The organism is Ruegeria sp. AB9, from assembly GCF_056542585.1.
The window spans coordinates 57672-115342 of the sequence record NZ_JBQGAA010000011.1; the positions used below are offsets into that span (position 1 = coordinate 57672).

The 57671-nt window shown below is 56.3% G+C and carries 49 protein-coding genes, 1 pseudogene and 1 riboswitch (1 of these 51 only partly in view); of the genes and pseudogenes, 30 read left to right on the forward strand and 20 right to left on the reverse strand.

Annotated elements, in window-relative coordinates:
• The 10 genes from hutU to ACR0K5_RS18700 form a co-directional block, all read left to right on the forward strand.
• A protein-coding gene (hutU, locus tag ACR0K5_RS18655; RefSeq protein ID WP_480631152.1) for a urocanate hydratase crosses the window boundary here: on the forward strand, positions 1–1607 show its 3' portion. Its footprint begins 76 nt before the window's first position; 1607 of the gene's 1683 nt are visible here — the last part of the coding sequence; its start codon lies off the left edge, out of view; its stop codon occupies positions 1605–1607.
• A gap of 143 nt (positions 1608–1750) precedes the next feature.
• Entirely contained in the window at positions 1751–2800 is a 1050-nt protein-coding gene (gene nadA / locus ACR0K5_RS18660; RefSeq protein ID WP_480631153.1) for a quinolinate synthase NadA, read from the forward strand.
• Positions 2801–2806: 6 nt separating this feature from the next.
• A complete protein-coding gene (locus tag ACR0K5_RS18665) occupies positions 2807–4375 on the forward strand; it encodes an L-aspartate oxidase (RefSeq protein WP_480631154.1) in 1569 nt (522 codons plus the stop codon).
• Complete coding sequence (gene nadC / locus ACR0K5_RS18670) at positions 4372–5220, forward strand: carboxylating nicotinate-nucleotide diphosphorylase (RefSeq protein ID WP_480631155.1); 849 nt, start codon at positions 4372–4374, stop codon at positions 5218–5220. The genes ACR0K5_RS18665 and nadC overlap by 4 nt, the downstream gene beginning before the upstream one ends.
• A 114-nt stretch (positions 5221–5334) precedes the next feature.
• Positions 5335–6315 (forward strand): biotin synthase BioB, encoded by a 981-nt coding sequence (gene bioB, locus ACR0K5_RS18675; protein ID WP_480631156.1) that lies wholly within the window; start codon positions 5335–5337, stop codon positions 6313–6315.
• Positions 6312–7445 (forward strand): 8-amino-7-oxononanoate synthase, encoded by a 1134-nt coding sequence (locus ACR0K5_RS18680; RefSeq protein ID WP_480631157.1) that lies wholly within the window; start codon positions 6312–6314, stop codon positions 7443–7445. The genes bioB and ACR0K5_RS18680 overlap by 4 nt, the downstream gene beginning before the upstream one ends.
• Positions 7442–8062: a dethiobiotin synthase gene (gene bioD / locus ACR0K5_RS18685; RefSeq protein WP_480631158.1), complete on the forward strand. Its 621-nt coding sequence runs from the start codon at positions 7442–7444 to the stop codon at positions 8060–8062. The genes ACR0K5_RS18680 and bioD overlap by 4 nt, the downstream gene beginning before the upstream one ends.
• Positions 8059–9345 (forward strand): adenosylmethionine--8-amino-7-oxononanoate transaminase, encoded by a 1287-nt coding sequence (gene bioA / locus ACR0K5_RS18690; protein ID WP_480631159.1) that lies wholly within the window; start codon positions 8059–8061, stop codon positions 9343–9345. Before bioD ends, bioA begins: the two co-directional genes overlap by 4 nt.
• Positions 9342–9962, forward strand: a complete 621-nt coding sequence (locus ACR0K5_RS18695; protein WP_480631160.1) for a pimeloyl-ACP methyl esterase BioG family protein — start codon at positions 9342–9344, stop codon at positions 9960–9962. Before bioA ends, ACR0K5_RS18695 begins: the two co-directional genes overlap by 4 nt.
• Positions 9959–10714: a methyltransferase domain-containing protein gene (locus ACR0K5_RS18700; protein WP_480631161.1), complete on the forward strand. Its 756-nt coding sequence runs from the start codon at positions 9959–9961 to the stop codon at positions 10712–10714. The genes ACR0K5_RS18695 and ACR0K5_RS18700 overlap by 4 nt, the downstream gene beginning before the upstream one ends.
• Positions 10715–10718: 4 nt before the next feature.
• On the opposite strand, the gene ACR0K5_RS18705 is transcribed toward ACR0K5_RS18700, so the two are convergent.
• Complete coding sequence (locus tag ACR0K5_RS18705) at positions 10719–11492, reverse strand: DeoR/GlpR family DNA-binding transcription regulator (protein WP_480631162.1); 774 nt, start codon at positions 11490–11492, stop codon at positions 10719–10721.
• Positions 11493–11709: 217 nt separating this feature from the next.
• Between ACR0K5_RS18705 and ACR0K5_RS18710 the strand changes: the two genes are divergently transcribed.
• The 6 genes from ACR0K5_RS18710 (at position 11710) to ACR0K5_RS18735 (ending at position 20117) form a co-directional block, all read left to right on the forward strand.
• A complete protein-coding gene (locus tag ACR0K5_RS18710; protein ID WP_480631163.1) occupies positions 11710–12654 on the forward strand; it encodes an ABC transporter substrate-binding protein in 945 nt (314 codons plus the stop codon).
• Between the two features lie 75 nt (positions 12655–12729).
• A complete protein-coding gene (locus ACR0K5_RS18715) occupies positions 12730–13752 on the forward strand; it encodes a quaternary amine ABC transporter ATP-binding protein (protein ID WP_480631164.1) in 1023 nt (340 codons plus the stop codon).
• Positions 13749–15740, forward strand: coding sequence for an ABC transporter permease (locus ACR0K5_RS18720; protein WP_480631165.1), 1992 nt, complete (start codon positions 13749–13751; stop codon positions 15738–15740). Before ACR0K5_RS18715 ends, ACR0K5_RS18720 begins: the two co-directional genes overlap by 4 nt.
• Before the next feature lies 1 nt (position 15741).
• Positions 15742–16623: a phosphotransferase gene (locus tag ACR0K5_RS18725; protein ID WP_480631166.1), complete on the forward strand. Its 882-nt coding sequence runs from the start codon at positions 15742–15744 to the stop codon at positions 16621–16623.
• Positions 16624–16631: 8 nt separating this feature from the next.
• On the forward strand, positions 16632–19076 hold the full coding sequence (locus ACR0K5_RS18730; RefSeq protein ID WP_480631167.1) for a GcvT family protein: 2445 nt from the start codon (positions 16632–16634) through the stop codon (positions 19074–19076).
• Positions 19077–19343: 267 nt separating this feature from the next.
• Positions 19344–20117 carry an inositol monophosphatase family protein gene (locus ACR0K5_RS18735; RefSeq protein WP_480631168.1) on the forward strand — a complete coding sequence of 258 codons (774 nt, stop codon included), beginning with the start codon at positions 19344–19346 and terminating at the stop codon, positions 20115–20117.
• A gap of 114 nt (positions 20118–20231) precedes the next feature.
• On the opposite strand, the gene ACR0K5_RS18740 is transcribed toward ACR0K5_RS18735, so the two are convergent.
• From ACR0K5_RS18740 to ACR0K5_RS18780, 9 genes and pseudogenes are all read right to left on the reverse strand, one after another.
• Positions 20232–21242 (reverse strand): FecCD family ABC transporter permease, encoded by a 1011-nt coding sequence (locus ACR0K5_RS18740; RefSeq protein ID WP_480631169.1) that lies wholly within the window; start codon positions 21240–21242, stop codon positions 20232–20234.
• A gap of 1 nt (position 21243) precedes the next feature.
• The gene (locus ACR0K5_RS18745) at positions 21244–22194 is read right to left on the reverse strand and encodes an ABC transporter substrate-binding protein (protein WP_480631170.1); all 951 of its coding nucleotides are present in this window, start codon (positions 22192–22194) and stop codon (positions 21244–21246) included.
• Positions 22195–22206: 12 nt separating this feature from the next.
• On the reverse strand, positions 22207–22983 hold the full coding sequence (locus ACR0K5_RS18750; protein WP_480631171.1) for an ABC transporter ATP-binding protein: 777 nt from the start codon (positions 22981–22983) through the stop codon (positions 22207–22209).
• A complete protein-coding gene (locus ACR0K5_RS18755; protein WP_480631172.1) occupies positions 22980–23336 on the reverse strand; it encodes a DUF1636 family protein in 357 nt (118 codons plus the stop codon). Before ACR0K5_RS18755 ends, ACR0K5_RS18750 begins: the two co-directional genes overlap by 4 nt.
• Before the next feature lie 98 nt (positions 23337–23434).
• A riboswitch (cobalamin riboswitch) is annotated at positions 23435–23629 on the reverse strand.
• A gap of 103 nt (positions 23630–23732) precedes the next feature.
• On the reverse strand, positions 23733–24398 hold the full coding sequence (locus tag ACR0K5_RS18760) for a D-lyxose/D-mannose family sugar isomerase (protein ID WP_480631173.1): 666 nt from the start codon (positions 24396–24398) through the stop codon (positions 23733–23735).
• A gap of 16 nt (positions 24399–24414) precedes the next feature.
• Positions 24415–25341, reverse strand: coding sequence for a carbohydrate kinase family protein (locus ACR0K5_RS18765; RefSeq protein WP_480631174.1), 927 nt, complete (start codon positions 25339–25341; stop codon positions 24415–24417).
• A gap of 40 nt (positions 25342–25381) precedes the next feature.
• Complete coding sequence (locus ACR0K5_RS18770) at positions 25382–26431, reverse strand: glucokinase (RefSeq protein WP_480631225.1); 1050 nt, start codon at positions 26429–26431, stop codon at positions 25382–25384.
• Positions 26408–27709: pseudogene (locus ACR0K5_RS18775) on the reverse strand (GH1 family beta-glucosidase); the annotation flags it as partial. The gene ACR0K5_RS18770 and the pseudogene ACR0K5_RS18775, both read right to left, overlap by 24 nt.
• 2 nt (positions 27710–27711) lie before the next feature.
• The gene (locus ACR0K5_RS18780; protein WP_480631175.1) at positions 27712–28743 is read right to left on the reverse strand and encodes a LacI family DNA-binding transcriptional regulator; all 1032 of its coding nucleotides are present in this window, start codon (positions 28741–28743) and stop codon (positions 27712–27714) included.
• A 215-nt stretch (positions 28744–28958) separates the two neighbouring features.
• On the opposite strand from ACR0K5_RS18780, the gene ACR0K5_RS18785 reads away from it, so the two are divergent.
• From ACR0K5_RS18785 to ACR0K5_RS18850, 14 genes are all read left to right on the forward strand, one after another.
• Complete coding sequence (locus ACR0K5_RS18785; protein WP_480631176.1) at positions 28959–30317, forward strand: ABC transporter substrate-binding protein; 1359 nt, start codon at positions 28959–28961, stop codon at positions 30315–30317.
• A 55-nt stretch (positions 30318–30372) separates the two neighbouring features.
• Entirely contained in the window at positions 30373–31380 is a 1008-nt protein-coding gene (locus tag ACR0K5_RS18790; protein WP_480631177.1) for a carbohydrate ABC transporter permease, read from the forward strand.
• Positions 31381–31383: 3 nt separating this feature from the next.
• Positions 31384–32532 carry a carbohydrate ABC transporter permease gene (locus tag ACR0K5_RS18795; RefSeq protein WP_480631178.1) on the forward strand — a complete coding sequence of 383 codons (1149 nt, stop codon included), beginning with the start codon at positions 31384–31386 and terminating at the stop codon, positions 32530–32532.
• A 9-nt stretch (positions 32533–32541) separates the two neighbouring features.
• Positions 32542–34197, forward strand: a complete 1656-nt coding sequence (locus tag ACR0K5_RS18800) for an alpha-amylase family glycosyl hydrolase (protein ID WP_480631179.1) — start codon at positions 32542–32544, stop codon at positions 34195–34197.
• Positions 34198–34200: 3 nt separating this feature from the next.
• On the forward strand, positions 34201–35283 hold the full coding sequence (locus ACR0K5_RS18805; protein ID WP_480631180.1) for an ABC transporter ATP-binding protein: 1083 nt from the start codon (positions 34201–34203) through the stop codon (positions 35281–35283).
• A 119-nt stretch (positions 35284–35402) separates the two neighbouring features.
• Positions 35403–36104, forward strand: a complete 702-nt coding sequence (locus ACR0K5_RS18810) for a sugar phosphate isomerase/epimerase family protein (RefSeq protein WP_480631181.1) — start codon at positions 35403–35405, stop codon at positions 36102–36104.
• Positions 36104–37150, forward strand: coding sequence for a LacI family DNA-binding transcriptional regulator (locus tag ACR0K5_RS18815; RefSeq protein WP_480631182.1), 1047 nt, complete (start codon positions 36104–36106; stop codon positions 37148–37150). The genes ACR0K5_RS18810 and ACR0K5_RS18815 overlap by 1 nt, the downstream gene beginning before the upstream one ends.
• Positions 37151–37172: 22 nt before the next feature.
• The gene (locus ACR0K5_RS18820) at positions 37173–37922 is read left to right on the forward strand and encodes a basic amino acid ABC transporter substrate-binding protein (protein WP_480631183.1); all 750 of its coding nucleotides are present in this window, start codon (positions 37173–37175) and stop codon (positions 37920–37922) included.
• A 63-nt stretch (positions 37923–37985) separates the two neighbouring features.
• Positions 37986–39632: an amino acid ABC transporter permease gene (locus tag ACR0K5_RS18825; protein ID WP_480631184.1), complete on the forward strand. Its 1647-nt coding sequence runs from the start codon at positions 37986–37988 to the stop codon at positions 39630–39632.
• A complete protein-coding gene (locus tag ACR0K5_RS18830; RefSeq protein ID WP_480631185.1) occupies positions 39629–41593 on the forward strand; it encodes a beta-galactosidase in 1965 nt (654 codons plus the stop codon). Before ACR0K5_RS18825 ends, ACR0K5_RS18830 begins: the two co-directional genes overlap by 4 nt.
• Before the next feature lie 147 nt (positions 41594–41740).
• Complete coding sequence (locus ACR0K5_RS18835) at positions 41741–42865, forward strand: extracellular solute-binding protein (RefSeq protein ID WP_480631186.1); 1125 nt, start codon at positions 41741–41743, stop codon at positions 42863–42865.
• A gap of 116 nt (positions 42866–42981) precedes the next feature.
• Positions 42982–44094 (forward strand): ABC transporter ATP-binding protein, encoded by a 1113-nt coding sequence (locus tag ACR0K5_RS18840; RefSeq protein WP_480631187.1) that lies wholly within the window; start codon positions 42982–42984, stop codon positions 44092–44094.
• A gap of 12 nt (positions 44095–44106) precedes the next feature.
• Complete coding sequence (locus tag ACR0K5_RS18845) at positions 44107–45027, forward strand: ABC transporter permease (protein WP_480631188.1); 921 nt, start codon at positions 44107–44109, stop codon at positions 45025–45027.
• Entirely contained in the window at positions 45024–46292 is a 1269-nt protein-coding gene (locus tag ACR0K5_RS18850; protein ID WP_480631189.1) for an ABC transporter permease, read from the forward strand. The genes ACR0K5_RS18845 and ACR0K5_RS18850 overlap by 4 nt, the downstream gene beginning before the upstream one ends.
• Before the next feature lie 43 nt (positions 46293–46335).
• On the opposite strand, the gene ACR0K5_RS18855 is transcribed toward ACR0K5_RS18850, so the two are convergent.
• The 10 genes from ACR0K5_RS18855 to ACR0K5_RS18900 all read right to left on the reverse strand — a co-directional run bounded on the left by ACR0K5_RS18855 (position 46336) and on the right by ACR0K5_RS18900 (position 57595).
• Complete coding sequence (locus ACR0K5_RS18855) at positions 46336–48249, reverse strand: beta-galactosidase (RefSeq protein WP_480631190.1); 1914 nt, start codon at positions 48247–48249, stop codon at positions 46336–46338.
• Entirely contained in the window at positions 48246–49106 is an 861-nt protein-coding gene (locus ACR0K5_RS18860) for an SMP-30/gluconolactonase/LRE family protein (RefSeq protein ID WP_480631191.1), read from the reverse strand. The genes ACR0K5_RS18855 and ACR0K5_RS18860 overlap by 4 nt, the downstream gene beginning before the upstream one ends.
• The gene (locus ACR0K5_RS18865; protein ID WP_480631192.1) at positions 49103–49708 is read right to left on the reverse strand and encodes a 2-dehydro-3-deoxy-6-phosphogalactonate aldolase; all 606 of its coding nucleotides are present in this window, start codon (positions 49706–49708) and stop codon (positions 49103–49105) included. The genes ACR0K5_RS18860 and ACR0K5_RS18865 overlap by 4 nt, the downstream gene beginning before the upstream one ends.
• A complete protein-coding gene (locus tag ACR0K5_RS18870; RefSeq protein ID WP_480631193.1) occupies positions 49705–50598 on the reverse strand; it encodes a 2-dehydro-3-deoxygalactonokinase in 894 nt (297 codons plus the stop codon). The genes ACR0K5_RS18865 and ACR0K5_RS18870 overlap by 4 nt, the downstream gene beginning before the upstream one ends.
• Positions 50599–50602: 4 nt before the next feature.
• Positions 50603–51367 carry an SDR family NAD(P)-dependent oxidoreductase gene (locus ACR0K5_RS18875; RefSeq protein WP_480631194.1) on the reverse strand — a complete coding sequence of 255 codons (765 nt, stop codon included), beginning with the start codon at positions 51365–51367 and terminating at the stop codon, positions 50603–50605.
• A complete protein-coding gene (locus ACR0K5_RS18880) occupies positions 51367–53073 on the reverse strand; it encodes an IlvD/Edd family dehydratase (protein WP_480631195.1) in 1707 nt (568 codons plus the stop codon). The genes ACR0K5_RS18875 and ACR0K5_RS18880 overlap by 1 nt, the downstream gene beginning before the upstream one ends.
• Positions 53074–53129: 56 nt before the next feature.
• Complete coding sequence (melA, locus tag ACR0K5_RS18885; RefSeq protein WP_480631196.1) at positions 53130–54470, reverse strand: alpha-galactosidase; 1341 nt, start codon at positions 54468–54470, stop codon at positions 53130–53132.
• Positions 54467–55315, reverse strand: a complete 849-nt coding sequence (locus ACR0K5_RS18890) for a carbohydrate ABC transporter permease (RefSeq protein ID WP_299948950.1) — start codon at positions 55313–55315, stop codon at positions 54467–54469. Before ACR0K5_RS18890 ends, melA begins: the two co-directional genes overlap by 4 nt.
• Position 55316: 1 nt before the next feature.
• Positions 55317–56243, reverse strand: a complete 927-nt coding sequence (locus ACR0K5_RS18895; RefSeq protein ID WP_480631197.1) for a carbohydrate ABC transporter permease — start codon at positions 56241–56243, stop codon at positions 55317–55319.
• Between the two features lie 92 nt (positions 56244–56335).
• Positions 56336–57595, reverse strand: a complete 1260-nt coding sequence (locus tag ACR0K5_RS18900) for an ABC transporter substrate-binding protein (RefSeq protein WP_480631198.1) — start codon at positions 57593–57595, stop codon at positions 56336–56338.
• Between the last annotated feature and the right edge of the window lie 76 nt (positions 57596–57671).

The window sequence follows — 57671 nt, forward strand, 5'->3', positions numbered from 1 at the left end:
CCGAGGCACCGATGCGGATGCTGATGAACAATCTGCATCCGGATGTGGCCGAAAACCCGCATGAACTGGTTGTCTATGGCGGCATCGGGCGCGCAGCACGGACGTGGAGTGATTTCGACACCATCGTCGCGAGTCTCAAGGACCTGGAAGAGGATGAGACACTGGTGGTTCAGTCAGGGAAGCCTGTTGCGATTGTGCGGACGCATGAAGACGCGCCCAGGGTTCTGATCGCGAACTCGAACCTTGTGCCGCACTGGGCCAACTGGGATCACTTCAACGAGCTCGATAAGAAGGGTCTGATGATGTACGGTCAGATGACGGCTGGCTCGTGGATCTACATCGGTACGCAGGGCATCGTTCAAGGCACCTACGAAACTTTCGCCGAGGCCGGGCGTCAGCACTATGGCGGCGACCTGACCGGCAAGTGGATTTTGACGGGTGGTCTGGGCGGCATGGGCGGCGCGCAACCGCTGGCGGCCGTCTTTGCAGGGGCGTGTTGTTTGGCCGTTGAGTGCAACCCTGACAGCATCGATTTCCGACTGCGGACCAAGTATCTCGACGAAAAGGCCGAGACGCTGGACGAGGCGCTGGAGATGATCGAGCGATGGACCAAGGCGGGCGAGGCGAAGTCCGTGGGCTTGCTGGGCAACGCCGCAGAGGTCTTTCCTGAAATCTACACGCGAATGAAGGCGGGCGGAATGCGTCCCGATATCGTTACCGATCAAACCAGCGCACATGATCCGGTCAACGGGTATCTTCCCCTGGGCTGGTCCATGGGGCAGTGGAAGGACAAGCGGGAAAGTGATCCGAAGGCGGTCGAAAAGGCTGCGCGCGCGTCGATGAAGCAGCACGTGGCCGCCATGGTCGACTTCTGGAACGCGGGCGTGCCGACCCTGGATTACGGCAACAATATCCGGCAGGTGGCGCAGGACGAAGGCTTGGAGAACGCCTTTGCCTTCCCTGGTTTCGTGCCCGCCTATATCCGTCCGCTTTTCTGCCGTGGCATCGGTCCATTCCGGTGGTGCGCGCTGTCGGGTGACCCCGAAGACATCTATAAGACCGACGCTAAGATGAAGGAACTGTTCCCCGACAACACCCATTTGCACAACTGGCTCGACATGGCGCAGGAGCGAATCGCCTTCCAGGGCTTGCCAGCGCGCATATGCTGGATCGGGCTTGGCGACCGCCATAAGGCTGGGCTGGCATTCAACGAGATGGTCAAAAACGGCGAATTGAAAGCGCCTGTTGTCATCGGTCGAGACCACCTCGACAGCGGCTCGGTCGCCTCGCCGAACCGTGAGACCGAAGCGATGAAAGACGGCTCGGACGCTGTGTCGGACTGGCCACTGCTGAACGCACTGGTCAATACGGCCTCGGGTGCGACGTGGGTCTCGCTGCACCATGGCGGCGGCGTTGGCATGGGCTTCAGCCAGCACGCAGGTGTGGTGATCTGTGCCGACGGGACCGATGCGGCGGCAAGGCGTCTCGAACGGGTTCTCTGGAACGACCCCGCCTCAGGTGTCTGGCGTCACGCAGATGCGGGTTACGAGGATGCCAAGTCCTGTGCACGTGAACACGGGCTGCGTCTACCGGGGATTTTGGGCTAATTTGCTCATTCATCTTTGAATTTGTCTACTTGGCTTAGCGCTAACGCCGAATTTTCCGGTTTCGAACCGGGGTAGTTTCGGCTAGGGCTAAGCCGTTAAGCAGCCCGCCAGGCTAACGACAACTGACAAAGGTGGCTCGCCCGTTGCTCGATATTGCACAAGTCCGCACAGTTCTTTCGGACGTCTATGACCTCGCCCCATCGGCCACGCTGGCCAATGAGATGAAAGACACATTTGCCCGCATGGATCGAGTGGTCAGCCCACCGGATTGGGCGATCTATGCGCCCTATGTACGGGCCATCAACGCGCTCAAGAAAGAGCGTAACGCCGTGATCCTTGGGCATAATTACATGACGCCCGAAATCTATCATGGTGTGTCCGATTTCGTCGGCGACAGTCTGCAACTGGCAATCAAGGCCAGTGAGGTCGAAGAGGACGTAATCGTTCAGGCCGGTGTTCATTTCATGGCCGAGACTTCAAAAATCCTGAGCCCCGAGAAAACTGTTCTGATGCCAGATATGGATGCGGGCTGTTCTTTGGCAGAATCGATTACCGCAGAGGGAATCGACGAAATGCGGGCCAAATACCCCGGCGCCCCAGTTGTGTCCTATGTGAATACCACCGCCGAGGTTAAAGCGGCCTCGGATATCTGCTGCACTTCGTCGAACGCCTTGCAGATCGTGAATGCCATGGAGAGCGACACGGTCATCATGACGCCTGATCAGTATCTGGCACAGAATATCGCCAATGAAAGCCACAAGAACGTGGTGTACTGGCCCGGCTCCTGCATTGTGCATGAACAATACACCGCGCAGGACTTGCGCGATTTCCGCGAATGGAACCCCGGTACGCGCCTAATCGCTCACCCGGAATGCCCGCCGGATGTAGTGGCCGAGGCGGATTACTCCGGTTCAACCAGCGGTATCATCAAATATGTGCATGATGAACAGCCTCAAAAGGCAATGCTGATCACCGAGTGTTCGATGGCGTCGAACATCGCGGATGAGCTGCCCGAGGTCGATTTCGTAGGGCCGTGCAATATGTGCCCGTACATGAAGAAGATCACGCTTGAGAAGATCCTCTATGCCTTGCACACGATGGAAGGTCAGGTCGAGGTCGCTGAAGACGTGGCTGAGAAAGCGCGCAAGTCCGTTCAGGCGATGATTGATCTGTCCCGCAATCTCGGCATCTGAGCAGCAATGTCTGACATCACCACGGATCGCGTCATTATTGTCGGGGCCGGGATTGGCGCGCTTTATGCTGCGTTGAAACTAGCGCCGCGACCGGTGGTGGTCATCTCGCCTGATCCGCTGGGTGAAGGTGCAAGTTCGGCATGGGCGCAAGGTGGAGTCGCAGCGGCGATGGATTTGGCCGACAGCCCGGAAAGCCATGCTGTTGATACCGTCAATGCGGGGGCAGGCACCGTCGAAACCGACGTTGCCGACTTGGTCACACGTGAGGCGCGGGATTATATTCTCGACCTGACCACATTGGGCACTCCGTTTGATCGCACCCAAGATGGTGGGTATGTCCTGTCGCGCGAAGCCGCGCACAGTTTTGCCCGTGTCGTGCGGGTGAAGGGGGATCAGGCAGGCAGCGAAATCATGGCGGCCCTGATCGAACGTGTACACGAAACACCCTCGGTACAGGTGTTGGAAGGTGTCCTTGCCACTGCGCTGGAAGTGACGGATGGGCGTGTAGTGGGGGTTGTCGTCCAGGACGCCTCGGAAACCGGATCTGCGCCTATAACTCTTCGTGGAACTGCTGTGTTGTTGGCAGGAGGCGGCTCCGGCGGCCTTTATGCCTTGACGACCAATCCGGCCCGCATTCGGGGGCAGGTCATCGGAATGGCCGCACGGGCCGGGGCACTGATCGCCGACGCCGAATTCGTGCAATTCCATCCCACGGCGATGGATGTAGGTGAAGACCCAGCCCCGCTGGCGACTGAGGCGCTGCGTGGGGAAGGGGCAATTCTGATAAACAAACAAGGTGAGCGGTTCATGCAGACCGTTCATCCTGATGCCGAGCTTGCTCCGCGTGACGTTGTCGCCCGCGCGATATTTGCCGAAGTACAAGCCGGTAATCGACCGATGCTGGACACACGCGAGGCTCTGGGGGCGCAAATCAAAGAACTGTTCCCAGCGGTTGCCGAGTATTGTGCGCGCAACGGAATTGATCCGGTCAAGGAAGCAATCCCGGTTGCTCCGGCAGCGCATTACCACATGGGCGGGATTGCCACGGACACTGATGGTCGCGCGACCCTGGGTGGGTTGTGGGTGTGCGGTGAGGCGTCTTCAACCGGCCTCCACGGTGCCAATCGGTTGGCCTCGAACGGTTTGCTCGAAGCGCTGGTTTTTGCGCGTATCTGTGCTGAGGGCATCGCGAAGTCAGTATCTGGCGCATTCGATTCCCAGCCGGTGACCTTGCGATTTGATCAGGCTGACACTTGTGATACGTCCAATGCAGTCAGTGCGTTGCGCGCAGCGATGTCCCGCGATGTTGGCGTGGTCCGGGATCGCGCTGGGTTGTGCCGCGCGTTGCGCACGATTGCTGCGCTTGAAGACCAGCATGGCGAGTGCCCTTCCTTCAGAAACATGTGTGCTACAGCAACCCTGATCACTGCTGCAGCATTACAACGCGAGGAAAGCCGTGGCGCACATGAGCGATCCGATTTCCCCGAAACCGCCGATGGTCCCGGCGAACGATCCCGGATGTACCTTACTGACGCACTGCACATTCGGGGCGAAGCTTGCAAGGAATTTTCATGAGTTTTGCAACCCTGCCTGATCTGATCCTCGAACCCGTCATCCGTGCGGCATTGATGGAGGATCTGGGAACATATGGTGACGTGACCACCCGCGCCGTGATACCGCAAGGCACGACCTATTCGGCCCGGCTGAATGCGCGTGAAGATGCTGTGGTTTCGGGCATGCAGGTGGCAACGATTGCGTTCCGGCTGGTCGATCCGGCGCTTGAAGTTGAGGTGCTAATCAAGGACGGTGAGACCTGTCGGCGTGGCGATACACTTATGACCATCAAGGGATCGGCTGCCTCGATCCTGTCGGGCGAACGGGTCGCGTTGAATTTTGCCGGGCGCCTGACTGGCATCGCCACAAAAACCGCTGCGTTTGTTGATCAGACCAAAGGCACTAGTGCCCGCATGACTTGTACGCGCAAGACCACGCCCGGCCTGCGCATTGTGGAAAAGCAGGCCGTACTGCATGGCGGTGGCTTCAATCATCGCTATTCCCTGTCCGACGCGATCCTGATCAAAGACAACCACATCGCCGCCGCCGGTGGCGTGCGTCAGGTTCTTGAAGCCGCCAACGCGCATGCCAGCCACATGATGGCGGTTGAGATTGAGGTTGACCGCCTGGAACAGCTTGCCGAAGTACTGGAGGTTGGCGGCGCGTCTGTCGTATTGCTGGACAACATGGGCAACGACAATCTGCGCGAGGCCGTTGCCATGGTAGATGGACGGATGGAGACTGAGGCCAGCGGAAATGTGACTTTGGACCGCGTTGCGTCAATTGCAGCGACCGGGGTCGATTACATCTCGTCCGGTGCATTGACGCATTCTGCACGCACGGTCGATCTGGGCCTGGATTTCTGACAACGCGGCATTTCCGCTTGATTTGGGATCGTTTGCGCCAACACAGTTGCGCATATCCATTTTATCGATAATAAATCTGTGGCAACGCAAGCTGCAGGAAGTTTTATAGATAAAATGATCATCCCTCATTCCGGCTGGACCCGAAAGTCTGCGCAAGCTGTTCATGACCTCCCGTTGATGGACCTTCTGTTCCGGGCGCAGACCGTGCACCGCGAGAACTTTGATCCGAACAAAATCCAGACCTCGAAACTGCTGTCGATCAAGACCGGTGGGTGTGCTGAAGACTGCGCCTATTGCTCGCAGTCAGCCCGCAACGGATCAACACTTCCGGCGTCGAAACTGATCGAGGTTCAACGTGTTCTGGCCGAGGCCAAAAAGGCCCGCGACGGCGGCGCGACCCGATTCTGCATGGGGGCTGCCTGGCGCGAACCCAAGCCGCGCGATATGCCTGCGCTGGTCGCCATGGTTGAAGGTGTTAAATCGATGGGCATGGAAACCTGCATGACGCTGGGTATGCTGGATGACACTCAGGTCGTTCAGCTGCGCGATGCGGGATTGGACTATTACAACCACAACATCGACACGTCCGAACGCTATTATTCCGAAGTGATCACCACCCGGACATTCTCGGATCGGATCGATACGATGAACCGAGTGCAGGAAGCCGGGATCAAGGTCTGCTCGGGCGGTATTCTCGGTATGGGCGAACACACCGGCGACCGTATCGACATGCTGCTGACCCTCGCCAACATGACACCTCCGCCCGACTCGGTGCCGATCAACATGCTGATGCCGCAGGCCGACACGCCGTTGGCCGATGCAGAGCCGATCGATCCGATCGACTTTGTGCGGATCATCGCGACCGCCCGCATATTGATGCCGAAATCCTATGTTCGACTGTCTGCCGGACGCAGCGACATGAGCGACGAGATGCAGGCGATGTGTTTCTTCGCCGGTGCGAATTCGATCTTCGTGGGTGAAACACTTCTGACAGCGGAAAACCCCGAAGAAGACACCGACTCGATCCTGTTCGCCAAGCTTGGACTTCAGGCCGAAACGGTCGAAGAGCGAAAGCGTACGGAAGCTGCAGAATGAAGGCAGTCGACCGGCTGGAATCCATGCTCGATGCGCTCGAAGCCCGGCACCGTCGCCGGGTTTTGATCCCGGCGCGCGGGCTGGATTTTGCGTCGAACGACTATCTGGGTTTGGCCGGATCGAACCTGCTTCAGAAGGCTGCGCAAGCGGCTTTGGCGCGCGGCGTGCCGGTGGGTTCGGGCGGCTCGCGCCTGCTGCGGGGAAACCACCCAGAGCATGAAGCTCTGGAACAGGAAGCGGCAGTTTTCTTTGGGGCCGAGGCTGCGCTGTTCATGGGTGGGGGGTTCCAAGCCAATCAGGCGATTTTTTCGACCCTGCCAGCCGCCGATGATCTGGTTCTCTATGACGCGTTGGTCCATGCAAGCGCCCACGAGGGGATGCGTTCCAGTCGCGCGGATCTACGAGCTTTCCGCCACAACGACGTTGAAGACGCACGCAGGGTTCTGGCCGAGTGGCGATCAACTGGTGGTTTGGGCCAAGTCTGGCTTGCCGTAGAAAGCGTGTATTCCATGGAGGGCGATCTGGCCCCACTGGAAGATCTTGCGTCCTTGGCGCGCGAAACAGATGCCGTTCTGGTTGTTGACGAGGCGCATGCGACAGGCGTTTTTGGGGCGAGCGGGCGAGGTTTGGCCCACGACGTGAATTCTGAGATTTTGTCTTTGCACACCTGCGGCAAAGGGCTGGGTGTCTCGGGCGGGCTGATCTGTGGTCCGCGCGTGATGATCGACACCCTGATCAATCGGGCGCGTCCGTTTATCTTTGCAACCGCTCCGTCACCTCTGAATGCGGCATTGGTGCGGGTGGCCATTCGCGAATTGGCCGAAAATAACCAATTGGTCTCTGCCGCGCATGCACGCCTGTGCCATGCGCATGAAATGGCCCGAAGAGCGGGTCTGTCTGAAACGGCCCTAAAAAGCCAGATTATTCCCGTTATCCTGGGCGATGAGGCCCGTACAATGGCGATGGCGTCAGCTCTGCAACAGCTGGGTTTCGACATCCGCGGCATTCGCCCGCCCACCGTTCCAAAAGGCACATCCCGCTTGCGGGTTTCGATCACCGGCAATGTCGGCCACGAGGGCATCTCGGCCCTGTTCTCAACCATTGCCAGCCATCAATCGGAGGCCGCATGAGCGCACTGATCGTTGCCGGAACCGATACGGGCGTCGGGAAAACCGTTTTTTCAGCTGGCCTGACGGCGGCGTTGAGCGCCCGCTACTGGAAGCCGGTTCAGTCAGGATTAGAGGATGCCACGGACACTGAAACCGTCCTCACCTTGTCCGGCTCAGAAGTGCTGCCCGAAGCGTATCGCCTGAACATGCCGGCTTCGCCACACCTGTCCGCCGAAGATATGGGCATCGAGATCGACTTGTCGCGGCTTGCGTTGCCGCAGGCTGACGGGCCTCTGGTCGTTGAAGCGGCAGGGGGGCTAATGGTGCCGCTGAACCGCAAATCCTATTATCTGGATCTGATCGCCCAATGGCAGGCCCCGGTCGTTCTGGTCGCGCGCACAGCACTGGGAACGATCAACCACACTACATTGTCGCTGATGGCCCTGCGTGGCGCAGGATGCGAGGTTGTGGGCGTCGCCTTTGTCGGAGATCCAGTGCCGGATGTTGAGCAGACCATTGTCGAGATGAGCAATGTTCGTCATCTCGGGCGCTTGCCATATCTTGGCGACCTGACGCAGCAAAGCCTGGAGGATGCCTTTTCTGCGATAGACGTTGCCGCCATTCGGAGGTTTCTGTGACCCCGCTCGAGTTTGACGCCCGCCACTTGTGGCACCCTTATACCAATGTGGCCGATCCCGGCGCGATGCACCTGATTGACCGTGCCGAGGGCGTATACCTGTACCGGGAGGACGGCGCAAAGATGATCGACGCCATGTCCTCATGGTGGTGCGCGATCCATGGCCACAAGCATCCCGAAATCACCTGCGCGATGCAGAGCCAGCTGGAAAAGATGCCTCATGTAATGTTCGGCGGGTTGACACACCATCCGGCCATAGACCTGGGGCGCAGGATGGTCGATATGCTGCCTGAGGGGTTGGACCGCATCTTCTATTGCGACAGTGGTTCGGTCTCGGTCGAAGTATCGATGAAGATGGCAGTTCAATACCAAATGGCCCATGGCCGCACCGGCAAGTTCGAGTTCGCCACCATTCGCGGCGGCTATCACGGCGATACCTGGAAGGCGATGAGCGTCTGCGACCCGGTCACCGGTATGCACGGACTGTTCCGCGGGGCGTTGTCGATCCAACACTTCCTGCCGCGTCCCCAAGTGCGATTGGAGGATGATTGGCCCACAGACTCGGCGCAGAACGGGCTGGAGCCACTGGAACGGTTACTTGCCGAGAAGGGCGACCAGCTTGCGGCCCTGATCCTTGAGCCCGTGGTTCAGGGCACCGGAGGAATGTACTTCTATCATCCCCAATGGCTGCGCGCGGCGCGCGCCTTGTGCGATGCCCATAACGTGCTGATCATTTTTGATGAAATTGCAACTAGCTTTGGCCGAACCGGTAAGCTGTTCGCCATCGATCACGTGGGCATCACGCCGGATATCCTATGTCTGGGCAAGGCTCTGACCGGGGGGCATATCTCCTTCGCAGCAACAGTAACCAGCGAGCGGGTGGCTTATGGCATCGGCAATAGCGAAGCCGGCGTGTTCATGCATGGCCCGACTTATATGGCCAACCCGCTGGCCTGTGTCGCAGGATCGGCCAGCCTCAGTCTGTTGGCCGAGGGGGAGTGGGAACGGCAGGTGGCAGGTATTGAGGCCCAGATGCGTACCGAGCTGGAACCAGCCCGCGTTTTGCCCGGAGTAGCGGATGTCAGGGTTCTCGGCGCCATAGGCGTTATTGAAATGAAGGATACGGTTGATCCTTCTGTCGCCCATCGGCTGGCCCCAAAGACCGGAGTGTGGCTGCGTCCATTCGCACGCAACATCTATTGCATGCCGCCTTACGTTATCTCACCTGACGAGCTCAGCCAGATCACGAGCGCGATGGTCGCTCTGGCCGGGGGGCAGGAATGAAATACCGGTGGCTGACGCAATCGGATGACGGTACGCTGACCCTTGTGTTCGGGGGCTGGGGGCTGGGTGCCGCGCCGTTTCATGGATTGACCGGCGGCGGTTCCGTGCTTCTGGTGGATGACTATACCCGGCTCGACAACCCCTTGCCCGATCTTGCTGGGTTTGATCGCGTTGACATGCTGGCGTTTTCCTTTGGCGTCGCATCCGCCGCCCATTGGTTGGCCGAAACGCAATTTTGTCCTGACCGTCTGGCTGCCGTCAGCGGCACTCTGCATCCCTGCTGCGCGGAACGGGGCATTGCGCCTGACATGATCCGGTCAACGGCGGATCAGTTGTCTTCGGTCAGTTTTACCAAGTTTTGCCGACGCGCTGGACTGACTTCTGATATACCCGAACTCAACGTTGACCAGGCACGGAAGGAGTTGCACGCGGTAATTCAACGCGGCTCAGCGCCTGATCCCGGCTTTGATCGGGTGTGGATCCCCAAGCGTGACCGCATCATTCCGGCCAAGGCGCAAGAGACCGCTTGGGCCGCGGCCCCAGATGTGACCAAACGCTGTGCCGGTCCGCATGTCCCTTTCCAACCGGGCCAGAGCTGGGCGGAATGGATGCAATGACAGCACAATTGGCGGATAAGGTGCAGCGGAGCTTCAGTCGAAGCTTCCAAACCTACGACGACGCGGCCAGCCAGCAGGCCTGGGTTGCGCGCAAGCTGGTCTCGGAGATGCGCCGGGCAGGAGCACCGGACCAGTTTAACACGACATTCGAGCTGGGATGCGGCACAGGCCATCTGACCCGGTTGCTGCGGCAGAACTTCGACCTTCGCGATCTCTGGCTGAACGATATCGCGCCGCAAGCTCAGGCGACGGCAGATACAGCAGGAGCTGCATTCATTGCCGGAGACGTTCGTCTGGTTGAATGGCCTGCCAGATTAGATCTGGTCGCCTCGGCTTCGATGATTCAGTGGATGGATGACCCCGCTCGTTTGCTGCAACAGGCGGCCGATGCGCTTGAACCCGGGGGTTGGCTGACCATATCCGGATTTGGTCCCCTACAGTATCAAGAGCTTACGCAAATCGGCTCGACAGCACGTGCGCCGGGCCTTTGCACGCCAGATACCCTTACGGCAGCAATTGACGGGCCGTTCAAAATTCTGGCCGCCGGTGAAAGCACTAGACCGTCTTATTTCGACACACCCCGAGATGTTCTGAGGTATTTGCGCAGAACAGGCGTGAATGGCCGGGCTCAGGGTACATGGACGCGATCAACTCTGGCTCGGTTCGAAACTGATTACGTACAGAATTTCGGAACGGTCGGTGGGGTACCTCTGACCTATCACCCAGTGTGGGTCATTGCCCAAAAGCGCTAGGCGCTTATTCCGCGACAACAAGGTCAATTTCATTTGCCGTAAGCATCTGGCGGATGTCTTCGGGTGGGTGCGCATCCGTAAAGAACAGATTGATCATGCTGGCAGGTTCCAATGTCACCGGGGCTCGTTTCCCCAGCTTTTCGCCATCGGCCACAACAATACGGACCTGCGCATTCTGAATGGCTACACGGGCCAGGTTTGCTTCTTGCAGGTCGTGCAACATGAAGCCCGGATCCGCATTCACTGCTCCAACCGACAGAACTGCAAAACGGACGTTCAGGCGTTTGATAAGCTCCTGAGCCTCCACACCAAATGCGCCACCGTCATGCGAGCGTAGCTCACCACCAGCCATGAAGACTCGGTTGTTGTTTCTTGAAGCCAATTCTTGGGCAACAAAGACTGAATTGGTCACTACAAAGAGATCACTGTGGTCGCTGAGCGCCTGCGCCACGTAGGCGGTTGTAGAGCCAATATCGAGGAAAACAGAGTCTCCGTCGCTGATGACCTCGGCAACCGCTTTTGCCAACTTCTCTTTCGCGTCAACCTTCCTGTCCAGGCGGCTTTGCAGCGATGGCTCCAGAATATCTTCGAGAAGATGAACCCCGCCATGGACCTTACGGACTATACCGCGTTCTTCCAGATTGCGCACGTTTCGCCGAATGGTTTCGAGACTGACACCAAGATCATTTGCCAAAACGCTTACGCGGCATGACCCACCCGCGCGAAAAAGTGCGCGCAAGATTTCTTCTTCTCGTTGGTTGGTAGTCTGCAGGTTCATGTTTCGCGCTCTGATGGCTTCGTCATACGGGACGTTGAGCCATACCACAATACCCACATAAAGCAACGCGAGACAAAAGAATTGCGCCGGTAATTCGCATTTGCCGGGAAAATATGTGGCTTTACGTGGTTTTTATTGACACAAAACCCCACGATGTGATCGTCTACAAACAATACCACCGATTCATCGAAAAAAATCACGACAGGGAGAAGGTGTTATGAAGTGCAATATGGGACTTTCCGCGCTGGCCTTAATGGCTGCCGGAGTTGCAACAACTGCTTGGGCCGCTGAATCTTCGGACCCAATAAAACTGACGCTGCACGACTGGTCGGGGCAGCTGATTAATACCAAGATCATGGGCTCGATTCTGGAAGAAGCCGGGTACAATGTTGAATACGTTCAAGCGGATTACATTGCTCAATTCGCTGGTCTGAAAACGGGTGACCTGCATCTGGCGATGGAAATCTGGGAAACCACCGGGCGCGAAGCGCTGGATGAGGCAACCGGCACCGGCAAAGTCGTCAATGTTGGCGAGACCGGCCTGATGGCGATCGAAGAGTGGTGGTACCCCAGCTATATGAAAGAACGGTGCCCGGGATTGCCGAACTGGGAAGCATTGAAAGACTGTGCCGAGGAATTCGCGACGGCTGAAACTGCGCCAAACGGGCGTTATGTCGGTGGGCCGGTGACTTGGGGTGGCTTCGACGACGAGCGCGTCGAAGCGCTTGAGCTGGATTTCGAAGTCGTCCACGCAGGCACCGACGCGGCCTTGTTCGCCGAGTTGGAATCTGCCTATCAACGACAGGATCCGATCGTTCTGTGGGTTTATGTCCCGCATTGGGCACCAGCGAAATACGAAGGCGAGTTTGTTGAATTTCCGCCATTTTCGCCAGAGTGCTACAGTGACCCGTCGGTTGGTGTGAACCCGGACATGGCTTATGATTGCGGTAAGCCGCGTGGTCCGATCTGGAAAGCCGCCTGGTCTGGTCTGCAGGAAAAATGGCCTGGCGCTTACGACATCATTGAAGCCTACAACATCAACAATGACGAAATGAGTGCCATGGTCGGCAAGGCCGATCTGGATGGCGTAGAAATCGACAGCGTTGTTGCTGAGTGGATGGAGACCAACAAAGACCGCTGGTCTGGCTGGATCTCAAAATAATCCACGGGCCAGGGCGGACCTATCGCTCTCTCGGACCGCTCTGGCCTTTTTTCGCATATTTACCGGACTATCCTGATGCCCCCCAAGACTAAACTGTCGTGCCGAAATGTGTGGAAACTCTATGGCCCAAACGCAGAGAGGTTACTGCAGAGGTCCCCTAATCCAACGGCAAATGATATTCGCAAAGCAGGCGTGATTGGCGCAGTGCGCAACGTCAATATTGAAATCTCCGAAGGTGAGATTTTCGTCATCATGGGCTTGTCGGGGTCTGGCAAGTCCACTTTGGTACGGTGTTTGTCGCGATTGATCGAGCCAACCGGCGGAGAGGTTCTGTTCGACGATACAGACCTCTTGCGCGCCAGCGAAAAAGAGCTGATCGAAATCCGCCGCCACAAGATGGGCATGGTATTTCAACATTTCGCATTGCTGCCACACCTGACGGTTTTACAGAACGTGACGTTCCCACTGACCATTCAGGCCACACCCAAACCAGAGGCCGACGCCAAGGCTCGAGAGGTGGTAGAGCTGGTCGGCCTGAAAGGCCGTGAAGACTATTATCCGCGGGAACTCTCGGGCGGACAGCAGCAGCGCGTAGGGATCGCCCGATCCCTTGTAACTGAACCAGACCTTTGGTTCCTGGATGAACCTTTCTCGGCCCTCGACCCATTGATCCGGCGCGAGATGCAGGACGAATTCCTGCGTCTGCAGGAACGCCTGCACAAAACGATTGTCTTCATTACCCATGATTTTGAAGAGGCGGTTCGGCTGGCTGACCGCATCGCCATCATGAAGGACGGCGAGGTGATCCAGATCGCAACACCGGAAGAACTTGTGTTGCATCCGGCCACGGATTACGTCGCTGAATTTACAAGGCATATCCCACGGTCCAAAGTTCTGACTGTTGGCGGGGTCATGACGGCAGGCGCAGTGGGCCAAGGGGATCCGATTGCACAATCGACACGTGTGTCCGATGTGGCCGAACGGATCATTGCTGCTGAAGCGCCAATCCCCGTTTCCGACAACAAAGGGCAAGTTATTGGAGCTATTGATCGTAAGGCCGTAGCGCATGTGTTGTTCGGCGGTGGAGACGTGGCATGACACGCCTGAGCCGAAGTCAGGTCACCATTCTCGCGCTTGTTCTGATTACGATCATACTTGGATATTATGGTCGCGACCTGAGCAAGGCACTGGATGCGCGCTGGTTGACCAAGTTTCCTTCGGCCTGGGTGATCCCGTTCAAGACCTATATCTCGTCGGCGATGACATGGCTGATTGAGGATTCTGCCATCGGGCCGGTATCGTTCACCGACATCACCCGCGCCATCGCCTGGTTGATTGAACAACCCTATAATTTGGTATTGGCCCTGTTGGCGGATGGATTTGTCAGCGGGCAGGGCAATGACGCACAGGTCATCCTACCGGCAATCAGTTGGATCGTGGTGATTACAGCCGTGATCGCCTTGGGGCAATACTGCCGCGACTGGGGGCTGGCCGCTCTGGTCGGAGCCTGTTTTATCTATCTTGCGGTTTTTGGACAATGGGACAGCGCCATGGTCACGCTGGCGTCGGTCCTGATTGCAGTGCCAATCGGAGCAGGCGGAGGGTTGCTGCTGGGCATTCTCGCCTATCGCCATCCACTGTTCGAAAAGATCATTTCGCCCATTCTGGACCTGATGCAAACGATCCCGATCTTTGCCTATCTGGTGCCAATCCTGTTCATGTTCGGTTTTGGTCCGATCTCGGCTTTGGTCGCAACGATTATCTACGCGACTCCACCGATGGTGCGGATCACAACCTTGGCCCTGAAAGGCGTAGATCCCGAGATCCTCGATTTCGGGCGCATGGCAGGCACTACTCAGCGACAATTAATGTGGCGGGTACTGGTGCCATCAGCCAGCCACAGCCTGATGGTGGGCGTAAATCAGGTGATCATGCTGACGCTGAACATGGTCATCATCGCATCGATGATCGGGGCCGGAGGGCTTGGGTTTGATGTCCTTGCTGCGCTGCGCCGTCTGGATATCGGTGCGGGATTCGAGGCCGGGATTGCCATCGTGGTTCTGGCCATTGCGGTGGACCGTCTGAGCCAGGCTTTTGCTGAGCGCATGGGACAGGTGCATCACGAAGTTCCCGGCTCTTGGATCGCTCGCCATCGCCGCACAGTTCTGGTGCTGATCCTGCTTGTGCTGACATGGGTGCTGGGCCAGTTCTCGCCTCTGTTGTTGGAGTATCCCGAAAACCAGACCATCACCACCGGCGCATTCTGGGATAACACCGTCGAATATCTGAACGTGAACTACTTCGACACGTTCGAGGCGATCAAGGTGTTCTTCCTCACATGGTTTATGATCCCGATCAAGACGGTCTTACTGGGCATTCCGTGGCCGTGGGCCATTGTCATGCTAACCCTTTTGGGCTGGCACGCAGGGGGATGGCGGCTGGCGCTGCTGTGTGGTGGCATGGCCTCGTTGATCCTCGTTTCAGGGCTGTGGTCCAAGGCGATGGTGACGGTGTACTTGTGCGGTGCATCGGTCATTCTCGCCACTGTTATCGGAGTTCCTCTGGGCGTTCTGGCGGCGCTGAACAAACGTGCCGGAACCGCCATCAACCTGCTGATCGATACGCTGCAAACACTTCCCAGCTTCGTTTACCTGATCCCGGTTGTGATGCTTTTCCGGGTTGGAGACTTCACTGCGCTGATAGCCATTGTTCTTTATGCGTTAGCCCCAGCAGTTCGCTATGCCGCCCACGGCATACGGTCGGTCAGCGAAGAGCTGATCGAGGCCGGTCTGGTGTCGGGTTGTACCCGCACGCAGCTATTGCGCCATATTCGACTGCCTATGGCCCTGCCTGAGATCCTCCTGGGCATCAACCAAACCATTATGCTGGCCCTGTCGATGCTGGTGATCACCGCGCTTGTCGGCACCCGCGATCTTGGGCAAGAAGTCTATATCGCTCTGACCAAGGCTGACACCGGACGAGGGCTGGTCGCAGGCCTGTCCATCGCATTCATCGCAATTATCGCCGACCGGTTGATTAACGCAGGTGCCCGACAGGCCCGCATCCGTTTCGGACTGGAGAGTTGACATGAGCCAATCCGATCTGATGACCCGTATCAGCGCCCTGCCAATTTGGCAGGGAGAAATCGAGGCCACACCGCTGACCGGCGGCATCACCAATGTGAACTACAAGGTCACGGATGACAGTGGATCATACGTCGTCCGCGTCGGCGACGACATCCCGTTGCATCAGGTGATGCGGTTCAACGAACTAGCTGCCAGCAAGGCGGCCCATGCGGCTGGTTTGTCTCCTGCGGTAGTCCATACCTCAGGTGACCTGACCGTGCTGGAATTCATTGAAAGCCGCACCCTGACAGAAGAAGAAGTGCGCCACCCCGACATGCTGCCTCGCGTGCTGGAATTGGCGAAGGCATGCCATACCGAAGTGCCCAAGCACTTGCGCGGCCCATCACTGGTGTTCTGGGTATTCCACGTCATCCGTGATTATGCCGCCACTCTGACCGAACGCGGCAGCACCCATGCGGGCCTGATCCCGGAATTGGTTCAAACAGCAAACACGCTCGAAGCCGAGGCAGGCCCCTATGACATGGTCTTCGGCCATAACGACCTGTTGTGCGGCAACTTTCTGGATGATGGTCAACGCCTGTGGCTGATCGACTTCGACTATGCCGGGTTCAATTCACCGCTGTTCGATCTGGGCGGGCTGGCCTCGAACAATGGTCTTTCGTTCGAACAGGAAGACTGGATGTTGGAAACCTATTTCCAGACCTCCGTCACCGACGACCTGCGCCATCGCTATACAGCGATGAAATGCGCCTCGCTGCTGCGCGAAACCATGTGGAGCATGGTGTCCGAGATCACGTCGGACATCGATTTCGACTACGCGGCCTACACCGCCGATAACCTCGCGCGGTTCCGCGCGGCCCTGATCGATTTCAAAAACACCTGAGGACAGACATGACCGAACTTCCGAAAACAGCCAAAGCCGTCATTATCGGTGGCGGGATCATCGGCTGCTCGACCGCGTACCACCTGGCCAAGCTGGGCTGGACCGACACGGTGCTGCTGGAACGCAAGAAACTGACTTCGGGCACCACCTTTCACGCGGCAGGGCTGGTGGGCCAGCTGCGCTCGAACGCCAATATCACGCAGCTACTGGGCTATTCGGTTGATCTGTACAACAAGATCGAACAGGAAACCGGCCTTGGCACAGGCTGGAAAATGAATGGCGGCTTGCGCCTTGCCTGCAACGAAGAACGCTGGACAGAAGTCAAACGTCAGGCCACAACCGCACATTCCTTCGGTCTGGATATGCAACTGCTGACCCCATCCGAGGCGCAGGAGTTGTGGCCCTTGATGGATGTTTCTGACGTGATCGGTGCGGCCTATCTGCCAACCGATGGTCAGGCGAACCCCTCGGATATCACGCAGGCATTGGCCAAGGGTGCCCGAATGGCTGGCGCGAAGATTTTCGAAGACACCAAAGTCATCGATATCGAGATTGAGGACGGCGAAATTCGCGCGGTCATCACCGAACATGGTCGGATCGAGTGTGAAAAGGTGATCTGCTGCGCCGGTCAATGGACCCGAACTTTTGCAGGTCGATACGGCGTCAACGTTCCTCTGGTGCCGATGGAACATCAGTACATGGTCACCGAACCCTTCGATGTGCCCAGCAACCTGCCCACTCTGCGTGATCCCGACCGGCTTACCTACTACAAAGAAGAAGTCGGTGGATTGGTTATGGGCGGTTATGAGCCCAACCCGATCCCCTGGGCCACGAAGGGTATTCCACAGGGCTTCCACTACACACTGCTCGACAGCAACTTCGACCATTTCGAGCAACTGATGGAATTGGCGCTGGGTCGTGTGCCCGCTTTGGAAAATGCAGGCGTCAAAACACTCACCAACGGGCCCGAGAGCTTCACACCGGACGGCAATTTTATCATCGGCGAAGCACCCGAGTTGAACAACTTCTTCGTCGGCGCAGGCTTCAACGCCTTTGGTATTGCCGCTGGTGGCGGTGCAGGCATGGCGCTGGCGGAATGGGTGCATAAGGGCGAGCCGCCCTTCGATTTGTGGTCTGCCGATATCCGTCGCTTTGGCCGCCCGCATTTTGACACCGACTGGGTCCGCACCCGCACTGTCGAAGCATACGGCAAACACTACACAATGGGTTGGCCACATGAGGAACATGACTCAGGCCGTCCCTGCCGCAAGTCACCACTCTATGACACCTTGAAAGAGCAGGGCGCGTGCTTTGGCGAGAAACTGGGTTGGGAACGCCCGAACTGGTATGCCGATGCATCGATGGGCGAGACACCCAAGGATGAATACAGTTTTGGTCGCCAGAATTGGTTCGATGCCGTAGGCCGTGAGCATAAAGCGGCGCGCGAAGCGGCGGTGCTGTTTGATCAGACCTCTTTCGCCAAGTTCGCGCTGAAAGGCCCGGATGCGCTGGCCGCGATGAACTGGATCTGCGCCAATGATGTGGACAAGCCCGTGGGCACGCTGGTCTATACTCAGATGCTGAACGACAAGGGCGGGATCGAATGTGACCTGACCGTGGGGCGCGTGGCCCATGACGAATTCTACATCGTTACCGGCACCGGCTTTGCAACTCATGATTTCGACTGGATAAGCCGGAACATTCCGGCGGGTATGAATTGTCAGCTATTTGATATCACCTCATCCAATGCAGTTCTGTCTCTGATGGGACCGAAAGCGCGGGACATTCTTGCGGCGGTGACGCGCGATGATGTCTCGAATGACGGTTTCAAATTCGGCACCATCCGAACCATCGGTATCGCCGGGTGTCCGGTCAAAGCGCTGCGCGTGACCTATGTTGGTGAACTGGGTTGGGAACTGCACTTGCCCGTGGAATACGCCCAGACCGTCTATGATACGCTGAAGGAGGCTGGAAAGCCGCAAGGATTGGTTAATGCAGGCTACAGGGCCATCGAATCCTTGCGCCTTGAAAAAGGCTATCGCGCCTGGGGTTCGGATATCGGCCCGGATCATACCCCGTTCGAAAGTGGCTTGGGCTGGGCTGTAAAACTACGAAAGAACATTGATTTCAAAGGGCGCGCTGCCTCTGAAACACAAAAGACCGGAGGTGTAAAAAAGATGCTGGCGTGTTTCACGGTTGATCCGGAAGTTGTACTTCTGGGGCGTGAAACCATTTATCGGAATGGCGAGAGGGTTGGGTGGTTGACTTCGGGTGGCTATGGCTACACCGTCGGAAAGTCCATCGGTTACGGGTACATCCGAAGTCCAAAGGGTGTTGACGCCGAATACGTCACTTCTGGTACATATGAGTTGGATGTTGCCACTCAGAGAGTCGCTTGCGAAGTGACATTGCAACCGCTTTACGACCCGCAGATGAGCCGGGTGAAGATTTGACCTGTGGACGCAAGAACCGATTGATCGACACAAGGCACCAGCGATCTGGGTTCGTTAGAAAAGCCTGTGACCACAGCAAATCTCCTTGGAGATTCCCAAAGTTCGCGCGGTTCATTTTTCGCAACCCATAAACTGTTGATAAAGCCTCAGGATTGTTGCAACTCGCACCCCTCTGAAGACTGAACTGAGTGGTCGCCCATTCAGTTTTCAGGGCATGAAAACCATCATCCGCTGCAAATTGGATGACCCCAGCCGAAAGGACCGGAAATGGCAACCCCAAACGCGTTGACCGAACACGCAACGAAGATTGCGGACATCGCCTGCGAGTCCGCCATGCGATTTTTTCGGGGATCTTTGGGTGTTGAATTCAAGCGAGACGAAAGCCCGGTAACGCAGGCCGACAAGACAGTCGAAGCAGAAGTGCGAACCTACCTGAAACAGCATTTTCCCGGGCATGGCATCTTTGGCGAAGAGCACGGGCAAGAGGCTGGCGACGGGCGCCATATGTGGGTCATTGATCCGATCGACGGAACCCGCTCGTTTCTGTCCGGCCATCCGTTGTTCGGATTTCTTCTGGCACATTTGGTAGATGGTCAACCTCAGCTGGGCCTGATTGGCATGCCAGCTTTGAATGAGACCTATTTGGGCATTGTTGGTGACGGGGCCAGCCTGAATGGGCAACCCATTCTAACCTCGCGCACTTCCCGTCTGGATCAATCGGTTCTGTATGTGAATGAAGGAGACAAGATCTATCGCGACCATTCTGGCCTGTTCAATCGGCTGATGCAAACAGGACAAACACGTCGTTTCGCCTATGATTGTTACCCTCATGCTTTGCTTGCTTCAGGGCACGTGGATGCTGTGGTGGACTACGATTTGCAACCCTACGACTATCTGGCGATTTCACCCCTCGTCACAGCCGCCGGTGGAGTGATGACCGATTGGCAGGGGCGGGCGTTGACTCTCAATTCAGATGGCGCGGTCATTTCTGCCGCAACTCCTGAACTGCATGCCGAACTGCTTGACCTCATCAATACTTAAAAACAACCGTGTTGCGCTCACTTATGGTAGGAGCAGACTCAATGGAAGCTTCATCGGTCTTGGCCCGAGGCTTCTTGTGCCATGAAATTCAGAATGTTGGACCTGTCATTGAAACTAGTTCCCGCGATCCGACTTGAATAAATACATAAAGACAAAAAGTGATCCGATTGACGTTGTGACAATCCCAATTGGCAATTCCTGCGGGGCCAGCAGAAGTCGTGAGAGGATATCTGAAAGCGTCAACAGAATTGCCCCGACGATGGCAGAGACGACCAGCAGGTTTCGGTGCAGAGTTCCGGCGATACCGCGTGCGATATGTGGCACCATCAACCCGACGAACCCGATCACACCGGCTACGGACACGAAACTGGCCGTCGCCAGAGCTGCGACGAAGAACATGCGGAACCGCAGGCCCTGAACGGGAATACCCAGTGATGAGGCGGTGAAATCCCCGGTCAGCAGCGCATCCAGCCAGCGGCTGCGATAAAGCGAATAGCTCAGGATCAGGCCCAAGCCGATCAGGACAAGGGGAAACGTCTCCCACCGGGCAAGACCCAAACCGCCAAGCATCCAGAAAATTACCGAATGGGCCGCGCGGTTGTCGCCAGAGAAAATCAGGTAATTGGTGATCGCGGAAAACAGAAAGGAAACCGCCAAACCGGCCAGGATCAGTTTTTCCGGCGCACTTGTGCGCAGACTCTGCACCAATGCCAACACTATGCCAGAGGCGATCAGGCCACCGCAAAACGCCGCCAATGGCAATGTCCAGATACCCAACACATCACCTGTAACGGTGATCACAAGAACCGCCCCGGCAGCAGCGCCAGAGGACAGACCGAACAGGAACGGATCAGCCAGATCGTTGCGCGTTGTGGTTTGAAGGACGACACCAACCACACCCAGACCTGCACCAATCACAGCTGCGAACAAAGCCCGGGGCAGGCGAAGGTCAAAGACGATCCGATGCAAGGGAGACATCTCGCCTTCAGTCAGACCTGTTCCGAGACCGATGGCAGAAAAGACCTCGCGCATCGGGATTTGCGTCGTCCCATAGACTATGGACAGCAGCAAAAGGGCGGTCAGAATAACCGCCCCCAGCATAATCAAACGGCCCAAATGGACCATATCAGTTGGTATCCGGATGCATGGCCCTTGCCATTTTTGCGATCGCTTCGATGTTTGCCGGTCCGGGCGTCAGTTCTTCGTACCGCAGGCCGATCCAACGTTCGTTCTTGACCGCGTCCGTTTGCGACATCACAGGATGATCTTTCAGAAACTGGAAGGTGTCTGCTGCTCCATTGCCGGACTGATAGTCGAGCAGAACCAGAAACTCCGGGTTAGAAGCGGCCACGGCCTCCCACGACGTGCGGCCCCAGCTTGTGTCCAGATCATGGGTCACGTTCTCACCCCCGGCAGCTGCAATCATTGCATCGGGAATGGCGAACTTGCCGGCGGTGAACGGAGCATCGGCGGGTCCGTCCAGCAGGAACACACGAGGTTTTTTCAGATCGGCTGTTTTTGCTTCGATGCTGGATAATTGGTCTTTCCAGCCGGTGATCAGTGCCTCAGCCTTATCCTCAACCTGCATGACCTTGCCCAGACGCAGAACGTCATCAAACAGCAGGTCCATGCTGGCCTCGGAGCGGTCCTTGTCGAGATGAACGCAGCTTTCGGTCAGAACCATGGTTTTGATTCCGAAAGGCTCCAGAGTGGCGGGCGTGACATCGCCGCCGGGTTTCATGCCATAGTACCAACCCGCAAAGAACAGATCGGGTTCGACGGCCACGAGGTTTTCAATGGTCGGATATTTAGGGGCAAGCTCTGGGATTTCGCCGCGCTGAGCATCAAAATCAGGGCTTGTTTTGTACCAACCAGTAATTCCGGTCAGGCCCACGATTTTGTCCTGCAAACCCAAAGCGAAAGCCATATCCGTCATGTTCATGTCATGCACGACCAGACGCTCGGGCGCCGTTTCAAAAACCAACGGTTCGCCGCAGTTATCTACGGTCACAGCATCCGCCGCCGCACCGCTAGCGAGGCCAGTGAAAAGAGCCACCGGCCAGAGTTTCTGCATCATTTTAAGCTCCTGTTATGATGACAGTTTTCGTTTTCGGATATCCAGCGCCGGGATCATGCGACCTTCATGTTGAAAGCACAGGTAATCCACGCCAAACGTGTCACGCACGCGATCAGGGGTCAGAACTTCGCTAACAGGCCCAAACCCTGTCAGGCGCGTAGCTTTCATCAACGCCACATGGGTGGCAAATTCCGGGATCATCACCAGATCGTGGACAATCATGACGACCGTCACACCCAGATCAGCAACCAGCGACAGCATGTGCCCCTTGGCGTCAGGGTCCAGATGGTTGGTAGGTTCGTCCAAAAACAGCAAAGACGGGTTTTGCGCCAGTGCACGCGCGATATGAGCACGCTGACGTTCACCACCTGATAATTGGCTCATCGGTTTGTTCGCGAAGTGAGACAGCTCGGTCGTCGTTAGCACCCGTTCCAGATCAGCCTTGTGCTGAGCCGCCGATCGGTCACCCTGAATCGGGATTTGCCCCAAGGCAACATAGTCTTGCAGGCGCATGCGTCCGTCCGGCATTTCCTGCTGGCCAACCACGGCAATGGATTGGGCGCGCTGGCGGGCGGACAGGTTGCGAAGACTTTGGCCTCGAATCCGAACATCACCCAACGCGATCCGCTCGATCCCGCACAGCAGTTTCAGCAGCGTGGTCTTCCCGGCACCGTTCGGTCCGGCAATTGCCAGAATTGAACCTTCGTCCAGACTGAATGACACATTTTTCAGTAAGACATCGCCGTTGAGGGCGTAATACTCCAGATCCTCAGCAACCAGAAAACTCATGACGCGCCCGCCAATGGCAAGGCGGGCATCCGCGATAAGGTCTTTGTAAAGAGGGCAGGGGGCCGATCCGACGCACTGGTCCAGCCATCGTCGCTGTCACCAAACTGGGTTGCAAAATCGACCAGCGCCGTCAGGTCGCCTGCCGTTTCAATATCACCAAATAGGTACTGAGCTTTGCCAGCGGCCTGAAAGCCAACGGTCATGGCCCGTTCACAACCTGCCATGCATGCAATCATCCGGGTTTCAAAACCGTCCGGAAGCTGAGCATCCAGCACTTTTTGCGCAGCCTCGGCTGGGATCGGCCCCTGACATGTCGAACAGATCAGAACGTAGTGATCAGAATAGTAGGTCATTGCCCTCTCCGTCTTTTGCCAGAGTCAGATCGGGGGCAAATACCGAAATTTCACGCAACCGCGCCATCAAGCCTCCTTCCGAGACGCCCCGCCTCGGGTTGGTTTACCATGCGATGGCAGGTCTCCTGACTTGCGGGTCACAGCTCGGCCCACCTTCCCAACCCTTTCGGATCAGTGGCACAGTGGCGTCGCTCTCCGCTTACAGTTGCGGGGGCAGTCACGGACTTGGCGCATTCCGGCGCCGCACCGTATTCCCATTTTCATCCCTTACGGAACCATCCCGATCAGCTAGTCTGGCGACGCAAGACTTGTCAAGCGGCAGAAAGATCGGGGGCTGGATCGCATTGCGAGCGTTGGGTCTGTCTTCCTGTTTGCGCGACTCTATCCAAAATGAGGCTAATAGTCTGACACAAGAAGAAAATCCGGCTTAGCATCTTCTTCGATTTTAGAGAACCGAGGGATCGGGTCTTCAAACACATTATCCGTACGGTCATCATTCACAGTCGAAACCTCACCTATGAGGCAATCGCCATGTTCGGCCCAGAAGGCATGCCAGACGCCGGGCATCAATGTCACGCTTTGCCCCGGCTTAAGTCGCAAATGCTCTCCGGGTTGCAAGGTAACAGGGCAGGCATCGCTCGGGACCGTCACCGGATTGTTCCGGTCAATTCCGCCGCTTGGATCCGACGCATAGATTTCCAGAACCAGATCGCCACCACCCCGGTTGATGATGTCTTCCGCTTTGACAATATGCCGGTGCATCGGCGATAGCTGTTGATCTTTCGAAATCAGCAGCTTTTCCGCATAGAGCATCCCACGACCGGATGTGAGATCACTCACTTCACCGTTTCGAAGGGTGAACAGGAACAAGCCAAGCTTGTCGAACCGGCCTTGAGCGTAATCGGTAATATCCCACCCCAATCCGCGACTACGGATCGTTTCGGCCACAGGGCTGCGCATTTGCTCCGGCGACCAATCCGCAAAGGGTGGCAACACGGCACCGAAAGACTGAATGAACGCCTGTGCCTCGGATTTGATGCGGTTGATTTCTGATCGTTTCATTGTGCCATTCTACCGATCAAAGCTCATGCGCCCAAGGTGGTTCGGCCCCGGCTCGTGACACAGTCACAGCGGCAACGTCAGCGCCCAATGCCATGGCCGCTCGCAAGCTTTCCGCGGTCATGTTTCGTAGCCCTGCTTTAGTGAGATGCCCCGCGCGGCTAAGCTGGGTCAGGACACCAGCGTTAAACGTGTCACCTGCGCCGACTGTATCAACAACTTCGACAGGCTTCACCGGAACCGAGACCTCTGAACCATCTGCCAGATACCCGTTGGCCCCGTCGCCTCCGCGCGTAACGATGACAACGGCCGGACCTGCTTGCAGCAACACAGACGCCTTCGCGGCTTCGGATTCAGCGCCCGGAATGATCCAATCCAAATCCTCGTCCGAAACCTTGACGATGTCCGCTTGTGAAATCATGCGATTCAGGCGCGTTCGAAACCGGGTCTCATCCTTTATGAAATCCGGGCGAATATTCGGGTCCAGCATCACCGCCCGGTCAGACCCGTGGCGATCCAGTAGGGCAGCATAAGCATCTGCGCAGGGCTCACACGCAAGACTGATCCCTCCGAGATACAGTGCAGAAACTGCAGGAAGTTGCTCGGGCAAGTCTTCGGGCAGCAACATCCGGCCCGCTGTGTTTTCATCGACAAAGCTGTAAGATGCATGCCCGTCCAAAAGCTGTACAAAGGCAAGCGTGGTGGGCCGGTCTGAGGTAATCACATGCGATGTGTCCACGTGACTGGCTTTCAGGGCATTGATCAGTTGCTGGCCGAACATATCCGACGACAATCCCGTCAACATTCCGACCGGCACGCCCAGACGTCCCATCGCAACGGCTGTATTCAGAACCGCACCACCACTATGCGGCACGTAGCCCTGTGTTCCCGAAACAGTTGTTTCTGAGATCATATCTATCAGGGCTTCGCCACAGCACAGGATCATATTCTAGTCCTTCTCTGCATAGGGATCTCGGTCAGTTCGTTTACCGTGCAAGCATGTTCTTGCAAAAGTTATTTGCTCCGACGATCCCGAACTCTGCTTGTTCAGACACATACAGGTTCAACGAACGGCGCAATTCACTAAAGCGGCCGCCACCGTTGAATGCATCCTTGAAGTCATCACCAAAAAGCCAGCGGTTTTTTTCGGCAACGCCACCCACAAGGAAAACTCCGCCCGTCGGCATCAGTGTGACTGCGAGATCGCCCATCAACGCACCTAGATGTGTGGTAAAAATCTGGGCTGTTTTTACTGCGGCAAGATCAGCCCCGTCGCGGGCATCGTTCAAAATATCTCTTGCAGAGCGCACTTGTGTCTGGGCTCGGCCGGCTGCCAGTTCAACCGCTTGATAAAGGACCGGCAGGCCGGTTCCGCTCAGGAACATTTCAGCCTCCAGCGCCAGACTATCCCCAAAGAAACAACCCGGTGCGATACGACGCGCCGCTTCAAAGATATCAACTTCATCGCGATGGCGCGGATAAAGGCCAACATGCCCGCCTTCACCGGAAACCGTATGATACCGACCTTCTGAATGCAGCAAGGCACCGACTCCCAGCCCGGTTCCGGGGCCAACAACCAATCTTGTGCCTGCAGGCGGAGTTGCCTGACCCTGTAAGACAGCGACATCTGACCGGGTCACCTCGGCCACGGACCATGCCGCAGCGGTAAAATCATTGATGACGAAGGTGTGCCGCGCTCCGGTGGCCTTGGCCAACTCTGTCTCTGACAGATCCAGATTTGCATTTGTCAGCCGAATTGTTCCATCCCTGACGGGGCCAGCGCCCGCTGCTACGACGGCTTGCGGATTCGTTCCGATCTCATCCCTCAGATCATGAAACGCCTCCAGCAGCTCTTCCAAAGTCCCTGTCGGATGTTTCCGAAGGTCTGCCAATTCTCCGTTCGTGACGACGCCCAGACGTGTGTTCGTACCGCCAATATCCGCGACCAGGTTCCAATGCTCATGCACCGCGCCGAATGGTTGCGCTAACGGCTGAGAGACGCTCTGACCCTCGGACAGGGCAGACTTCAGCGCCATGAAAGACGCTTTGGGTGTTCTCGCAAGTGTTTCGAAATCCACGTCCACCAGTCCAAACCTCTTCTCGTACCCGAAGGCCCATTCGTAATTGTCCAGCAGCGACCAGACAAAATAGCCATTAACCGAAACGCCTTGTGCCAAAGCGTCCTGCACGGCTGCAAGGTGCCGGTCGAGATAATCAATACGATCATCGTCCTGCCGACGTTCCGCGCTCGCCATACCGTTTTCGGTGATATAGATTGGCAGCGCGCCCGTATAGTCTTTCCTTGTTCTGATAAGAAAGCGGGTGAGGGCAGAGGGCTCGATTTCCCATCCCATCTGCGTTTTAGGTAAAGGCCCGGGAACTTCCTGAAGGCTGGGCCAGGCGGTGGTCGCCGGAGCGATCAATTTGCGGGTATAGTAGTTCAACCCGCACCAGTCGACGGGCGTAGAAATTGTTTCAAAGTCGTCCTGCCAACCCGAAGGCAAGTGCTTCTCCAGCCCCTCCAGCGCGATCCGGGGATATGCTTTTTTGAAAACACCGCCCAGGAAGAACCGGTTGTAGATTGCATCGTACCGATCCGCTGCATGCCTTGCTTCGGCGCTGTCATCGGCTGGCTCAGACCATTCAAGGTTAAATACCGCGCCCAGATTGTTCATGCCGAGGCTGCGCATGACCTGAATAGCCGTTCCATGGGCCAACAAGACATGATGCATCGCGCGGGCAGCGGCGCGGATATCGCGCAGACCGGGCGCATGGTGGCCTTCGAAATGGCTCAGCCAACTGACGCACCACGGTTCATTGATCGGCGCGGCACTGTACATCCTGTCACCGATCCGACCCATGATGATCTGAGTGTAATCCGCAAACCATCCCGCGACATCGCGATTGCACCATCCCCCCTGATCTGCAAGCGCTGACGGCAATTCCCAATGATAAAGCGTAACGCAGGGACGGATGCCGCGTTCCAGCAGGGCGTCTGCCAGCCGATCATAATAGTCCAACCCCGCCTGATTGACCTGACCACGTCCTTCCGGCAATACGCGCGCCCAACTGGTCGAAAAGCGGTAACAGTCGAACCCGGCTTCGCGCACCAGATCGAAATCCTGCTCAAACCGGTTCAGGTGGTCGCAGGCGACATCTCCGTTTTCTCCGCGCACGACATTGCCCGGCGACGCCGCGAACGTATCCCAGTGAGTCTGCCCGGCACCCCCCCGCGCGTGGCCTTCAATCTGGTAGGCGGAGGTTGCGACACCAAAGAGAAAATCTTTGGGGAAATCAGCGCGCGAGTGTTTCATGGTCACAACCTGCTGGGCGCGGGGCCGGTTGACCTGCCAACTACCAGTTCGGCCTCCAGCAATCTAGTTTTGACTGGCTCATTCGGAGACTTGATCCGCTGGATCAACATGTCTGCCGCCGCTTCACCCGCCTTACGGACAGATGAGCGCGTTGCTGTGAAAATCGGAACATCCTGCCCGTTCTTCAAATAGGACAGGTCGTCGTCATGGGCAATTACTGACACATCCACACCCATCTCAAGCCCGTTTTCGGACAGGGCACGCCTCACCCCGATGGCAGAAATCATCGAGGAACACAAAATAGCAGTCGGGGGTTCGTCCAGACGCAGCATATTCTGTGTTTCGCAATGGCCATACACTTCCGTCATTTCGGCACTTCGCATCAGGTCCGTGTCCACGGCAAGCCTGGCTTGACCAAGCGCTTCAAGGTAACCATCACGCCGGCGCTGAGCGAAGTCCATATCTTCCAGACCATTGATCAGAGCGATACGGCGATGGCCGAGATCGATCAGAAAACGCGTGGCGCGCATGAACGAACTTTTGTTGTTCACATCGATCCAGTCATACTGGGTTTCGACACTTGTTGAGCGCCCGTGCACGATGAACGGCACACCCATGCGGGTCAGAACTTCGATCCGCGGTTCGTTCACTTTTGGCCCTTGCAGCACAACTCCGTCCACCGCACCCCGTTGAAAAAGGCTCCGATACGCTTCTTCAATCGAGGTATCGTCGGCATTAGTGAACATCATGTCATAACCATGTTCGGCATATTTTCTCGCGGCACCCGCAACGAAGTCTCCGAAGATCGGGTTGACCATTTCATGCTGGGACGAACTGGGAATCACATGGCCGATCACCATGGAGCGCCCGGTCGCCAGCCCTTTGGCGCGGCTGTTCGGACGGTATCCGTGTTTGCGCGCCGCCGCTTGAACACGCGCACGCGTGCCCTCGCTCACTTCCGGGTACCCGTTCAGCGCCCGGCTAACGGTTGTTTGCGAAAGACCCAGAATTTCCGAGAGCTGCTTCAGGTTCATTTATTCAAAGCGCCTTCAATTTGAGTGGTTCTTTTTGTTTTGTGAGCAAATGCGACATCCGTCAACTTGTTTTGAGGTGATAATGACAATTATCAATAATAGATGGTCCGGAAGCAAGTTGTTGACAGAGAGCTAATGTTAGCGGATAACAAACACTATCCAAAGCGCTTTGAAAGTGAGTCTTTGAGCGCATGAAAACTTGGGAGGAGGATTTGATGAAACACGCGCTTTACGCAGGTGCGGCGGTGTTCGCCCTGATGGCCGGGTCAGTTCAGGCGGAAGGTGAATTGATCCACGCTGTCGGCGAGGGCAGTTTTGACTGGGATGGCTTTCATGCCTTTGCCGAAGAAAATGATCTGTCTGGCGAAAGCCTGACCATTTTCGGCCCCTGGCTGGCGGGTGAGGGCAAATCCTTCGAGAACCTCGTGGCGTACTTCGATGAAGCAACGGGCGCGAATTCCAGCTATGTCGGATCGGACTCACTGGAACAGCAAATCCTGATTGATGCAGCTGCAGGTTCCGCTCCGAACCTGACCGTTTTCCCGCAACCCGGTCTTGCGGCGAACCTCGCAAAACAGGGGTATTTGACACCTCTGGCAGAAGGCTCGGCAGACTGGATCAAGGATAACTTTGCCGCCGGTCAGTCCTGGGTTGACCTGGGTACATTTGCAAACGCCGATGGGGCTGACGACTTCTACGGCTTCTTCTTCAACGTGAACGTCAAGTCGCTGGTCTGGTACATACCAGAGAACTTCGAAGATTTTGGCTATGAAGTACCTGCAACCATGGAAGAGTTCAAAGCTCTGATGGATCAGATGGTCGAGGATGGTGAGACGCCTTTGTGCGTCGGGCTTGCCTCGGGTGGCGCAACCGGCTGGCCGGCAACTGACTGGGTTGAAGATCTGATGCTGCGCACGCAGCCACCAGAGGTTTATGACCAATGGGTGTCGAACGAGATGAAGTTCGATGATCCCCGCGTCATCGCAGCGATCGAGGAGTATGGCAGCTTTACTCGCAACGACGATTATGTCGTAGGCAACGCCGATGACACTGCCGCGATCGACTTCCGCGACAGCCCCAAAGGCTTGTTCGACAGCCCGCCTGCCTGCATGATGCACCGTCAGGCGTCGTTTATTCCTGCTTATTTCCCTGAAGGGACTGAACTAGGTGTAGACGCGGATTTCTTCTACTTCCCGGCTTTTGCCGAAAAGGACTTGGGTACACCAGTGCTGGGGGCAGGGACACTGTTCACAATCACGAACCCGAACCCTGCGGCCGAAGCCTTTATGGAATTCCTCAAGACCCCTTTTGCGCATGAGATCATGATGTCGCAGGATGGTTTCCTGACGCCACACCTGGGTGCAAACCCCGAGAACTACTCGAACGATTCACAGCGCGGCCAGGGCGAAATTCTAACCAACGCAACAACCTTCCGATTTGACGGGTCTGACCTGATGCCGGGTGCGGTTGGGGCAGGTACCTTTTGGACTGGGATGGTCGACTACTCGTCGGGCGCAAAAGACGCAGCCACTGTGGCCAGTGAAATCCAGTCGTCCTGGGACGCGGCCAAGTGATCAACACAGGGGGCGGTCTTAGGATCGCCCCACTTGCCAAACGGATGGGCACACCATGACACCGGCACTCCAAGGCCTGCTGACGATCGCCATCGGCGTGTCGGGTTGCGTGGGCTACTTCTACCTTTCCAACCAGTTTCTGGACAAAGTCCTGTTCCCGCCGCGCGGACCGAACGCGGGCCGCAATATCAACCGTGCGAACATGATCCGGCCATGGCTGTTCCTGTTCCCGGCGCTTGCGGCGCTGGGGCTGTATCTGGCCTATCCGGTGGTTGAAACCTTGCGCCTTTCACTTACGGAGCGTGTGCCCGGCGGCGGGTACAGATGGGTTGGCTTGGACAATTACACCCAAATGGCGGCTGAGCCGAAATTTTGGGAAGCCATGCGCAACAACATGTTCTGGTTGATCGTCGTCCCAGCGATGTCAACGGCTTTCGGGCTATTGGTCGCGCAGCTGACTGACCGCATCCGTTGGGGCAACTTCGCAAAGTCCCTGATCTTCATGCCGATGGCAATTTCATTTGTTGGCGCCTCGGTTATCTGGAAATTGGTTTATGACGCGCGACCTGCTGAACAAGACCAGATTGGCATCCTGAACGCGCTGTACATCTTCTTCGGCGGCACCGAACCCAACACGTGGTTAACAATCCCCTTCTGGAACAGCTTCTTTCTGATGATCGTCCTGATCTGGATTCAAACAGGTTTTGCGATGGTCATTCTGTCAGCGGCCTTGCGGGGCATTCCCGAAGAAACCATCGAAGCAGCCATTTTGGACGGGGCAAACCCATTCCAAATCTTTTTCAAAATCAAGGTGCCCCAGATCAAAACCACAATTCTTGTTGTTTGGACGACGATCACAATCACTGTTCTCAAAGTCTTCGACATCGTCTTTGCGATGACCAACGGCCAGTGGGAGACACAGGTGCTGGCCAACTACATGTACGACAAGCTGTTCCGCGCCAATGACTGGGGCGTCGGGTCGGCCTCGGCCATGGTGATCATGCTGCTGGTGGCTCCGATCCTCGTCTGGAACGTGCGCAACGCGCGCAAGGAGATGGAGTAAACCATGAGCGATATTGCAGGAACCAAACCGGCGCTCCGATGGGTTGTTCATGCTTCGGTCATCTTTCTGGTGGTGCTATGGGTCATCCCAACGTTGGGCTTGCTGGTCTCGTCCTTTCGGACAGCGGACCAGATCTCGTCCAGCGGTTGGTGGCGGTCGCTGTTTCCGTCCGAGCAGAACTTGACCTTGCGTAGTGCAGCGCCCGAAACACAGATGCTGGAAAACGGCGTCTACGTGATTCAAGGCGAGCTGTTTGGAGAAGATCAGCAGGCCAAGATTTCCAGATGGGGTATCAGTTCGCGTGACGTGGACGCGTTTGAACCCGGCCAAATGGCCGAGCTGCGCCGGGGTGGCACGATTACAGTTGACGCAGACGGCAATTACCGGATGGAAAATACCGAAGAGTTCTCAGGCAAACGAGGCGCACGCATCTTCGTGACGGCTGAATTGCCGCCCGAGTTCACATTCGACAATTACCAAAAGGTTCTGCTGGACCAGAGCAGTACGGACAGCATGGCCAAAGCGTTCTTCAACACTCTGACCGTGACCATTCCGGCGACAATTATCCCGATTCTGGTGGCCGCCTTTGCTGCCTATGCACTTGCTTGGATGGATTTCCCCGGCCGCGCTCTGCTGATCGCGGCCGTTGTTGGCCTCTTGGTGGTTCCACTTCAATTGGCTTTGATCCCCTTGCTGAAGTTTCACCTGAATATCGGGATCGGCAAGGGGTATCTGGGCGTCTGGTTGGCGCATACCGGTTTCGGGATGCCTTTGGCGATTTACCTGCTGCGCAACTACATGGCCGGATTGCCGCGTGATCTGATCGAGAATGCCCGCGTCGACGGTGCCACCGAGTTTCAGATTTTCACCAAACTGATCCTGCCGCTCAGCTTCCCGGCACTGGCATCTTTCGCGATCTTCCAGTTCCTGTGGACATGGAACGATCTGCTTGTTGCCAAGGTTTTCCTAATCGACGCAACCGGCCAGACAACCGTGATGACCAACCGAATTGTGGAACTTTTGGGCACGCGCGGCGGCAATTGGGAAATCCTCGCGACTGCCGCTTTTGTGTCGATCTTTGTGCCGCTGGTCGTCTTCTTCGCAATGCAAAAATACCTGGTCCGGGGCCTGCTGGCCGGGTCCGTCAAATAGAGGCGTCTGATGAACGTGCAGAACAAACTTGAACAAAGTAAAGCAACGGAACTGTCTTCGGATTGGTGGCGCGGCGGTGTGATCTATCAGATTTATCCACGCAGTTTTCAGGACAGCAATGGGGACGGGATCGGCGATCTAAAGGGCATAACTTCGCGACTGGATTACATTGCGTCTTTGGGCGTCGATGCGATCTGGATCTCGCCTTTTTTCAAGTCGCCGATGAAAGATTTCGGCTACGATGTCAGCGATTACCGCGATGTCGATCCTATGTTTGGTTCCCTTGAGGACTTCCAAGAGCTTCTGGATCAGGCCCACGCCAAAGGCCTGAAGGTCATGATCGATCTGGTTCTGTCGCATACATCAGATCAGCATCCTTGGTTCAGAGAAAGCCGCCGCAACCGTAAAAACCCGAAATCCGACTGGTATGTGTGGGCGGACCCCAAGCCGGATGGCACGCCACCGAACAACTGGCTATCGATCTTTGGCGGCTCGGCATGGCAATGGGATGCGCGCCGCCTGCAATACTATTTGCACAACTTCCTGACATCGCAGCCGGATCTGAATTTCCACTGCCCGGATGTTCAGGGTGCGTTGCTGGACGTGGCGCGGTTCTGGCTGGATCTGGGTGTGGATGGCTTTCGGTTGGACACCATCAACTTCTACTTCCACGACAAGGAGCTGCGCGACAACCCAGCCCTGCCGATGGATCAGCGCAACGCCACGATCGCACCCGCGGTGAACCCTTACAATCATCAGGATCACCTGTTCTCGAAAAGCCAGCCCGAGAACATCGCCTTCCTGGAAAAGCTACGGGCGCTGACGGACGAATATGAAGGCCGGGCGTGTCTGGGTGAGGTCGGCGACGCGCAGCGCGGGCTCGAGATCATGGGCGAATACACATCTGGCGATAAGCGGATGCACATGTGCTATGCCTTCGAGTTCCTCGAAAAACGTGCGCTGACAGCCAGTTACACAAAACATGTCTTTGACCAGTTGCAAGCCAAAGCAGGCGATGCGTGGCCCTGTTGGGCGTTTTCGAACCACGACGTGCAACGCCACGCCTCACGGTGGAATTTGGATGATGCCGCAGCCCGACAGCACGCCGTTCTAATGATGTGCCTGCGCGGTTCTGCCTGCCTCTATCAGGGTGAGGAATTGGGCCTGCACGAAGCAGAAGTACCGTTTGAGAACCTGCAAGACCCGTATGGCATTGAGTTCTGGCCGGAGTTCAAAGGTCGCGACGGCTGCCGCACACCAATGGTTTGGGCTGCACAAGATAAGCAATCAGGCTTTAGTACCGCTGAACCCTGGCTGCCCGTGAGCGCCCAGCAAGCGGAGCACTCAGTAGACCGATTGGATGCTGATCCGCATTCGATGTTGAATCACTACCGCCGCGCCATTGCATTGCGCCATGCCCATCCTGCTTTGGCTTCCGGGACGCAGACCAACATGACGGAAACCGGTTCGGTTCTTTCTTTCACGCGAGAGGATTCCTGGGAGCAAATCTTCTGTGCGTTCAATCTGGGTACGGAAGCGACCGAGATTAAACTGCCCGGAGGTAATTGGCAGGTCATTGGCCAGGGCGTCGGTGGTGTTGAGGGGCATGGTAGCATGATCCTGAAGACGTCGCAGTTCTGCCTGTTGGCCAGGAAGAGGGGATAAGGCATGTCTGAACTCAATCTCACGGATGTCGCCAAGTCCTATGGCCCCGTCGATGTTCTGAAAAACATCAACCTTGATATCGAACAAGGAGAGCTGATCGTTTTTGTCGGCCCGTCAGGCTGTGGCAAATCCACCCTGTTGCGAATGATTGCGGGTCTGGAAAAGATCACCGGTGGAACGCTGGAAATCGAAGGGCAGGTCATGAACGACGTCCCGCCTGCGCAACGGGGCATTGCAATGGTATTCCAAAGCTACGCCTTATATCCCCACATGACCGTGCGCGAGAATATGGCCTTCGCCCTGAAAATCGCCAAGATGCCCGCGACCGAGATTGACGCTGCCGTGGAACGTGCCGCTCAAATTCTTCAGCTGGATCCTTTTCTGGATCGCCTGCCCAAAGCTCTGTCCGGTGGTCAGCGTCAACGGGTTGCCATCGGACGCGCGATTGTGCGCGACCCAAAGGTGTATTTGTTCGACGAACCCCTCTCGAACCTCGACGCGGCACTTCGGGTTGCAACACGGATCGAGATTGCGCGCCTTAAAGAGGCAATGCCTGACAGCACCATGATCTACGTGACCCACGATCAAGTCGAGGCCATGACACTGGCCAGCCGGATCGTGGTGTTGGCCAACAAGGGAATTGCGCAGGTCGGGACGCCGCTTGAGCTATATGAAACGCCCGACAACGAGTTCGTTGCGCAGTTTATCGGTTCGCCCTCCATGAATTTGTTATCCGGCATAATCACAGGAACCGGCGAAACGACAACCGTTGAACTCTCATCAGGCGGCATTGCTAAATCTGCGGTTCCAACTGAAGACGTTGATCTGGGCAAAAAGGTCAATATCGGGGTCCGCCCCGAGGACTTAGCCACGACAGATGAACCCGCGATCCTGTCAGGTAAAGTGGGTTTCACCGAAGCCTTGGGCGAAGTCACATTGTTGTATTTCGAAAGAACCGATGGTGCGGATGCTGTGATCGCGAAGCTGCCCGGGGTTCAAAGAAACCTGCGTGGCCAAACAGTCTCGGTAACCGCCTCGCCGGAAAAAGTTCATCTGTTCCACAACGGATTGTCCATGCGCAAATAGCTGCATAACGCAGTTCTTGACAGAGCTGCGCTATGTGTTTCACCATAATTGAAACGTTTCAATGGTGAAAAATGCGGATATCAGCGCAGCTTTACACAGTGCGTCAATGCGGCGATCTGATGAATCAACTGCGCTTGGTCGCCAATTGTGGTTTCTCGGATATCGAAACCACTGGTCTGCATAACCTGACACCACAAGAGATGGCGCGCATCGTCGATCAATCAGGTCTTAACCTTCGTTCAGCACATTTCGATTGGGAAGAGTTCGACGAACGTTTCAGCGACATTGTCGAAGTTTTGCGCCTTTTGGAATGTCCGGTGGCCGTCATGCCTTGGCTGGCGCCCCAGGCGCGGCCCGACACTGCCGAGGGATGGTGCGCAGTGTCGGGCCAGTTGTCAGAATGGGCAGATCGACTTGGTAACCACGGCATCAGTCTGGGGTACCACAATCACGACTTTGATCTACTTGGTGAGCCGGGAGAAACGCCTCTTGATCAGATTCTTGCACGGGGAAACATCTACTGGCAGCCTGATATCGGGTGGCTCGTCGCGGCTGGACAATGCCCTACTGAATTGATCACGCGCCACGCTGCACTTATCCTGTCTGTCCACGCAAAAGACGTGGATCCGCAAGGTGGGGCAGGTGACGAGCGATGGCGCAATCCGGGTGAGGGTGTCGTCGATTGGGAAGCCACGTTACGAGCACTCATGGACACTAAGTGTACCGATCTTTTTGTCGAGCACGACGAAACCGCAGATCACAGGCGCACCTTGCAAACAGGCCGGTCGTTTTTGACTGAACAGCTGGCGGGCATCAGCTGATGGCGCGGGCAACGATCAAATCGATTGCCAGAAAAACCGGCTATTCTGTTGGTACGGTGTCAAACGCTTTGCGCGGATCTCCTTCGGTTAAGCGCGAAACGCGGGAAGAAATTCAGAAGACAGCTTCTGAACTTGGGTACCGTGTCAATCTGGATGGTCTAAAGCTGCGTACGAGAAAATCCTACAGGATTGCGGTGTTGGTCAGTGTTTCAGATAACGCCGCAGAAGAATGGGAGGGTGTAGAATTTACACGGATCCTGGCCGGGATATCCGATGCTGTGCAAGGGTCACGCTATCAGTTGAGCGTTTACAGTATAGGAGATAACGAAGCCGCACTGCGGACTCTCCGATCCATCGTGCAGGAAGGGTTGGCGGACGGAGTGATCTTTTCCGGGACACAGGTGAATGACCAACGTGTCGCCTATCTACAGGACGAAGGTTTCCCTTTTGTCACATACGGCATGAGTGACAGTGCCAAACCCCATCCTTATGTGGATCTGGACAGTCAGGCCGCGGCCTTTGATGCGACCGCTCGGCTGGTTGGCTTGGGGCATCGTCGGATAGCGCTGATAAATCCGCCGGATGACCTGATCTATGCGCATCAACGTCGCCATGGATATTCAGATGCATTGTCGGCTGTTGGCTTGGGTTATGATCCAACACTTGTATTGTCCGGCCCGACCACCGCAGAGACCGGCCAACAGGCCTTTGCCGCGCTCATGCAAATGCCAAACCGGCCAAGCGCCATTATTTGTGCCAACGAGGCGATCACTCTTGGTGCCTTATCTGCAGCTGCTGAAATGGAGATCCGAGTCGGCATGGATGTCGTGGTAATTTCAAACGATGACCTGAAACTCAGCCAGTACTTCGTGCCGGCGCCCAGCACATATTATTTGCCGATTGGCGAAACAAGCCGTTTGCTGGGTGAGTTCATGCTGAAAGCCTTGGACGGCGTTGACCCGTCTAAAACTCAAAAAAAGATCAGGGCCACATTGATCGAGCGGCAACCTGACACCCCGGCGCCGGACATGGCGCAGAGCAACTGAGCCAACAAAGGAGAACCCAAACATGTTCAAGAACCTATTAGCCGCCGCAACGCTTGCAACGCTGGCTGTGCCCGCGGCTTTTGCCGCCGATCTGGAAGGGCGTGTACTCAAGATCGGAACAGATGCAACCTATCCCCCGATGGAAACCGTCGATGAAACAACCGGTAAGATTGTGGGGTTTGATGTCGATGTAATGAATGCGATCTGCGCAAAGGTCAATTGCGTTCCGAATTTCGTAAACACCGCTTGGGACGGTATTTTTGCCGCGCTTCAACAGGGAGAATTCGATCTGGTTATCTCGGGCGTATCGATCACGCCGGAGCGCGAAGAGACCATGGACTTTTCCGAGCCATACATCGTTGTCAGTCAGGCCATTTTGCTGCAAGTCGACAACGCGGATATGACGCTTGAGGATTTCAAAGCGGGTGGCCAGAAACTTGCGGCACAAACCGCGACAACCAACGCCCAACTGGCGGAAGAGCTTGTGGGTCGCGAGAATGTAAGTCTCTACGACAACTTCTCGGCCGCTATTTTGGCGTTGCAGAACGCAGATGTGCAGGGGGTGATCATCGATGGTACATCCGCCGCTGCCTACGAACAGGAGTTTGCCGGAGAGCTGACCGTGGGCATCACGGGCCTGCAGTCCGATCCATTGGGTATCGTGTTTCAGGAAGGTGACCCGACGGTGGACGCGATCAACGCTGGTCTGGCTGCCATTCAGGAAGACGGTACGTTGGATACGCTGAAAGCCAAATACTGGAGTGCAAACTGATTTTTTGTGCCCCTTCGGCCTGGCAGTTGATGCTGCCGGGCCAAATTTTAGCGGAGAAATTCCATGTCGCGCCTTAGCACGATCCGCCCGAGTAATCTCGTGTTGCTCGCAGCCGCGCCCTTCATCATCTACCTTTTCGCCACGTCCTCAAAGTATCTGCGATCTCTGATCGCAATTCTGGGGATCGGCAATAATGCAGGACCTATTTTTGTCGGCTTCCTGCTGATCATTACGGTCGCAATCCTTGGATATCTCTGCGCTCGGCACGCACGTTTTTCAAATCATGCACCGGGCTGGTTGCGCGTTGCCGCCCTTGCGGCATTACCTGCATCAACTGCGCTTTTGGTCTTAAGCTATGTATCTCCACAGCTTTTGATGCCCTTCGCTGAATCCGTATTCTTTCATGCGCTCAGCGAGAACACTTCAACTCTTATCAACCGGTCCAGTCAGACATGGGTATTGTTTCCCGAGGTTGTGGATCAGGTTCAAACAGGTCTGCAAGTTCTTCTGGCAGTTTACGCAGCTCTGGTCGCTCTGAGCCTGTTGTCGGCCCGGCTGCAACCCCCTTGGCACGGACGCATCCTACTGGGGCTGGAATGTCTTACAGGTGCGGTTCTGTTCTATCTGATGTTTATGGCCCATTGGCAGTTCGCCACAGGCGTAGCCATTACCTTCCGCGCGGCCATCTTTGCCTACATCTTCTCGGCCATACTGGGCCTGATCTGGGTGGGACTTCAGTCGTTCAAACCAAAGGCGCGCACCACGATCCTCCATGGTTCAATAAGCCTGACACTGCTGGCTATATCGGCCTTTTTTTTCATGCAACCTCAGGTCAGTTATGTTCTGGTCGGTAGCACCGAAGGGCGCATCGCCATTGTACGTGGCACCCCGCAAGCTCAGGCTGATATCATCCGGTTCGGCGAGTTCGAAGGCGCAGGCGACCAGCAGTACCGCATACGCAGCGCAATTGATGCTGCTGCCGCCTTGGAGCAAATTGAATCTGTCGACAGCGTTTCCGGCGCATTTGTTCCAGTTGAGGCTCACACACAAGGCTATCCTGTTCTGTGGCAGACAAATTTCTTACCTGACAAATACCGAAACCCCGCTCTGGCCTTTGCCGTGCTCGGGTTTCTGCTGCTGACGCTGACCATTGGCGGCGCTCAGCACAAGCTCCATCCTCTGGCGGTCGGGGCCGAGTTCTTTGTGGACACAATACGCGGCATTCCGATGCTTGTTATCATCCTGTATATCGGCCTCCCTTTGGCAGGTGCAGTCAAGGATGCCACAGGGGGTGGTATCGACATGACCAATATGACACGCGGAATCATCGCTATATCGGTCGGGTATTCAGCCTACATGGCCGAAATATTCCGCTCCGGGATCGAAGCCATCCCGAAAGGGCAGCTGGAAGCAGGCAGCTCTCTCGGCCTGTCGCGCTGGCAAACGGCACGGCTGATCGTTCTGCCTCAGGCCTTGCGGATCGTAACCCCACCTTTGGGTAACGAGTTTATCGCGATGATCAAGGATACTTCGCTACTGTCCATCCTGTCCGTGCGTGACATGACCCAAAGGATGCGAGAGTTTCAGGCGGCAAGCTTTCTGCCCTTTGCGCCCTTCAACACCGCAGCAATTCTGTATGTCGTTCTCACCCTCGGCTGCGCCAGCTTCCTGAAGTGGATCGAGCGGCGCACGGCAAAGGACAACCGATGAGCAAACTGGAGCTTGGGGTTTGCTACTACCCCGAACAATGGGACCCATCCCAATGGCGCGATGACGCCGCGCGGATGGTCGAGATGGGATTGGACTGGGTTCGGATCGCCGAATTCACCTGGGGTCTGATCGAACCGGCACGCGGACAGTTTCGCTGGGATTGGCTGGATGAAGTCATCGAGATTCTGGGTCAGGCCGGTCTGCGGGTCATGATGTCGACACCAACGGCCGCACCCCCTAAATGGCTGGTTGATGAGCATCCCGAAATCCTGCCAATGGGTCCGGACGGTCGGGTCAGAGGCTACGGTTCACGCAGGCACTATTGTTTTTCCAGTGAAGTTTATCTGGCCGAGGCGCAAAGGATCGCAACAGAATACGCCAGCCGATTTGGTCAGAATCCTCATGTCCATGCTTGGCAGATCGACAATGAATACAACGACCATGACACCGTTCTCAGCTATTCCGATGCCGCCCGGACAGGCTTTCGGCGCTGGCTGAAACAGCGATATGACACAATCGACGCGCTGAACAAGACTTGGGGGACCGTGTTTTGGGGATCTCTCTATTCCGGTTTTGACCAGATCGAACTGCCCAACGGATTGGTCGCCACACCTAACCCCACTCACGCGCTGGATTTCATGCGCTATTCCTCGGATCGGGTGCGGTTGTTCAACAAGACACAGGTGGACGTGCTGCGAAAACATGCGCCTGGCCGAGATATAACGCACAACTTCATGGCAGGCAGTTTCGAGTTCGATCACCACGCTGTGGCTGCTGATCTGGATGTAGTCGGCTTTGACAGCTACCCGCTGGGCAACCTGATGGGCTCAACTTTGTCAGAGATAGAAAAGCGCCGCTATCTGCGGTCCGGCGCGCCTGACTATCAGGGGTTCCATTGCGACCTGTACCGCAGCCAGGGGCGGGGGCGGATGTGGGTACTGGAACAGCAGCCAGGGCCGGTCGACTGGGCGGCCAAGAACCCTTCTCCGGCAGAGGGAATGGTTCGGCTTTGGACCTGGGCAGCTTATGCACATGGTGCACAAGCTGTAATGTTCTTCCGATGGCGGCAGGCAAAGTTCGCGCAAGAACAATACCATACAGCCTTGGTGCGCTCAGATGACAGCCCAGATCAAGCCGCGCTTGAACTGGCCCAGATTGTGAAAGACCGCGCGAACTTGCCCCCGGCGACGCGCAGGAAAGCCCCGGTGGCCATACTGCTGGATTACACTTCGATCTGGGCGGCAGATATTTTGCCGCATGATGATGACTTCCCGAATTCACATATTTTTCGGGATTGGTACACTGCTCTGCGCAATCTTGGGGCCGATGTTGACTTTGTGGGCCCTGACGATGATCTGGAAAATTATGCCCTGATCGTGCTGCCGCAAAGCATGATTGTGACCACGGAATTGGCCGCCAAACTGGATGCCTCTGGGGCAAAGCTATTGATTGGCGCCCGTTCCGGCAGCAAGACACCTCAAATGCACACCCCTTCAAATCTGGCCCCAGGCGCGTTGGCGAAATTGACCGATGTTCGTGTTCTCCGTGTCGAATCGCTTCCTGATATCGCGCGAGAATCTGTGCAGCTACTGGACGGTCAAAAGTTTGACTTCAGTGGTTGGCGCGAAATCGTCGAGACCGAAGTAAATGTCCTGGCGCATTTCGAAAGCGCCTACTGCGACGCCAGCCCCGCGGTCATCCGATCGGATCGTGCAACGTATCTGGCCATGGTCCCGCGCGGTGCACTTTTGCAGGTGATTATGAGCAATGTCTTAGAATGGGCTGGGTTGGAGCATCTGGATTGTAACCCCGACATGCGCATAACCCGACGCGGCACGTTGCATTTCGCCTTCAATTTTGGTGACATGTCCAAACCCCTGCCTGCTGGTGGACCGCGGCGCATCCTGATTGGCTCTGATCCAGTCACAGCGCACGATCTTACTGTCTGGCAGGAAAACTAACGCCCGAAAATACAACCAAAACGTGTCAAAAATCAAAACTGGACATAAGAATTCCGCAAACTGTCACTTTTGGACTGACGAACGGGCACAGAAAGTCCTATGAATAAAAAACAAAAAACAAACTAATCCAACAGTGGGAGAACACCTATGGCTAAACATTCGACACTTTCGAGACGCTCTGTGCTGAAAAGTGCAGGTGCTGCGGCGCTTGCAGCACCTCTGTACAGCAAGAGCGCTCTGGCTTCGTCGGGCGAAATCAACATTCTTATGTGGTCGGACTATCTGCCGCCCAGCTTTATCGAAGAGTTTGAAACTCTTACCGGAATCAAAGTAAATTATACCGGTATCGGCTCGAACGAAGAAATCATCAACAAGATGAAGGCCACAAAGGGTCAGGGCTTTGACATCGTCTCACCCACCAACAACCGCTCGTTACAGTGGGAGCCACTGGAGCTGCTCCAGCCGTTTGACATGAACAAAGTTCCGATTGATCTGGTGAACCCTGCCATGGCCAAGATTGGCACCGATGCCTGGAATTTTGGTGGTTCGGGCGCACACTGGCTGCCGCATATCTGGGGCACCGAAGGTATCGCATACCGCACCGATCTGTGGTTGCCGGAAGGCGACGCACCGTCTTATGGCGACGTCTGGTCGGAAGAAAACGCGGGCAAGACCATGGGCCGCGCGCATTCGATGATGCTGGGTGCCGGTCTGTACATGGAGCGTGCCGGCGAGATGGAGCCGGGTTCCGTCTGGGCCGCATATGGTGACGAAGACACCATGCGCAAGGTTTGGGGTCAGATCACCGACTGGTGTATTGCACGCAAGGATCGCATCAAGCTGATCTGGAACGATGCCGATACGCAGAAAAACGGCCTGCTGAATGAAGGCGTTGTTGTTGGTCAAACCTGGGACGGTCCGCCACTGGCGCTGAAGTCCGCTGGTGAGCCTGTGCACTATCAGGCACCTGTTGAAGGTGCGATGGCTTGGGTTGACGGCATGTCAATTCCAACTGGCGCGGCAAACATCGATCAGATCTACGCCTTCATCGATTTCGCCTACCAGGCCAAGCCTGCAGGTGTTGCCATCGACAGCCACGGCTACAACTCACCTGTGCTGGGCGCGGACCAGTACTCGGGCGACACCTACAAGAAGAACTTTGCAGAGGCCTATCCGGGCGACTCGCTGGCCAACCTCAACCCGTGGCCGGCCGAAGCACCGTGGTATGCGGAAACTCGGACCGAGTTCGTCAACAAGTTCAAGAGCGCCTAAACGTTCTGAGCCTTCGCCCCCTGCGTTATGCGGGGGGCAACTATCTGTGCGCCGTCCCGGCGTAACGGACACTAATGCGGTGTGGTGCCAATCCACACCTCAGGGAGATACCAAAAATGAGTGCAGGGGTCGGAGTCGATCTGGAAAACCTGTGGATCCGTTTCGGTGACTTCGTCGCCGTGCGCGATGCAAACGTCAACATCAACGGGGGCGATTTCTTTTCGTTCCTCGGGCCCTCGGGTTGTGGAAAAACAACAATATTAAGAGCTGTTTCAGGCTTTCTTGAGCCCAGCGAAGGCAACGTTCTAATCGGCGGCAACAACATGCGGGGCATTGGACCCAACAAGCGGCCCACGGCGCTGATCTTTCAGAACCTCGCGCTGTTCCCCTTGATGAAGGTCTGGGAAAACATCACGTTTTCGATGGAAATCAAAGGTGCCAGCAGCGCCGAACGCCGCAAACGCGCCGATGAACTTCTGGACATGATCGCGCTGCCGGGGCAGGGGGATAAACTGCCGAGCGAATTGTCGGGCGGTCAACGTCAGCGTGTGGCGATCGCCCGCGCTTTATGCGCCGAGCCGGATGTGCTGTTGCTGGATGAACCCCTGTCGGCACTTGACCTCAAGCTGCGCCAGCACATGCGGACCGAGCTGCGTGAAATTCAGCAACGTGTGGGCATTACCTTCATCTACATCACACACGACCAGGGCGAAGCCCTGACCATGTCAGACAGTATCGCCGTTATGCGAGCGGGCGTGATTGACCAGATCGCCGACGGGAAAACAATCTATAACGACCCCAACACAGCTTTCGCGGCTTCTTTTGTGGGTGAAAACAATGTGTTCCGCGGTAAAATCAAACAGGTGATGGGCAACGAAGCACTGATCTCGACCAACCGCTCGGGTGACCTGGTCGCGCGGATTTCGACCGTCAATCAGGGCAAGATGAAGGAAGGTGACGACGCGATGATGTTCATCCGTCCTGAAGCCTTTGCAATTGCCCCGGATGGGGCAACAGGCGATCATTTTGTCACCGCCCGGGTCAACCATGAGGAATTTGAAGGCAACGTCTTCAACATCTTTACTGAAGGTGAAGGCGGAAAAGAGATCAAAGTCTCGATCCCCAACCACGGTCAATCTTTCGAGGACCACACCGGACAGAACATCACGCTGGAATACGAGACGCACAACGCCGTCATCGTTCCTGCCGGTGAACTGGCCGCGGAATAAGGGGACAGTCTCATGCCCCAGTTTCTGAAAGACTTCTTCAATCGCAACGGCACCGGCATGGGGTTGGCGATCCTGGGTCTGGTTCTGTTCTGGACCATTGGCCTGATCATCCTGCCGCAGCTGTCGATGCTGGATTTCTCATTCCGTCCAAACCTGCCCCCACCTGAGATTGGTGGGCCAAAGGACGTCTATACGCTTGAGAACTACAAGTATCTGATCTACGGCCCGGAGGGCGGCAGTCAGGACTATAACACAGTCGACCTGAGGGTGTTCTTTCGAACACTTGTGGCTGCGGTTTGTGTGACGATCTTCAACCTGATCATCTGTTATCCGATTGCCTATTACCTGGGGCAATCCGAAGGCAGCCACATTCGCATCTTCGCGATCATGCTGATCATCCCTTACTGGATCAACGAGATCCTGCGTGCATTCGCGTTGCGCATTATCTTCGGTGAGACAGGAGTGCTGAACACGCTGTTCTTGGGACTGGGCATCTGGGATACGCCGTTCGACTTCATCCGCAATGACATCGCGCTCTATGCAGGTCTGGGATACGCCTATATCCTGCTGATGATCTTCCCGATGTATAATGTCATAGAAAGTTTGGATAAAAACCAGATAGAGGCTGCACGCGACCTTGGTGCGCCTTGGTGGCGGATTCATTGGCGTGTGGTCATTCCCTATGCCAAGCCGGGTATTAGCTCGGGCTGTACTATGGTGTTCATGTTGTCCGCCGGTGCGCTGGCTGCGCCCCAGATTCTGGGCGGCCCGTCCAGCCTGTGGTTCACCCAACTGATCTATCAGCAGTTCAATGACAATAACGACTGGCCGCAGGGGGCTGCGTACGCAATCGTACTGCTGGTGACCTGTATCTTGTTCGTGTTGGCAGTGATGCGCCTGTTCAAGGTGAACATGGGGGATATCGGGAAATGAACAACTCCTTCCTCCGTATTAGCATCTGGGTCTATCTGGCGATCTTCTTCCTGTATCTGCTGGGACCGCTTGTGATCATGTCGATCACCGCGTTCAACTCGTCTGGGTTCCCCCGGATGAGTCCATGGGAATGTCTGACCTTCCAGTGGTTTGGTGAGCTGTTTCAGGATCAACGCATTCTGAATGGTATCAAGAACTCGCTGATCATCGGGATTGGGACGGTTGTTCTGTCTGTGGCGATGGGTCTGGCGGGTGCGCTAATGCTGACACAGATCTGGCCAAAGTTGCGGGCGACGTACTACACGATCATCATTGCTCCGATCCTGATCCCCGGCGTTGTTTTGGGTATCTCGACACTGGTGTTCTGGGACCGGATCAATCGGATGCTTGGGCTTGGGGCGGACAGCTTCCTGTCGAATGGCATCTTCCTGACGGTGATTGGTCAATCCACCTTTATCGCCAGCTACTGCATGCTGGTGCTGGTAGCGCGCTTGCAGCGCTACGACGTGGCGCTGACAGAAGCGGCCCTGGACCTTGGGGCATCGCACGCACAGGCCTTCCGCAAGATCCTGTTGCCGTTCATGCGCCCGGCGATTGCATCGGCAGCGGTATTGGCGTTCCTCGCATCGTTCGAAAACTACAATACAACCACCTTCACCTTTGGCGAATATCCAACGCTGACGATCGAACTGGCCCAGAAGGTCCGTTATGGCATCACACCTGCGATCTCGGCGCTGGCCTTTATCATCGTGGCGCTGACGGTTTTCTTCGCTCTGCTGAACGAAGCCAAACTGAAGCGTCAGGAACTGGTGGCAGCCGCGCGTAAGAACGCGACGGTTGAGGAACTGGCAGGCAAGATCAAACTGCCCAGCTTCTTTGCCGGTAACATGGCCGCTGTTTTGTTAGTTGTATTCGCTATCGCAACGATCACAGTTGTCGGCACCGCAGCAACCTACAATCCGGCGCAGTGTATTGCCGACGTCCGCGAACAAAAGCAGTTGGAAGCGGAACAGCGCATTCAGGAGTTACGCAAGCAGCGTGAAGAGCGTCGCAAGCAACGTGAGGCGGAAGAAGCCGAGCAAGGTGGCGCTCAATCTGCACCGAAACCGTCAAATAACAGCGGCTTTGGCAATGTGTTCGCGCCGAATTCGCTGGATGGCAGTGAAACCGAAGAGGATGAAGGTGCGTCCGACACAGAAAGCGCGCCTTCGAACAACGGTGGTTTCGGAGGTGTGTTTGACCCGAACAGCCTGCAAAACGACTAAGAGTTGCGCAGGTCTTTAACCTAGGTATACGCCCGGACGTTACTTATTGTCCGGGCGTATCGCGTTTCAGAACCTTGACACCACATCCAAGGATATTGTGTCCATTCCAGATCACAGGTTCGGCGTTGTAATTTATCAGGAACACATGATCGGCCGTCTCACGCATTCGCAGGCCGCCCGGCATATTCTGCACGTTCAGGCCCGTCGTTTTTGCCGCCATGGATATGACGCGGTCCCATAAGGTTTCATCGGGAAATCCTGCCAGATACCACGACCCGCCACACGCCTTGAGCGCGGGTGTTCCATCCTCAAAATTCAGCAGGTCTTCAGCGTTGCCTGAAAGCCGTTCGACCCAATGCTGCGCAGCACCCCCACCGTGGACAGCACGCTGGACTGTCGGGGGAAGTGTTTCGACCAAATCAACATCGCAGGACAGGCGTTCCAGGCCGGGGCGACCAATTTCGGGAAATTGGAAGTTATCCGTGATCGCACCACTTCGCGGTCCAAGAACTGCCAGTTTACAAGCCGCCGACAAACGGCGTTCCAGATCGGTGTCAACCGATGCCACCCCCGGCGCCAGGATCAGTGCATATTGCCCCGCAATGTCACTTGCCTGAACGAAGTCGACAGACAGTCCTGCCCGCCGCAGTGCCCGATACGCCGAAAAGACCAATCGGAAATAATCGAATCCGGCACCTTGCGGTTGCGTTTGCCACGCCCAGTCCGAGGGATAGTCGAACAGTATGGCAACTTTGGACTGGATCTGATGCACCTCGCCCAAAGTAGACAACTCATCGGCCGTCTGACGCGCCTCGTTCAGGGCATGGGCAGGTCGGTTGTTTGACGTCAACAAGCCTGCATGCATCTGTTCCTGCCCAAATGGGGCTTGTCGCCATCGAAAATAACTCACTACTTCCGCCCCGTGGGCTACGGCCTCAAGCGACCACAGGCGTACCATTCCCGGAAGAGGAGCAGGATTGTACGGTGCCCAATTCACCGGGCCGGGTTGCTGTTCCATCACCCACCAACGGCCACGCCCTACGGCACGGTACAGATCGTGATGAAACGCCTGCAAATCCGGATCGCCTTGCTGAAGAAAGGCGGTCTTATGCGTTTCATCATCTTCCAGACGGTCCGATAGAAAACCGATCGGATAGCTGTCCCATGTTGCGATATCCAGATCCGCGCCAACCTCGAAATGGTCGAAGTCCAGAATACGGCCCATGTAATTGTGTAAAAGCGGCGCATCGGTCAATGGCCGCAGCGTATCCACCTGAGCCCTGTTGAACGTCACAACCTGATCCGAACTGAAGCGACGGAACGCCAATACATGAGCCGGGTTCGGCTCGGTCACGGTTTGATTGGGCAGGTCGATCTCGTCGAATTTCGAATATTCCATCGACCAGAACACATTGCCCCATGCCTCGTTCAGCGTATCAATAGTCCCGTACCGAGCAGCCAGCCAGTGACGAAAAGCCCGAAGGGCGGCAGTGCTGTAGCTGAGAGTAGTGTCGTGACACCCATATTCGTTGTCAATTTGCCAAGCGACCACGTGCGGGTTTTGACCGTACCGCTCACCCAATATTCGGGCAATGCGTGTACATTCGTCGATATAGCCCTGATGGCTAAAGCAGTAATGCCGCCGCGATCCAAACTTACGCGGGTTCCCACATTCATCTGCGGCCAACATGTCCGAGTGTCTATCCAACATCCAGCGCGGTGGCGTTGTTGTTGGCGTGCCAAGCACAACCTTCAACCCAGCTGCCCCAAGTGTTTCAATCGCGCGATCGAGCCATTCGAGTTGCAAGTTCCCCGGTTGGGGCTCAATACGGCTCCACGCGAATTCGCCGATGCGCACCCAAGTCAGGCCGGTTTCGACCATACGTGCTGCATCCTCAGCCCACATCGCCTCTGGCCAGTGTTCCGGATAGTAGCAAACGCCAAGTTCCGGCTTCATAAGATGACCTTGTGTTCTGCCAGACCCCGGCCTGCATTTCGCACGGCAAATGTCATGCCATTGGCCGGTTGGGTTTCAATGGCTTCCGCGCTCAACCCTTGACGGGCGGTGGTGCAGAAAAGCGTGTTCAGATCCTCACCACCGAAAGCGGGGCATGACGTATGTGATGCATCAAAACCAACAGCTCTGAGAAACCGTCCGTCACCAGCATATGCCGCGACCCGGTTAGCGCCCCATTGAGCGATCCAGATATCTCCTTCGGCATCAACGACCGCACCATCCGGGTTCAGGCCTTCCTCACGCAAATCCAGAAAAACTGCGCTGTCCCCTTCCGGCCATCCGGATTCTGGGTTCAGGTGCCAATGCCTGACTTGCCCGGTTACTGTGTCGCAGTAATAGGCAACCGAACGATCAGGTGCAAAACAGATCGCGTTCGAGATTGTCACATCTGAAACCAATCGTCTCAACTCCCCTTTCCAGAAGCGATAGATTGATCCGGCTCCGGGTTCAGCCTGTTTACCCATTGTTCCGATCCAAAACCCGCCCCACGGATCGGCCCGACCATCATTTGAACGGGTGACAGGGTTGTCCGCTTCCAGAGGCGCTATCAGGTTGCGCTTTCCAGACAGCAAATCAAAACGCCAAAGACCCGTTTCCGAAGCCATCAACAGCGTGTCGCGATCCACCCAACCTGCGGCCGAGACATGCTCATCGAAGGTCCAGCTTTTTGGCTCGTCTCCGTCGCGGGTCATCAGGCGTTTGCCTATGATATCAAACCAGAAAAGCTGTTGCCGCTGCGGATGCCACAGCGGGCCTTCGCCCAACGCGCAGGGACGGTCGTCAAAGATGATACTCATCCGGCAGCCTCGTCATAGGCCGCTACGATTTGTCGGGCGCGATCAGCGATTTCGGCGACTTCCATGCCAGGCTTGTAGAGGGCGGATCCGATCCCAAAGCCGTCCGCACCGGCACTGATCCATTGACCGAAGTTTTCAGGCCCGGCGCCACCGACGGCAAAGACAAGCGTGCCTTTAGGCAGAACCGGACGCAACGCAGCCAAACCTGCCGGACCGGCCATTATGCCCGGAAACAGTTTCAACCCGGTTGCTCCTGCCTTGAGGGCGGCAAAGGCTTCGGTTGGGGTGTAAACACCTGGCCAGCTTTGCATACCCAAAGCGACCGAACGTTCGATGACCTCTGTATCATAGTTGGGTGATACCACCAGTTTGCCTCCGGCAGACGACACAGCGTCCACCTGATCGACCGTCAAAACAGTGCCTGCACCGATCAGAGCCTGGCTTCCAAAAGCCTCAGCCAACGTACCGATACTGTCGAGCGGGTCCGGTGAATTGAGCGGCACTTCGATCCGGTCGATGCCAGCATCAATGATGGCACCACCAACGGTTTCAGCTTCCTGCGGTTTCAACCCACGCAAAATGGCGATGATCGGACGGCTCATGCGGTTTGCCTTGTCATGTTTCGTGCCAGCGCCAGCCCGGCCAACGTGGCTTCGGTGGCGTTTGCAGTTTCTACGAATGCGCCTTGCTGTCGCAGTGCTGTTGCATATGTCTGAGACACGCCTTCCGCTCCAATGATGGCCAGTTGTTGCCCCAGCCAGTACGGCCGAGTCGCGGCCAGCTCTGCCCCGATCAACAACCCTGAAAGCTGCGATCGTGCAGTGGCTTTACCCACTCCTTGCAGCAAATCCGCCGCCCGCAGGCCAAAGAGGCGAGCAGCCAGCTGCTCGGGTTTGGACAACGTATCCGCAACCGCGTCAGCGAAGGCGTTGTCATCCCAGCCCTGACCTACAGAGTGTCGAAGCACTGACTGTCCGCATAGCAGATCGAACAACTCTCCTGTCATGAAAGTACGAAAGCTTACAACTTCTCCGGCGCTCACCTGTACCCATTTTGTATGGGTTCCGGGCAGACAGATGACACCGTCCCAGTTCTGACGCGCTCCCAGAAATCCAGCGATTTGCGTTTCTTCACCCCGCATCACATCCGGTGGGGTCGTCTGTTTCAGACCGGGTACGACAAAGGCCCGGATACGCGAGTCAGAGCCGGGAACACGGATCGGTGTATCCGGCAAAGGTTCAGACGGGACGGTCGAATAGGGTGCTTCTACCCAGCCTTGCCTCGCACCGACCATTCCGCAAGCGATCACGTCCACCGGCGCACCGGTCAACCAGTCTTCGATCAATTCCAATAAAGCCGCTTGAAAGCCGCCAGTTCCGACACGAGCCATACCTTTGTCAGATTGAGCATGGTCCAGCACATTGGCCCCTTGCATGGCCCAGACCCGCAAATGAGACGTTCCCCAGTCGACGGCGATCCAGTCTGTATTCATAACGTCACCCTGAAACCACAACGCCGCCATCGACAGCCATACATTGCCCGGTCATTGCATGGCTGGCTTTGGATGCCAGAAATAGTGTTGGTGCTATCATATCCTCGGGCTTCAGGTGTTCTTTCAGACATTGCCGGTCCAGATGCGCCGCCAAATCCTCGGGCGTGGCCCACATATCCAGCTGTTTTTGCGTCAATACCCAACCGGGAGCCAGCGCATTTACACGGATATTCCTTGGCCCCAGTTCGCGGGCCAGTGAACGTGTCATCCCTGTAATCCCGGCATTCGACGTCGTGTAAATTGGATAACCTGCGTTGCCCATCATATAACTGATCGAGCTGAAATTTATGATTGCTCCACCGTCTTTCATTTGTCGGGCCGCTTCCTGACACGCGAAGTAGTAGGCTTTCAGATTTACTTCAATCATCCAGTCCCAGAACTCGGTCGTGGTTTCCTCAAGCGTATGTCGTTGGTCATTGGCCGCGTTATTGACCAACACGTTCAGCGCGCCATGAGCCTCGGCGGCCTTGGCCATTGTCGCGTGCAGCAGTTCCGTGTTCGTCATGTCGCCTTGCATGAACAGCGGCGCGCGACCGTGCTTTTCGCGCATCTCTTCGACAAACCCGCTGGCGTCCGAGCGTCCGATGAAGGCCACGCTAGCCCCCTGAGTCATGAAGCCATCCGTCAGCGCTGCGCCAACGCCCGAACCGCCGCCGGTGATATAGACGGATGCCCCGTTCAGATCGTGGAATGTTGCTGGTTGGGTCATCAGTGGCTCTCTCTGGTCACAAGGCGTGTGTCTTTGCCAACAAGGAAATCGAGATCCGCACCCTGATCTGCTTGCAACACGTGGTCGATGTAAAGTTTCGCGTATCCGCGGGTATAATGCGGATCGTCCGGTTGCCACGTGGCGCGGCGGGCGTCCAGTTCCTTTTCATCGACCAGCAGTTCCATCTCGCCCTTGCTGGCCGAAATACGGATACGGTCGCCGGTTTTGACCAATGCCAGCGTGCCGCCCGCCTGCGCCTCGGGGCTGACATGCAGTATGACGGTGCCATATGCTGTTCCCGACATGCGCGCGTCCGAGATACGGATCATGTCACGCACGCCCTCTTTCACCAATTTGGCCGGAATTGGCATATTGCCGACCTCGGGCATGCCGGGATAGCCTTTGGGGCCACAGCCTTTGAGCACCAGAATGCTCTCGGGCGTGACCGGCAGGTCTTCACGGTCGATATTGGCTTTCAAGTCTTCGATATTCTCGAAAACATAGGCCTCTGCTTCGGTTTCCAGCAATGCATCTGTCGCTGCCGAAGGCTTCACGATGGCCCCGTCAGGCGCGAGGTTGCCACGCAGCACGCGCAAACCCGCAGCGGGTTTCACCGGGTCATTAAAGGGGCGGATGACATCCGTATTGAAACACTCAGCGCCTTCGGAGTGGGCCGAGATGTCCCTGTTCAGTACCGTTTTTGCCGGACGTAAGAAAGATATGAGTTCATTCAGCACAACGGGCACACCGCCTGCATAGCAGAAATCCTCCATCAGGTATTTGCCGGATGGCATGCAGTTGACCAGAAGTGGAATTTCGGACCCGATTTCGAAATCCTTCAAGGTCAAATCCACGCCAACGCGACCGGCCAGCGCCAGCAGATGCACCACCGCGTTGGTCGATCCACCAACGGCGGCATTGGCAAGGATGGCGTTCTCGAAGGCTTCCTTGGTCAGGATATCCGATGGTTTGAGGTCTTCATCCACCATCTCGACAATACGCTTGCCAGTCAGATGCGCCAGCGCCATGCGGCGGGCGTCGACAGCGGGCAGGGCGGCGTTGGTGGGCAGTGACATACCCATCGCTTCGACCAATGACGCCATCGTACTGGCGGTGCCCATGGTCATACAGACACCCGCACTGCGCGACATGCCAGATTCGGCATTCATGAAGTCCTGCAGGGTCATTTCTCCGGCCCGAACCGCCTCAGAGAACTTCCAGACATCGGTGCCGGAACCGATATCCTGTCCGCGATATTTGCCATTCAACATCGGACCGGAGCTGACAACGATTGAAGGCAGATCGACTGAGGCCGCGCCCATCAGTTGCCCCGGTGTGGTCTTGTCGCAACCACCCAGCAGCACAACACCATCAATGCCATAGGCACGGATCGATTCTTCGACATCCATGGCCAATAGATTGCGGAACAGCATCGCGGTGGGTTTCATCTGGGTTTCGCCCAGCGACATGACCGGGAATTCCACCGGGAATCCCCCGGCCTCCCACACTCCGCGCTTTACGCCTTCGGCCAGATCGCGAAGGCCCGAGTTGCAGGGGGTCAGTTCCGACCAGGTGTTGCAGATGCCAATAATGGGTCGCCCGTCAAAAGCGTGATCGGGAAAGCCCTGGTTTTTCATCCACGAGCGGTGGATGAAGCCATCCTTGTCGAGTTTTCCGTACCAATGCTGAGAGCGACGTTTTTTCATTTTGGCTTTGCTTTTCGTGGCTTAGGTTGATGCAGGCTTTTCAAAAAAGATGAAGTTCAGGCTGCACGGGCGGGGCGGCACCAATCAGGTAGCCAATCGGCATGGGCCGTTAGCAGATCCGTGACAAGATTGCGGATTTGCCGCAGGTCCAGTTCGGCGGCGGTGTGCGGGTCCATCATGGCGGCATGATAGACGTATTCTGGGTTTTGTTCGGTCAGTGCCCGAACTGTCAGTTCCTGCACATTGATCTGCGTACGCATCAGGGCAATCAACTGCGGCGGAATGTCGGTGACAACCGATGGCTGCACACCGTTGCTATCCACAAGACAGAGGGTTTCCACCGCCGCTCCCGTCGGCAGTTGCGGAATCTGCCCAGAATTGGGCAGGTTGCCATAAGCCGTGTAAGGCGTATTCGTGACGATCGCGTTCATCAGGTCGGCGGCAAATTCGTGGCTGCGCGTGACATCGATATTGCGCCCGTCGGTCAGGGTCTTGGCCTGTTCTTTCCACGTCTCGACCTGCTCGACGCATCGGGTGGGGTATTCGTCCAGCGGGATCGAGAACTCCTCGATCAAGTCCGTGCGTCCGTCCTTAATGAACCATGGGACGTATTCCGCCAGATGTTCCGAGCTTTCGGTGCAGAAATAACCGAGGTGGTTCATCACTTCGTAGCGAACCTTGTTGGGGCAACGTGGCATCAGAAGCGGCGGCTTGGGCAAGCGTCCGCTGGCATAGCCCTGCTGCAAGGCAGGATAAAGGTCACGGCCCTCATGTTCCAGTTTCAGAAAGAAGGCCACGTGATTGACGCCTGCGACTTTATATCGGAATTCACCTTTGGGCAGATCCAGATCATGGGCCAATTCTTCGACGGTGTTTTGAACCGAGTGGCAAAGGCCCACATGTTTCAGGGTCGGGAAGCGTTCAGCCAGCGCCCAGGTATTGATGGCCATCGGATTTACATATTGCAGCAGCGTCGCACTCGGGCAGAGCTGCATCATGTCCCGTGCGACATCCCACAGCACCGGAACCGTGCGCAGGCCACGCATGATCCCGCCAACGCCTAGCGTATCAGCGATAGTCTGACGCAAACCATACTGCTTGGGGATTTCGAAATCGGTGACTGTGCAGGGCTTGTATCCACCAATCTGAAAGGCGGTGATGACGAAATCCGCCCCATCCAGCGCTGACCGGCGATCAGTATGGGTGGTCACTGTCGCTCCTGACCCGACCGAGCGGATCATGGAGCGGGCAACTGACTCACTTTCTGCCAAGCGTTCCGGATCGATATCCATAAGCGCAAAGTGACTATCGGCAAGCGCAGGGGTCAACAGAGCATCCCCTACGATGTTCTGCATAAAGATTGTGGACCCGGCACCGATGAAGGCAATTTTGGTCATTTGACAGCTCCGAGGGTCAAACCCGCAATGAAGTGTTTCTGCATCAGGAAGAACATGGCTACCGGTGGCAGTGCGGCAACGATGGACCCTGCGCTCATCAATTGATAGGCCGCGCGGAATTGCGCATTGAAACTGGTGATGCCTGCGGTGACAGGCTGGCTTTCTGCACCTTGTGTCAGAACGACGGCCCAGAAATAATCGTTCCAGATGAAAGTGAAGATCAGCACGCTGAGCGCCGCAATCGCGGGTTTCATAAGCGGCAGGACCACGTACCAGAAAATGCGCCATTCGCTGATACCTTCGACCCGTGCGGCCTCGATCAGCTCAAAGGGCAGGGCGCGAATGAAGTTGCGCATGAACAGGGTGCAGAACCCGGTCTGGAACGCGATGTGGAACAGGACCAGCCCGGTCTTGGTGTTGTAGAGGCCAAGTTGCAGGGTCAGGTCGCGCACCGGCACCATCAGGATCTGGAAGGGTACGAAGTTACCGGCTACGAACATGAAGAAAATCCAGAGGTTTGACTTGAACTTGTAAATGCCAAGCGCAAAGCCGGTCATGCAACTGAGCGCCACCGCTCCGATTACCGTAGGAACGGTGATCAGGAATGAATTCAACAGATATCGCGGCATGTCCGAATTAAAGAAGACTTGTCCATAGTTGAACGCGCCCTCAAAGCTGGACGGCATTCCCCAGTAATTGGCATTGGTGAAGTCGGCGGCTGGTTTGACTGAGAATAGCGCAACCGCCAGTAGGGGACCCAGCCACAACAGAAGAGCCAATGGAAGCATGGCCTGATATGTGATCTGCGCCGCGCGGGGTTGTTTTTCGATAGGTTTGGGAAACATCTCAGTGCCCCTTCTCTTCACGATACATCGACCATAGGAAATAGGCGATAAAGCAGAGCATGATCAGGAAAAGGATCACGGCGATGGCTGCGCCATAACCCATACGGAAGCCGTATTCAGACAGGGCGACCTCGAACATGTAATAGGCCAGCACGCGGGATGATCCGAAGGGTCCGCCTTGGGTCATGATCGAGATCAGATCAAAACTGCGCAACGCTCCGATGATGGTGACAACGAAAGCGATGAAGGTAGCAGGGCGCAGTTGCGGCAGGATGATGTGCCATAGCATCCGCCAGCCTTTTGCACCGTCCAAGCGCCCGGCCTCGATCTGTTCCGGGTCCACTGCGTTCAGGCCAGTGAGGTATAGGATCATGCAATAAGCGGTTTGCGGCCAGAGGCCTGCGAAGATGATACCGTAGGTGACGAAACGCTCATCGCCTAATACGTTTAGCGGGCCGAGGCCGAAGAAACCGAGGAATTCGTTCAGCAACCCGAAGGTCGGATCGTAGAACCATGTAAACACGAGCCCTACCACGACCTGAGAAATAACGAAGGGGAAGAAAAACAGGGACTTATATAGGCGGATGCCCCAGACCGTCTGGTTCAGAAATAAAGCGATGAACAAACCTGCAGGAATTGCGGCCAGGTAAAGGACCAGCCAGATCAGGTTATTTTTCATCGAGATGTAGAAAGCATCCCGGTCCACCCATTCCCAATACAGATCCTCGTAGTTGCGAAAGCCAACATATTCCGCAGCACCTAAGCCATCCCACTCATACAGTGACAGGTTGAAGGACTGGAATACCGGAATAATCACATAGACCATGAAGAACAGCAGCCCAGGGGCCAAAAACAGCCATGGCGCGATGCGCTGTTGGTTGCGATGGAACCAGCTTTCCTGTTCTGGGGCGTCGGCTGCTGCTGTCATGGGAAACTCGGGTCTGTTGAAGTAAGGCTGGCTGAAACCCACCCTACGTATTAGGGGAACTCGGGCCGGGTTTTAGCCCGGCCCATACCTGATCAGTTATCGTATATGCGCCCGCGCGCACGCTCCAGTTTGGCCAAAATGCGATCCGCATTGTCAGGTTTGACCATGAACTCCTGGAAACCTTCCATGGACACTTTAGCCATTTCCGCAGGTGCGTCGCGATCCCAGAACTGGGCAACACCACCTGGGCTGTTTGACGAAAGCATTTCAAAGCCCTGTTGCAGGAACTTGTCCTCATCCACGGCGGATTGAGCGTTCACCGGCAATTGACCAAGGTTCGCGCCATTGTTGATCTCGGTTTGCTCATCCGCCGAAACAACGAAGCGCAGAAACTCGCGTGCTGCTTCTTTGTTGGATGCGTTGGCCGGTATGTGGAACGTGTCGGTCGGCGCATCTTCGGCCAGTTCAACATCAGGGTTGATTGCGACGAACTGATAAAAATCCAGTTGGTCGTCAGTCAGGCCTGCATCACGCAGCGGAGCCACAGCGAAGTTACCCATCAGGTAGGCCGCCGCCTCGCCATTGACCATGAAAGGCAGGGCCTCTTGCCAGCTATAGGTCTGGTGATTGTCGATGAACGCACCCATGTCGATCAACTGTTTCCAGTTGGCAAGGGTCTGTTTGACCCGGTCATCTTCCCAGCTGATTTCGCCGTTGGCCAATTGGTTGTGGAAATCGAAGCCGTTGGTGCGCATGTTCAGGTAATCGAACCACCCACCTGCTGTCCAAAGGAACTTGGTGCCAATGGTGTAGCAAGCACGTCCAGAGTCGACGATCTTCTGACAGTTGGCCAACTCTTCTTCCCAAGTGGTGGGTTCGCTCAGGCCCAGCTCGTCGAAGATGTCTTTGCGGTAGTAAACACCCCACTGATAGTAGGTATAAGGCACGCCCCATTGCTTGCCGTCGATGGTCATCGCGCCTTTGGTCGACGCCAGATTGTCGGCAATTTCAGGCTCCGCCCACAAGTCCGACACATCCTCGAACAAACCGGCCTCGACATAAGGCTTCATGCGGTTGGCCGCGTACCATGTGGCCACGTCCGGGGTGTCGGCAGTCAGGAAATTGCGGATCTGCGTTTTATAGGCTTCGCGGTCGATGACGGTGGTTTCGATCTCCAACCCCGGATGTTGCGCCCCAAAACGCTCGATCATCGCCTCCATTGTCGCGCGCGGCGCCGGATTTGATGTGTCCAGAAAAATCCTCAGCTCTCCGGTGAGCTCAGCAGCTGCCGGCACCGCCATCGCGGCGCCAAGCGCCAGCGCAGCGGTCGTGCGCTTGAAAGTTGAATACATGGTTTCCTCCCTGTTGCTCCCATGTGAGGTTCCAAATATTGAAACCGTGTTTTATATATTGAAAACTACACATCGA

Bases quoted from the DNA above. Each gene is read 5' to 3' on its own strand.
- ACR0K5_RS18860 (WP_480631191.1), bottom strand. From the start codon at position 49,106: ATGAGTATCATCTTTGACGACCGTCCCTGCGCGTTGGGCGAAGGCCCG.
- ACR0K5_RS18820 (WP_480631183.1), top strand. From the start codon at position 37,173: ATGTTCAAGAACCTATTAGCCGCCGCAACGCTTGCAACGCTGGCTGTG.
- ACR0K5_RS18725 (WP_480631166.1), top strand. From the start codon at position 15,742: ATGAGCCAATCCGATCTGATGACCCGTATCAGCGCCCTGCCAATTTGG.
- ACR0K5_RS18840 (WP_480631187.1), top strand. From the start codon at position 42,982: ATGAGTGCAGGGGTCGGAGTCGATCTGGAAAACCTGTGGATCCGTTTC.
- ACR0K5_RS18880 (WP_480631195.1), bottom strand. From the start codon at position 53,073: ATGAAAAAACGTCGCTCTCAGCATTGGTACGGAAAACTCGACAAGGAT.
- ACR0K5_RS18900 (WP_480631198.1), bottom strand. From the start codon at position 57,595: ATGTATTCAACTTTCAAGCGCACGACCGCTGCGCTGGCGCTTGGCGCC.
- ACR0K5_RS18665 (WP_480631154.1), top strand. From the start codon at position 2,807: ATGTCTGACATCACCACGGATCGCGTCATTATTGTCGGGGCCGGGATT.
- ACR0K5_RS18825 (WP_480631184.1), top strand. From the start codon at position 37,986: ATGTCGCGCCTTAGCACGATCCGCCCGAGTAATCTCGTGTTGCTCGCA.
- ACR0K5_RS18695 (WP_480631160.1), top strand. From the start codon at position 9,342: ATGAAATACCGGTGGCTGACGCAATCGGATGACGGTACGCTGACCCTT.
- ACR0K5_RS18715 (WP_480631164.1), top strand. From the start codon at position 12,730: ATGCCCCCCAAGACTAAACTGTCGTGCCGAAATGTGTGGAAACTCTAT.
- ACR0K5_RS18795 (WP_480631178.1), top strand. From the start codon at position 31,384: ATGAGCGATATTGCAGGAACCAAACCGGCGCTCCGATGGGTTGTTCAT.
- melA (WP_480631196.1), bottom strand. From the start codon at position 54,470: ATGACCAAAATTGCCTTCATCGGTGCCGGGTCCACAATCTTTATGCAG.
- ACR0K5_RS18780 (WP_480631175.1), bottom strand. From the start codon at position 28,743: ATGAACCTGAAGCAGCTCTCGGAAATTCTGGGTCTTTCGCAAACAACC.
- ACR0K5_RS18875 (WP_480631194.1), bottom strand. From the start codon at position 51,367: ATGACCCAACCAGCAACATTCCACGATCTGAACGGGGCATCCGTCTAT.
- ACR0K5_RS18745 (WP_480631170.1), bottom strand. From the start codon at position 22,194: ATGATGCAGAAACTCTGGCCGGTGGCTCTTTTCACTGGCCTCGCTAGC.
- ACR0K5_RS18890 (WP_299948950.1), bottom strand. From the start codon at position 55,315: ATGTTTCCCAAACCTATCGAAAAACAACCCCGCGCGGCGCAGATCACA.
- ACR0K5_RS18895 (WP_480631197.1), bottom strand. From the start codon at position 56,243: ATGACAGCAGCAGCCGACGCCCCAGAACAGGAAAGCTGGTTCCATCGC.
- ACR0K5_RS18680 (WP_480631157.1), top strand. From the start codon at position 6,312: ATGAAGGCAGTCGACCGGCTGGAATCCATGCTCGATGCGCTCGAAGCC.
- ACR0K5_RS18870 (WP_480631193.1), bottom strand. From the start codon at position 50,598: ATGAATACAGACTGGATCGCCGTCGACTGGGGAACGTCTCATTTGCGG.
- ACR0K5_RS18755 (WP_480631172.1), bottom strand. From the start codon at position 23,336: ATGACCTACTATTCTGATCACTACGTTCTGATCTGTTCGACATGTCAG.
- ACR0K5_RS18785 (WP_480631176.1), top strand. From the start codon at position 28,959: ATGAAACACGCGCTTTACGCAGGTGCGGCGGTGTTCGCCCTGATGGCC.
- ACR0K5_RS18710 (WP_480631163.1), top strand. From the start codon at position 11,710: ATGAAGTGCAATATGGGACTTTCCGCGCTGGCCTTAATGGCTGCCGGA.
- ACR0K5_RS18830 (WP_480631185.1), top strand. From the start codon at position 39,629: ATGAGCAAACTGGAGCTTGGGGTTTGCTACTACCCCGAACAATGGGAC.
- ACR0K5_RS18790 (WP_480631177.1), top strand. From the start codon at position 30,373: ATGACACCGGCACTCCAAGGCCTGCTGACGATCGCCATCGGCGTGTCG.
- ACR0K5_RS18855 (WP_480631190.1), bottom strand. From the start codon at position 48,249: ATGAAGCCGGAACTTGGCGTTTGCTACTATCCGGAACACTGGCCAGAG.
- nadC (WP_480631155.1), top strand. From the start codon at position 4,372: ATGAGTTTTGCAACCCTGCCTGATCTGATCCTCGAACCCGTCATCCGT.
- ACR0K5_RS18750 (WP_480631171.1), bottom strand. From the start codon at position 22,983: ATGAGTTTTCTGGTTGCTGAGGATCTGGAGTATTACGCCCTCAACGGC.
- ACR0K5_RS18835 (WP_480631186.1), top strand. From the start codon at position 41,741: ATGGCTAAACATTCGACACTTTCGAGACGCTCTGTGCTGAAAAGTGCA.
- ACR0K5_RS18705 (WP_480631162.1), bottom strand. From the start codon at position 11,492: ATGAACCTGCAGACTACCAACCAACGAGAAGAAGAAATCTTGCGCGCA.
- ACR0K5_RS18740 (WP_480631169.1), bottom strand. From the start codon at position 21,242: ATGGTCCATTTGGGCCGTTTGATTATGCTGGGGGCGGTTATTCTGACC.
- ACR0K5_RS18730 (WP_480631167.1), top strand. From the start codon at position 16,632: ATGACCGAACTTCCGAAAACAGCCAAAGCCGTCATTATCGGTGGCGGG.
- bioD (WP_480631158.1), top strand. From the start codon at position 7,442: ATGAGCGCACTGATCGTTGCCGGAACCGATACGGGCGTCGGGAAAACC.
- ACR0K5_RS18865 (WP_480631192.1), bottom strand. From the start codon at position 49,708: ATGAGCCGTCCGATCATCGCCATTTTGCGTGGGTTGAAACCGCAGGAA.
- ACR0K5_RS18760 (WP_480631173.1), bottom strand. From the start codon at position 24,398: ATGAAACGATCAGAAATCAACCGCATCAAATCCGAGGCACAGGCGTTC.
- ACR0K5_RS18765 (WP_480631174.1), bottom strand. From the start codon at position 25,341: ATGATCCTGTGCTGTGGCGAAGCCCTGATAGATATGATCTCAGAAACA.
- ACR0K5_RS18815 (WP_480631182.1), top strand. From the start codon at position 36,104: ATGGCGCGGGCAACGATCAAATCGATTGCCAGAAAAACCGGCTATTCT.
- ACR0K5_RS18805 (WP_480631180.1), top strand. From the start codon at position 34,201: ATGTCTGAACTCAATCTCACGGATGTCGCCAAGTCCTATGGCCCCGTC.
- ACR0K5_RS18720 (WP_480631165.1), top strand. From the start codon at position 13,749: ATGACACGCCTGAGCCGAAGTCAGGTCACCATTCTCGCGCTTGTTCTG.
- ACR0K5_RS18850 (WP_480631189.1), top strand. From the start codon at position 45,024: ATGAACAACTCCTTCCTCCGTATTAGCATCTGGGTCTATCTGGCGATC.
- ACR0K5_RS18845 (WP_480631188.1), top strand. From the start codon at position 44,107: ATGCCCCAGTTTCTGAAAGACTTCTTCAATCGCAACGGCACCGGCATG.
- ACR0K5_RS18735 (WP_480631168.1), top strand. From the start codon at position 19,344: ATGGCAACCCCAAACGCGTTGACCGAACACGCAACGAAGATTGCGGAC.
- bioB (WP_480631156.1), top strand. From the start codon at position 5,335: ATGATCATCCCTCATTCCGGCTGGACCCGAAAGTCTGCGCAAGCTGTT.
- ACR0K5_RS18810 (WP_480631181.1), top strand. From the start codon at position 35,403: ATGAATCAACTGCGCTTGGTCGCCAATTGTGGTTTCTCGGATATCGAA.
- ACR0K5_RS18800 (WP_480631179.1), top strand. From the start codon at position 32,542: ATGAACGTGCAGAACAAACTTGAACAAAGTAAAGCAACGGAACTGTCT.
- ACR0K5_RS18770 (WP_480631225.1), bottom strand. From the start codon at position 26,431: ATGGCGCTGAAGTCTGCCCTGTCCGAGGGTCAGAGCGTCTCTCAGCCG.
- ACR0K5_RS18700 (WP_480631161.1), top strand. From the start codon at position 9,959: ATGACAGCACAATTGGCGGATAAGGTGCAGCGGAGCTTCAGTCGAAGC.